Origin of the sequence: Clostridioides sp. GD02377 (assembly GCF_045899875.1) — a bacterium.
GTDB classification, from domain to species: Bacteria; Bacillota; Clostridia; order Peptostreptococcales; family Peptostreptococcaceae; genus Clostridioides; species Clostridioides difficile_A.
The window spans coordinates 115,343-173,013 of the sequence record NZ_JBJODA010000004.1 but is presented as its reverse complement, the minus strand read 5'-3'; the positions used below and the strand labels follow the sequence as shown (position 1 = coordinate 173,013).

The window sequence follows — 57,671 nt, the reverse complement described above, 5'->3', positions numbered from 1 at the left end:
CTATTTTGCAGATATGATTATGAGAGCAAACGTTTTGAAGAGTTAAATGAGGCGCTTTTCCAAAACAGTAGAAAAGCTACAACAATGATGTCATTTTTTAGACCTACAATTACAATAATTATTAATGTTTCCATAATAATAATCTTATTAATTGGAAGATATTTAGTTTATTCAGGGGAAATTAAAATTGGAATTATAGTTGCTTATGTAAATTATATGACTAGGATATTAACATCACTTATAATGATTTCACATGTTTTTAATGTTTTTGTTAGAGCAAAAGCTTCATATGAAAGAGTAAGTGAAGTTTTGCTTGATGAGAATGAAGAAATAATTGAGAAAAATGTAAATTTAGATATTGAAGAAAAGAAATTTAAACTTACAAGTGGTGATATAGTTTTTGAAAATGTGTATTTTTCATATAATAAAAATACGGATGAACAAATATTGAAAAATGTATCTTTTAAAATAGAAGAAGGTCAAAACATTGGTGTAATTGGTCAGACTGGTTCAGGAAAGACTTCTTTAATAAATTTAATTCAAAAATTATATATAGTTGATAAAGGAGATATTAAGATTGGAGGAAATAGTATATACAGTATTTCTGAAGAAAGTTTAAGAGAGGGAATAGGTGTAGTATTTCAAAATAGTAGTGTGTTTGGGAAAAGTATACTAGAAAATATAATTATGGGAAATAAGGATATAAGTAGAGAAGATGTTATAAATTCGTGCGAGATAGCAAATGCAAATCAATTTATAACAAAACTTGAAAATTCTTATGATGAAGTTTTATTTCAAAGGGGTAAAAACCTATCAGGAGGACAAAGACAAAGAATTACGATAGCTAGAGCTATAGCTAAAAAGCCACAAATATTAATCCTTGATGATTGTTTTAGTGCAATGGATATTAATACAGAGACAACTATTAGAAAGAATATAAAAGATTATATAAAAGATTTAAGAGACAAAGAAAATAAGAAATGTACTATAATAACTATTTCACAAAAGATTAGCTCTATAATTGACTGTGATAAAATTTTAGTCTTAGATGAGGGAGAGGTGGTTGGATTTGCTACACATGAAGATTTACTGGTTAGTTCTCCAATTTATAAAAAAATTTTTGAGTTGCAGAACTTAGCAAATGAAGATGTAAATTAAGGAGGAAGTATATTGAATTTAAGTACTGGAAATCAAAAGGTCAGTAGATTAAAGAAAAAAGAGAAGCCCAAAGATTTTAAAAAAACATTTAAAAGAGTTTTTATATACTTTAAAAAAGACAAAAAGATTACTAGATTCATTTTTTTGCTAGTAATAATCGACTCTATTATATCAACTATAATACCATATACTCTTGGAAAAGTAGTTGACATAATAAATATTGATACGTATTCGAAGTCCATTTTCTTAAAAGGCATAATTATATTACTCTCATTTTATATAATTGAATTTTCAGTTAAACTGTCTAAGGGGATATGTACAGCTAGACTATCTCAAAGTATAGTTAAAGAGATGAGAAGTAATTTGTTTTTGAAATTTAAAAATCTACCAATAACCTTCTTTGATAAAAGTTCTACTGGAGATATTATGAGCAGGGTAACAAATGATGTTGATAATATTAGCACAGGAATCTCAAATTCATTAGTACAATTAATTACAGGAATTTTAAATATATTGATGACTTTCATTATGATGTTTATATTAAGTCCAATTTTAACATTTTGTAGTATTATATTAATACCAATAGTAATGTTTCTAAGTAACTTTATAGCAAAGAGGACTAGAGTTCTTTTTAAACAACAACAAGTGGAGTTAGGGAAGTTAAATTCTCATATTGAAGAAATGGTATCTAATATAAATGTAGTAAAATCTTTTAACTATGAAAGAAAATCTATAAATGATTTTAAGGAAGTTAATGATAAGCTACTGAATATTTCACTCAAATCGCAAATCTATACATCTCTTTTAATGCCTATTATGAATGTAATTAGCAATATAGGGTTTGCAACTATATGTATTATAGGTGGAGTCTTGGCGTCTAAAGATATTATAACTATAGGAGTTATAGCCAGTTTTTTAAGCTATGTAAGACAATTTACAAGACCATTGAATGAATTGGCAAATCTATTTAATACATTACTTTCAGCAATAGCAGGATGTGAAAGAGTTTTTGAGATTATAGATGAGAAAGAGGAAAAAGAAGCAAAGGATGTATTTAAAGACAAGTTTAATGATAACAAGAATGATAATCTAAAATCTTCTTTTTCAAATGGAGAGATAGAGCTTAAAGATGTAAGTTTTTCTTATAATTCAAAAAAGAAGATTTTAGATAAAATAAACTTAAGAATAAAGGCAGGCACATCAAATGCCATTATAGGAGAGACTGGTAGTGGGAAAACAACAATTATAAATCTAATTACAAATTTTTATCAAGTAGATAAAGGAAGCATATTTTTAGATGGTGAAGATATATATTCTATTGATAGAAATTATTTAAGAACTTGTTTTGGAGTAGTTCCACAAGAAAGTTATATATTTAATGATACAGTTATGGAAAATATAAGATATGGGAATCTAATGGCTACTGATGAAGATGTTATATATGCTAGTAAAATAGCAAATTCACATAAATTTATAACGAAAATGCATAGAGGATATAATACTGTATTATCAGATAGGGGTGAGGATTTAAGCGAAGGTCAAAAACAGTTAATAAGTATTGCTAGAGCAATATTAAAAAATGCACCTGTACTTATTTTGGATGAAGCTACAAGCAATATAGATATAGCAACAGAGGCCAAGATTCAAGATGCAATAAATAATTTAACTTTTGGAAAGACCAGTATAATCATAGCACATAGATTAAGTACTATATCAAATTGTGACAATATAATAGTTTTAGAAAATGGCAGAATTTTAGAATCTGGAAATCATAAAGAATTAATAAAACTAAAAGGACATTATTATAGAAACATACTGTTAACACAAGGAAAGTAAGTGTTTAGAAAAAACTTTAAAAAAATTGTTTAAAGGTATATGCCTCGGGTATATATAAACTAACTTGATAAATAAAAAATTTAATTTGATATATAAAATTTAGGAGGAAAGTAATTATGAAAAAATTTGTTTGTACAGTATGTGGATATATACATGAAGGGGATGCTGCACCAGCACAATGTCCAGTATGTAAAGTTGGAGCTGATAAATTTGAAGAAATGAAAGGCGAAAAAAATTGGGCTGATGAGCATAGAATAGGTGTAGCTCAAGGTGTAGACGAAGAAATAATCGAAGGATTAAGAGCTAACTTTGTTGGTGAATGTACAGAAGTAGGAATGTATTTAGCAATGAGTAGACAGGCTGATAGAGAAGGTTATCCAGAAGTAGGAGAAGCTTATAAGAGAATAGCTTTTGAAGAAGCTGAGCATGCTGCTAAATTTGCAGAACTTCTTGGAGAAGTTGTAGTTGCAGATACAAAAGAAAACTTAAGAGTTAGAGTTGACGCTGAGTATGGAGCAACTGATGGAAAACTAAAATTAGCTAAAAAAGCTAAAGAATTAGGATTAGATGCTATACATGATACAGTACATGAAATGTGTAAAGATGAAGCTAGACATGGTAAAGCATTCTTAGGATTATTAAATAGATATTTTGGAAAATAAATTTAATATAAGTTAAGTAGATTTTTAGGAGTATATCATTTATGATTTTTAAAATTATAAGGATATACTCCTTTTTAATAGTTGTATTTTATTTTATAGTTATAATCTTGTAAATATTTAAATGAGTATAAATATAGTTTTAATGAAATCAATTTTTTAGTCTTATTATCTCTAATTTATATAACTATGAAATTAATTTGATATAAATATATTCGAAAAAACTAACTGGCTGGGGGGCATGCCTACTGCATATCTTGTGTAATATTGTTACATGAGTGTTGATTTTTACTACTTAGTCACTTTTACTTTGCAGAAAGTTTGTTGTAATAAATGGATTATTTTATAAGTCAGATTTTAGAGATAGTAAATTGACATACTTAAAAGAATACATTAAACTAAATGTAAAAAATATCGACAGGTGGTGGACAATCTGATTAAGTATATACATAAAAGTAATATAGCTATTGTTGTACTACATGAAATTTATGGAGCTAATAATTTTATAAAAGATGTTTGTCAAAAGTATTATAAAGATGGATATGATGTGTTTTGTCCAGAGCTTTTGGGAGATAGGAAAGTTTTTTCTTATTCAGAATCTCAAGAGGCGTATGGTTTTTTTATAGACAATGTTGGATTTGATATTTATAAACAAGTAGAAAAACTTATAAATGACTTAAAATCAGAATACAAATATGTACTTGTTATAGGATATAGTGTTGGTGCGACTATTGCATGGAGATGTAGTGAAGACTCTCTTTGCGATGGTATAGTTTGTTGTTATGGTTCTCGAATTAGAGATTATATGGAGGTAACTCCGAAATGTCCTACCTTGTTAGTGTTTGCAAAACATGATTCATTTGATGTTGATTCTATTTTTTGCCAACTTTCTAGAAAACAAAATGTTCAAATCGAGATTTTAGATGCAAATCATGGTTTTATTGATACATACTCAAAAAATTATTCTGATGTTCAAGCACAAGTGTTTAGTGCTAAAGAAAAAAGTTTCTTAGATAAATATTTAGTATAGCATATTATAAAATATATAAAAGATTTAATTAATCTTAAAAGTTTTATGGCACTATTAATATTTGAAAATATTAGTAGTGCCATTAGATTTTAGTGTTATTATATTTTTGAGATATAGTTAATTGACATTATAGTGTTAATTATGTCTTTATGATTTTTAATGAGTTTATAATACTATTTATTTAAATAAACAATAAGAAAATTCTTTGTACTTGAATAAGAATATTATATGAGAATATTGCAATTTGATATATTTACCATTACAATAAAAGTAGTTACAACTGAAATTCTAAATAAGTTAAAGTAAGTTGGCAAATTGGAGGTTTTTAAATATGAAAGCATTTAAAAAGCACTTCTTAGTACTTTCTTTGATATTTTTGCTTATTGTATCGTGTCTTAATAGTGTTCAATGTTTTGCCGATGAGTCTGAAAATTCAAAAAAAATACGAGTTGGATATTGTGATAACTATGGAATTATATCTTCATCCGAAGAACATTCTTATACAGGATATGGTTATGATTATTTAAAAGAAATTTCAAAGTATACAGGATGGAAATATGAATTTGTAAAAGGGTCTTGGGAAGAATGTTTAGATAGATTAGAAAACGGTGAGATAGATTTACTTGGACCTTTACAGAGTAATGATGAAAGAGGTAAAATATTTAATTTTCCTAAAATAAGTTCAGGATATGAATATAGTGCACTATATACAAATGAAAGTAACTACAATATGTTTTATGAAGATATAAGTTCATTTAACAATATGAGAGTGGCTGTGCTCAAAGGTAATTTTCATAATATTGCATTTGAGAAGTATAGAAAAGAAAATAAATTTTCAGTAAAATATATATATTGTAATTCTATCGATGAGTTAATTGAGTCTGTTAATAAAAATAAAGCAGATGCTTTTGTTTGTGGAAGCATTGTAAATGCAAAAGGAATGAAGATAGTTAGTAAGTTTTCAATGGAACCTTTTTATTTAGCTACTACAAAAGAGAAAACTGATTTAGTAAAAGAATTAGATTATGCTTTAAAAGAATTAAAAATGAATGATATGTACTATGATATGGAATTATATAAAAAATATTTTAAAAGAGATGTTACTAATTCTATAGCATTTACTCGTCAAGAAATTAATTTTATTAAAGCCAATCCAAAGCTTACTATGGTATACGATTCTGAGTGGTCTCCTGTTGAATATTATGATGTAGAAAGTAATTCATTTAAAGGTATAAGTTCTGACTTAATGTCAATTATATCAAAAAAATGTGGAATAGAATTTGACTATATTGAAACAAAAAATTATAATGAGAGTCTTAATTACATAAAAAATGGAAAGGCAGATATGCTTTGTGGCTCAATTAATGAAGATGATAAAGAAAAACGATTTGGTATGAAACTGACAAATCCATACATAAATATACCTATAGTTATGGTTGGAAAACTAGGAACTAATCTCAATAATGATTTAAATATTGCTTTAACAAGTAGTTATAAGTCTATTGATTCTTACATAGAAAAAAGCTTTGAAAATGCCAAAACAACATCTTATAAGTCTATAGAAGATTGTTTAGATGCCATAGATGAAGGAAAAGCAAGCCTAATGGTACTTAGTTCTTATCAGTTTGATGAACTCTTAAAGGAAGGAAAATGTAATAATCTATCGATTATATCTGTTTTAGATACTAATTATGGAATGTGTATAGGAGTATCAAATAAAATTAGCCCAATATTGATATCAATTTTAAATAAATCAATAGGCAAAATTACTGATGAACAGTTAAATGACAGTATATATTCTAACACCATTAATAAGCCTTATAAGGTACCATTTGGTATCATTTTTAAAGAGTATTCAGTACAAATTATTATGTGCATTTGTATTATGTTTTTAATTGCCATCAAATATATAATTTACAATAAGAAAAAGAAAGAGGACTCTCTAAAGAAAATTGCATATACAGATTCATTAACAGGAGCAGCGAGTGTAGAGAAGTTTAAAATAAATGCAGAGAAATTATTTGCTAAAAACAATCCAGAATCATATGTGTTATTTTATATGGATGTTGATAAATTCAAGTACATAAATGATATGTTTGGATATGATGTGGGAAATAATACTTTAATACATATATCAAATACTATTGCAAGTGAATTGCATGAGGATGAAATTTTTGCAAGAGTTTCTGCTGACCATTTTGTTCTTCTTATTAGATATAAGACAGATGAAGATATTAAAGCAAGGCTAAATAGTATTTATAACAAAGTTCAGATATTTAGTAATCATAAGATAAATTACTATAAGTTGATTTTAGATTGTGGTATATACAAAATAAATAAAGATGATAGAGATATAAACACTATTATGGATAGAGCAAATACTGCAAGAAAGACTATAAAAGGTGGTCATAAAAATTCATTTGCTTTTTATAATGATGAAATGCATAAGAAAATACTAAAAGAAAAAGAAATTGAAAATACAATGATAGATGCTCTTAACAACGGAGAATTTATTGTATATTTTCAGCCTAAATATAGTCTTTTAGATTACCAGATTATAGGGGCTGAAGCACTTGTCCGTTGGGATAATCCAAAGAAAGGACTAATCCCACCAATAGAATTTATTCCTGTATTTGAGAGAAATGGCTTTATTGTAAATATTGATTTCTATGTATTTGAGGAAGTATGTAAAAAGATTAGAGAATGGATGGATGAAGGTCAAAAAGTTGTACCTATATCTGTTAACTTGTCTCGAATGCATTTTGTAAATAGTAATTTTGTTGAGAAGTTTAGACTAATTGTAGATAAATACAGAATACCAACAAATTTTATAGAATTAGAGCTAACAGAAACAGCAGTATTAGATAATATAGACGGTTTAATTGACACAATGAATCATCTAAAAGAAAATGGGTTTGTGATTTCTATGGATGATTTTGGAACAGGATATTCTTCGCTTAATCTTCTAAAGGAACTACCTGTTGACATATTAAAATTAGATAGGGCATTTTTTACAGAAAAAGATGAGAGTAACAATGAAAAAATTGTTATATCTAATGTCATTAGAATGGCAAAGGAATTAAAAATGAAGGTAATCTCAGAAGGAGTAGAAACCATTTCACAATTAGATTTTTTAAAGCAAATTGGATGTGATATGGTACAGGGATACTTATTTTCTAAACCAATGCCTGTAAAAGATTTTGAGAAAATAGTTTTTAAAAAAGAAGAAAAAAATGTATAAATAATGTGAAAACATCTACACAATAAAGATGTTTTAAGATAGTTAAACATACTATCTTAAAGCATCTTTATTTTTGTATGAGTTTTTATCAAAATTATTAATAGACTGAATCAAATGAGAAAAAAAATCAAAAGAATACAATAATCACTTGCAAAGTTCATACTATTATGATAGACTTAAATCAAAATTAAGAATTGTAAAAAGAAGGAAAAAAATAGGTGATTATTTTAACTGACTAAAATTTAAGATAAAATATTGTAATTTATATATGAGATAACGATTGCTTATAAATTTAGATTAGTTTAAGAGGAGGAATATTATATGATGCCATTGATACTATCAAATACAGGAGAAGAAGTAGTTATAAAGAAGATTTCAGGAAGTGACAAGACAAGAACTTTTTTAAATAGTATAGGTTTTGTAGTAGGTACAAATGTTAAAATAATTTCTAAGATAGATGGGAATTTAATAATAGATGTAAAAGATACTAGAGTTGCATTAGACAAAAAGATGGCAAGTAGAATAATAATATAGGGAGGTAATGATATGAACAGACTAAAGGATATTAAGTGTGGGGAGACTGTAAAAGTCAAGAAGTTAGAAGGGGAAGGAGCCACACGAAGACGTATAATGGATATGGGAATTACGAGAGGTGTTGATGTATTTGTAAGAAAAGTAGCTCCTCTTGGAGACCCAATTGAAATAACAGTCAGAGATTATGAACTATCAATTCGTAAGTCAGATGCAGAAAAAATTATCGTGGAATAATAAAATTAATTAGAATAGGTTTAGTGCAATTATATAATGAGAATGATTTTCTGTATCATGAATAGTTATGTACTTAAATAATAATGGAGGGAATGGAAATGTCAATAAAAATAGGTCTCATAGGAAATCCTAACTGTGGTAAGACAACAATGTTCAATGGGCTTACAGGTTCATCGCAGTATGTTGGGAACTGGCCAGGAGTAACAGTTGAAAAAAAAGGTGGAAAGTTAAAAGGAAATAAAGATGTGGAGATAGTAGATTTACCAGGTATTTATTCTTTATCACCATATACATTAGAAGAAGTGGTTACACGTAATTTTATGTTAGATGATAAACCAGATGCAGTAATAAATATAGTAGATGCATCAAATATAGAGAGAAATTTATATCTTACAACTCAAGTTTTAGAATTAGGTATACCTACTGTTATAGCTCTTAACATGATGGATATTGTTAATAAGAATGGCGATAAGATAAATATTAAAAAGTTGTCTGAGGTTATAGGTTGCCCAGTTGTAGAAGTGACAGCAGTTAAAGGTCAAGGAATCATGGAAGCTGCTGAAAAGGCAATTGAACTTGCAAGTAACAATAATAAATTAAATTTTAAATTACCTTTTGTTGATGAAAGTAAGGTAGCAATAGAAAAAATTGAAAAGATAATAGAAGAAAAAACTCCATACATAGATATGGAAACACGCTGGTTAGCTATAAAGTTATTTGAAAGAGATGAAAATGTTATACAAAAACTTGATATTTCTAAAACAATATTGAATAACATAGAAGAAATAACTAGAGATTGTGAAAATGAATTGGATGATGATAGTGAAAGTATAGTAACAGCAAATCGTTATGAATTTATTAGTTCAATAATTTCAAGTATAATAAAGAAGAATAGAAAAGGTAAGGAAACTGTATCAGACAAGATAGATAAGATTGTAACAAACCGAATATTAGCATTACCTATTTTTGCACTTATAATGTGGGGAGTTTATTATATAGCAGTAAGTTCATTGGGCGCTATAGCAACTGACTGGACTAATGATGTACTGTTTGGAGAAATTATTCAAGGAAATGTAAGTAATTTTATGGCTTCTTTAAATGTAGCTGATTGGTTACAAGGACTTGTAGTTGATGGTCTAATTGGTGGAGTTGGAGCTGTATTAGGATTTGTCCCACAAATTATGCTTCTATTCTTATTATTATCAATATTAGAAGATTGTGGATATATGTCACGTGTAGCTTTTATAATGGATAGAATTTTCCGTAAGTTTGGTCTTTCAGGAAAATCATTTATACCAATGCTTATAAGTTCAGGTTGTGGAGTTCCAGGAGTTATGTCAACTCGTACTATAGAGAATGATAGAGATAGAAAAATGACTATTATGTTAACTACATTCATTCCATGTGGAGCTAAAATACCAATAATAGCATTATTTGCAGGAGCATTATTTGGAGGTGCTTCATGGGTAGCGCCATCAATGTATTTCTTAGGTATAGTAATGATAATCATTTGTGGAATTATATTAAAGAGAACTAGTTTATTTGCAGGAGAGCCATCTCCATTTGTTATGGAATTACCTCAATATCATGTTCCAAGTGCAAAAGGTGTTTTAATACATATGTGGGATAGAGGAAAAGCCTTCATAATCAAAGCAGGTACGATTATATTTGTAGCTTGTGGAGCAATCTGGTTCTTACAATCATTTAACTGGTCATTACAAATGGTAGATGCTGGAGATAGTATATTAGCTAGTTTAGGAAATATAGTTGCACCAATATTTGCACCTCTTGGATTTGGAAACTGGCAATCATCAGTAGCAACAGTTACAGGTCTAGTAGCCAAGGAAAATGTAGTTGGGACATTTGGAGTTTTATTTGGTATATCAGATGCGACAGAGCAAGACCCAGCACTTCTTGGTTCAGTTGCAAGTATGTTTACAGTAGCTAGTGCATTTGCATTTATGGCATTCAACATGCTTTGTGCACCTTGCTTTGCAGCTATTGGAGCTATAAAAAGAGAAATGGGTTCATGGAAATGGACATGGATTACACTAGGATTCCAAACTTTAACAGCATATATAGTTGCTCTTCTTATCAATCAAGTTGGAAGTTTAGTTTTAGGAACTGGAGGAAGTATTGCTGGGGCAATAATATCTATAGTTATAGCAGTAGCTGTAGTATTGATAGTTTTAACTTATTCAAATAGAAATATGAAAAAAGAAAAAATCGGTAAATTAAGTTATATGAAAAATTAATTCATATAAATAAGGAGTGGTGAATATGGCTACATTTATTATAGCAGCTATTGTAGTAGTATTGATGGCGTTAGCCATAATGCATATGGTTAAAAATTCAAAAAAGAATGGTAGCAGTTGCGGATGTGGTTGTTCTGGTTGCTCAAGTAGTAAGAGCTGTAATACTAATAAGAGATAGATAAAATAAGAATCTGATAAAAAGTTAAATTACTTTATTATCAGATTCTTATTTTTTATACAAATAATAAATTTCATGTTTGAAGTAGGTTAGACTATGTTGTAATTTTAATGTATAATTATAGACAAATATATGATTAGGAGGGATTATTGCTAAATAAAGCAATATAAATGTATATTATGTTTAAATTTGATGTGACAAATGAGCTTATGTGTATAGCAAGGGGAAGTGGCAAATTTTTTGCAAAAAAAGGTGCTATGGTAGCCTTTAAAGGAAATTTTAATTTTGAAAAATTATTACTTGGTCCTAATAATGGTGGTGGTTTAGGAAGAGCACTGTTAGGGCATGTTCAAAGGTCATTAACAGGAGAACAAATGCCAATAATGGTTGTTGAAGGTGAAGGTGAAATTTACCTGGCTCAAAATGCTTATCATGTAGATGTAATATCGATTGACCCAGGTGATTCAATTTATGTTGAGAGCGAAAATTTATTGGCATTTTCTGAACAATTGCATTATAGTGTAAAATTAATTGGTTCAGGGGTACTATCTCAAAAAGGGCTTTTTACTACACATTTAGTAAATAAAACAGGCCAAAATCAAGATGTTGCCATAATAACAGATGGAAATCCTCTAATACTTGAAGGGCCTTGTTGTGTAGACCCAGATGCATTAGTAGCCTGGACTGGAAGGGAACCATATCCAAAAGTAGCAAAATTATCATGGAAGACTTTTATTGGTCAGACTTCTGGGGAATCTTATCATATGGAATTTGTTGAACCTGGACAAATAGTCATCATACAACCATCTGAAAGATTGTCTGGCTTAAAAACAGATTCTACGCCTTCTGATAGAATGAATTCAGGTGGGTTGAGAATTGGTATAGATTAAATTTTATAATGTAGTTTAATCACTCTTTAGGATTTTAAAAAATAAAAAATGTAGCAGGGATAGATATATTAAAAGGAGTCTTATATGATTGAGAAAATTCATAAAAAATTCAAAGGATATTATATTTTTTTAATAATTTTAATTTTATGGAAAATTGTATGTGTTCTGGGAATATGGAGTAGCTATATCTTGCCTCCTCCTGAAAGGGTTCTAGATACTTTCATAAAAATGATATACGATGGTTCTATTTTCTTAAATGCCTATGCTAGTATAAAAAGAATATTGATAGGTTTTTTTATAAGTTCACTGATAGCAATACCACTTGGAGTTATATTTGGAGTAAATAAAAAAATGTATGAATATTTCAAACCACTCTTTGAATTTATGCGAAGTACACCTCCACTAGCTTTAGTTCCAATGCTGATTTTATGGTTTGGGATAGGTGAAGAATCCAAAATTATAATTATCATTTTGGCATCTTTTTTCCCTATATTTTTAAATACATTGAAAGGCATAAAGAATTGCGATAATAAATTAATAGAAGTAGGTAAATCTTTTAACTTATCTAAAAAGAGAATTTTTTATAAAATAATAATTCCTAATTCTATGTTAGATATTGTTGTTGGACTTAGTTTAGGTCTTGGATATAGTTTTAGAGCTATAATTGGAGCAGAACTTATTGCAGCTTCTTCAGGTCTAGGATATTTAATTTCTGATGGAAAAGACATGTCACGAACTGATGTTGTATTGGTAGGAATTTTTGTTATTGGATTTTTAGGTATACTTTCAGATTATCTATTTTCAAAAGCAATAACAAAGTTTAGTAAAGGGAAGCAGGTTGATTTAAATGGTTAGAAATGGATTTTTGTTAGAGAATATACATAAAAAATATTTAGTTGATAATAAGGAACACTTGGTTCTTGATGATGTATCTTTAAATATATCTAGCGAAGAAATCACTGTTATACTAGGGGAGAGTGGATGTGGTAAGACAACATTACTTAGAATTTTAGCAGGTCTTGAAAACGCTACTAGTGGAAATGTATATTTTTACAATAATGATAAACAATGTATTCCAAAAGTAGGTGTAGTATTTCAAGAAAGCAGACTAATGCCATGGTTGAATGTGAGTGAAAATATACTTTTACATACTGAAAAAAAGAATAAAAATAAGGTTGATTTGGATAAGTATTTAAAAATGATGAAACTTGAAAAGTTTAAAAATTCATATCCAAATGAATTATCTGGGGGGATGGCTCACAGAGTAAGTATAGCAAGGGCACTTTCCTTCAATCCAGATATTTTACTGATGGATGAGCCATTTGCGGCACTAGATTACTTTACAAGAAGAAAAATGCAAAAAGAAGTTGTAAATATCCATAAAAATACTAAAAAAGGTGTAGTATTTGTGACTCACAATATAGAAGAAGCTATGGAAATAGCAAAGAAAATAATTGTTTTTAGTAAAAATAAAGGGATTAAACAGTTTAGTGTCGAAGATGAATATAATAGAGATTTAACAAAAAGCTATTATATAAGCTTAAAAAAAGAAATATTAAGGGAATTGGGGGAGTTTTAATTGATTAAGAGAAACAAAAAGATTTTAGCAGTAATGACATCTTTAGTAATGGTGTTGGTTGGTACTGTAGGTTGCTCAACAAAAAATGACGAGAAAGATGCACCTGCAAAAAAAGAGGCTAGTTTACCTAAGGAAATAAATCTGACTTATGTGAAATCACCACTTAATGTTCCTAGTATACTTGAAAAAAAGGATGATTTATTTGGAAAGGAATTTGGAAAAGACAATATAAAAGTTAATTTTCATGAATTGACAACAGGACCAGAGCAAACTCAAGCACTAGCTGCAGGAGAGATAGACTTTTTACATGCATTAGGAGGAACATCTGCAATAATAGCTGCTTCAAATGGTGTTGGTCTTAAAGTTACAAATATTTACAGTAGATCACCAAAAGGATATATGCTTATAACTAATAATGAAAATATTAAATCTATAAAAGATTTAAAAGGCAAAAAGATAGTAGGACCAAAGGGTACTATACTTCATCAATTGTTAATTGCAGCACTTGCTAAGGAAGGTTACACTATAGATGATGTTGAATATGTAAATATGGATATTCCTAGTGCTGCTTCTGCATTAGAAAGCAAAAGTGCTGATGTAGCAATGCTTGCAGGTCCAACAGCATTAAAAACAATAAACTCAGGTGCTAAGATGATTGTAAATGGAGAAGGCTTAGTTAGTGGAATAATAGTTACTGCAGTAAGTGATGATTTTGCTGAAAAATATCCTGAGTTAGTAAAAAGATTTATGAAAGTTCATGAAGAGACTTTAAAATATATGGATGAAAACAAGGATAAAGTAATGGATGTTGTATCTAAAGAAGTGGGGCTATCTTTAGATGAAACTAAAGAAATGTATTCTTGGTATGATTTTAGTTCTAAAATAACAGATAAAGATATAAAAGAGTTAGAAGACACACAAGAATTCTTAATGTCTAATGGAATGCAAGAGAAGAAAATAGATATTAAAGACATGTTGTACAATCAAGACTAGAATGTTAAATTAGAAAATACACCCTTTTTATTATGGAAACAGTATAGTAAAAGGGTGTATTTTTTATTACTATATAAAAATACAACTAAAAGCAACTTACTATTTTATCTACACTTATGTAGTCTAGTAACTTTCTCATTTTTTTACGATGAAGTAAAAACTTAGAATATGTGTCTTCTGATTGTTTTGTATCTCCGTAAACCTTCCAATATTTAATCATAGAAACTTCATAATTACTATATCCCATAAATCCAATCACATCTTTGAGAGGATATCCTAAAAAAATTCCTATTTCATCAGGAAAAGTATCACCCTTAAGCTTATCTACTAAATGTTCTAAATAAGCATTAACATTTGTATTTTGTTTGTATCCCAGAAATTTTAAAAAATTTACTGTTTTTTTACATTTTAGCCTTTCTGATAAAGCTTTTTTGTTTACAAATAAGATTTTTAATCCCTTTTTCTTTTTATCAATAACTATAAAATCTATCTTTTTACATTTATATAGATATTTGTAAATATCACTAATTTTTTCCTCTCTATTTACATCAGTAAATGAGATATTTATTATTTCAGCAGGTTTAGAACCTAAAAAGACAGGACCTAAAACTTCTAAAAGCCATTTTATATAAGATGATTCAATTTTATTTTTACAACAAAATTGTGAATTACAACAAGACATAAAAGATAACCTCCTTCAAATGAAAATTAATATCAATTAATTAGATTATACTATGAATGATAATCAATATCAATAATAAATATATATTTTTTTTTATTTAGTTACTTATTTATTATAATTTCCCAAAAAATAAATTATATCTTGTTTAATTTTAGTAAATAAAAAATAAAAATATAGAAATACTAAGTTAAGAAAGAAATATATTTAAATTTTTTGTAATACAAAACATCTAGGAGGGTAATAAAAATGAAATTAAAAAGAACCTTATTTGTAGGACTAGCGTTAGTATTAGCTATAGGAATGACTGCATGTACTAAAAAAACAGAAGAACCAAGTGAGAATGCAGGGAAAAATCCCAATGAATCAGTAAATAATAATGAAGGTTATATGAATTATTATTCAACAAGCTATAATGATTATATAGCAGGTTTAAATAGATATTCTATTTATGATACTCCAGAGAGTATAAATAATCAGTTTAAGGATAAAGAATATCCAGGAAATGAAAAATATTTAGCTGATGTGAAGGCTGCATATAAAGATAGTAGAGATAAAATACAATCATTTGTAACATCTCTTAAAAAAGATGGTAAAACAGAAGATACAGAATTAAAGAAAATGAATGATGAATTAATAACTGAAGGTGAAAGATTAATAAAAGATATAGATGAGAGAATAAAAAAATTAGATAATGTATCTGATGAAGATATGAAAAAAGGTCAAAATGACTTTATGAAGATAGTTCATGGAACAGAAGATGTTGGAAATGATATAGGTAGTGGTTTTAGAAAAATGATAAAAGATATGAATGATAGACTAGGAATAACAGGAAATAATAAAAAATAATAGAGTAAATATCTAGTTAGAAAATAAAAAAGTTTTACAATATATAGAAGCCCTAAAAGTATTATCTTTTTTGGGCTTCATATTTTTTATATTAATGATAAATTAATAATTGTATAATATCATATAACTATTGAAAATACAAAGATTTAGACACTAGAAAGTCAATAAAAGATATCTATTTATTTTTAACTAAGAAAAACAAAAAATAAAAAATTTAAATAAATTTATTGACAAATATTATTAATGAATATATCATATATAACATAGCAACAAATGATAATCGAATTAAATTTTAAATTAAATAACGTCTTATCAAGAGTGGTGGAGGGACTGGCCCTTTGAAACCCGGCAACCAGTATATTTTATATACATTGGTGCTAAATCCTGCAACTAATATAGTTGATAGATGAGTATAAATAGCTTTCTAAGCCTGAGTTTATACTCAGGCTTTTATTTTGTTATATATAAATTAAAATACATAAGCGAGGATAAACATAAAAACTTAGCATAATAATAGGGAGGAAATTTTATGATTAGCATAAAAAATGTTAATAAGTATTATGGAAAGATTCAAGTACTTAAAGATGTAAGTATTGAAATAGAATCTGGAGAAATTTTTGGAATAATAGGTCATAGTGGAGCAGGAAAATCAACACTACTTAGATGTATAAATGGCTTAGAAGAATATCAAGAAGGTAATGTGCTTGTTTCAGATAAGGAAGTAAAGTCACTGAATGAAAAGCAAATGAGAGATTTAAGAAAAGAACTAGGCATGATTTTCCAACACTTTTCATTACTTGAGAGAAGAACTGTATTTGATAACGTAGCATTACCATTAGAATGTTTTGGATATACAAAATCAGAAATACAGAAAAGAGTTTTAGAGCTATTAGAAGTGGTTGGTATATCTGAAAAGAAAAATGATAAACCTAGGAACTTAAGTGGTGGTCAGAAACAAAGAGTTGCAATTGCCAGAGCTTTAGCACTAAATCCACAAGTACTTCTTTGTGATGAAGCAACTTCAGCATTAGACCCAAATACTACAAAATCAATTCTTTCATTACTTGAAGATATAAATAAAAAATTAGGAATAACAATAATTGTTGTAACTCATCAAATGGAAGTTATAAAACAGATTTGTGGAAGAGTAGCAATAATGGAAAATGGAGAAGTACTAGAGGTAGGAGATACAGAAGAGATTTTCTTAAGAAATACTAAGGGACTTAGAAAATTAATAGGTGAAGAAAGTATAATTTTACCAAAAGGAACAAATATAAAGATACTATTCCCTAAAGATATTTCTAATGACGCTATTATAACGACTATGGCAAGAGAACTAAATATAGATGTATCTATAATATTTGGTAAATTAGAACAATTTAAAGAAGATATTTTAGGTTCACTTATCATAAATGTTTCAGATAAAAGTGGGGAACAAGTAAAACAATATCTAACTAGTAAAGGCATAAGATGGGAGGAAATGATAAATGAATAGTTTAATCGACTTTTTAACAACACTATTTCCAAATGCATTGTTACAAACTTTGTATATGGTTATAGTACCAACTATAGTAGCAACAATATTAGGATTTATACTAGCAATCATATTAGTAGTTACAAAACCAGATGGATTAAAACCAAATAGCACAATAAATAGTGTTTTAGGGTTTATAGTAAATATATTTAGAAGTTTCCCATTTATGATACTTATAGTTGCAATGATTCCAATAACTAGATTAATCGTTGGAACAAGTATAGGGGAAACTGCTGCAATAGTACCAATAACTATTGGTGCAGCACCATTTATCGCTAGAATTATAGAAAGTTCGTTAAATGAAGTTGACAAAGGATTGATAGAAGCTGCAAGATCTTTTGGGGCTACAAAGAGACAAATAGTATTTAAAGTTATGATAAAAGAAGCTATGCCTTCAATAGTATCTGGAATTACATTATCAATAATATCTATACTTGGTTATACAGCTATGGCGGGTGCAGTAGGAGCTGGAGGATTAGGTAATGTAGCACTTATTTATGGATATCAAAGATTCGATACAGCAGTAATGGTGTATACAGTAATAGCACTTGTAATATTAGTTCAGATAATACAAGGTATAGGAAATCTAGCTTACAAGAAACTAAAATAATTTAATCATAAAAACTTTAAAGAGGGGGAGTAAAAAATGAAATTAAAAAAATTATTATCAGTAGCATTGGTGTCAGCAATAGCAATATCAGCAGTTGGTTGTTCAAACAAAGAGGATAAGAAAATACTAGTAGGGGCTTCATCAAATCCACACGCAAAGATACTGGAAGTAGCAAAACCTTTATTAAAAGAAAAAGGGTATGATTTAGAAGTAAAAATATTTGATGACTATGTACTTCCAAACACAGCTTTAGATGAAGGTTCTTTAGATGCAAATTTCTTTCAACATATTCCATTTTTAGAGGAAACAGTTAAGGAGAAAGAATATAAACTTACGTATACAGCTAAAGTTCATATAGAGCCAATGGGCTTCTATTCAGAAAAAGTTAAGTCATTAGATGAAATAAAAGATGGAGCAGTTATAGCTGTACCAAATGATGCAACTAATGGAGCTAGAGCGCTTAAATTATTAGCAAAAAATAAAATAATAGAAGTAAAAGATGGAGAACTTATAACTAAAAAAGATATAACTAAGAATCCTAAAAATATACAAATAAAAGAAATGAATGCAGAGCAATTACCAACAGTATTAAAGGATGTTGATGGAGCAGTTATAAATTCTAATTATGCTTTAACAGCTAACTTAAATCCTACTAAGGATGCTATAGTAATAGAGTCAAGTGATTCTCCATATGTGAATATAATAGCTTGTAGAGAAGATAATAAAGACAGTGATAAGATGAAAGCTTTATCAGAAGCTATGAACAGTAAAGAAGTTAAAAAATTTATACAAGATGAATATAAAGGAAGTATAGTTCCAGCTTTTTAAATTGAATATACAAAATCTATAAAATGAGTAAAATTAAAAATATTTACTCATTTTTTTTTATAACTAGAAAGTGACAAATTTTTTGGAAGAATTGTGGTAACATATTTATAGGTAAAACTATATAAAAATGAAGAAGTGGTGGGGAATATGGAATCTAAGGGAACTTTAAGCAAGAATAAGGTCTATATACTAGCTAATGGGGTATTTTTGATTATTGCACTTTTAAATATAAATTTGTATACAGTTTCTATAAATATGTATAGGATAATTTTACTTTGGATATTTGGATACTCTATAGTTTATATAACTAGTTTTAAAAAAGACGAATTTATAAATATATTAAAGTCAGGGTGTCTCGTATTAGTTTTTGTAAGTATTTTAGGCGTAGCAGATTTAAAACTTCAAACATTCCAAATTGTATTACTAAATTTAAGTATAATTAATATGTCTACTTTTATATATTTAACCATTTCTAAAGTAAAAAATTTGAGAATAAGCCCTGTATTAATCTTTTATAGTGCTTTTGTCATAGTAGACTATTTTATAAGAAATATTTTTAGTGATTTTAACTGGAATATGATTATTATATTAGTTAATATTGTCGTGTCGTTGTTTAATTTGATATATTTATTGAATAAACTTGATAGCACAGTTGAACACTATAAGTTAATAAAAGATTTATCATATTTTGCTTTTTTTACAACTATTATAGGATTTATAGCAATTTATTTTAGTGTAGTAGATACAGAGAGATTAATAGGAGTAGTGTATTTATTATTATGTAACCACACTTATTATGTATATGTATACAGTCTCAATAATAGAATAGTATATCCATATTACGAGCTTGATTATATAAATAAAAAATTAAGTAGAAAGTCAGAGCAATTAAGTAAGATAAATTTAGCTATAGAAAAAGATATGACTATACAAAGAACACTAAAGAATTATATAGACCAAAGGAAAGAGTTATTGAGACAAGCTCTTGATACAATACCAAACGTATGGATAGTAACGGATTATGATTTTAATATAAGTTATACAAATAATAAGTTTAAAGATGAATTTTCAAAAGATATGAGTAATTTTTATAAAATATTAACTTTTGTCAAAGAAGATAAAAATGTAGCTGAAAAATTAAAAAAATTTGACAATGATATAAGTATAATCGACAAGCAGGTAGAATTAAATGATAAAATCTATTTGTTGAGTTTAAGTAATAATAAAGATGAAAGTAATTACTTAATAAGCTTAAATGATATTACAAATGAAATCAAAATGGATGAGGAAATAAGACATATAAATAAAGATTACAAAAACATTATATTAAATATTCCATCCCCTATACTTGTGAGGAGTGCTGAAGGTGGTATAAAGAAGAATAAGATAATTAGTATAAATAAGAAATATGAAAAGAGTTTTAGATGTAATTCCAGTGATTTAGTTGGTATGACATTAGAACAGTATTTTGAAACTTTCAATATAGATTTCTTTGATAATAGAGAATTTAAAAGATTAAATCTTACACAAGAAAAGAAAGCTGAAATAGTAAGTTACAATGATACAGCAAACTGTATAGTTAATTTTGTAATGTCTGATATAGATGGTGAAGACCGTGTTGAAGAAGTTAGAGTTGGAGACTACTGGTCAGATAATAAGCTATTTAAATTGCTTACATTTAGAGATATAACTAAAGAGATAAATATACTTAGAATAGCAAATGAACAAAAGATAATATACGAAAAATTACTTGATGCTATACCAGAGGCTATTTTTCTTGAAGATTTAAGTACATCAAGAGTTCTATATACAAATAGAGCTTTTAGAGAATTATTTGGAATTTCTAGTGATGTATTAGGAGCCACAACGCAAAAATATAGAAATATATTAGTAAAAAAATACATAAATAATTTAAATATAGGAGAGAGAGAAAAGAGCATTCACATAGTAAACGAAAATAATCATATTAGAGAAGTAAAGATGATATCAAGAACATTGTATTTTGGACAAAAGAGAAGTAGAGTTAGAATTATTAAAGATTTGAGTGTACAAAGAGAGTCTGAAAGACTTAAGAAAGCACTAATAAAACAGAGACAATATGACCAAATGAAGATGGAGTTTTATGCTAATATATCTCATGAACTTAAGACTCCTTTAAATAATATATACAGCTCAGTTCAACTTGTCGAAAATCTTTATAAAAAAGGAAAAATAATAGATTTTCAGAATATACTAAAAGAACATATACAAATAACTAAACAAAATATGTTTAGATTATTGAGATTAATAGATAACATAATAAATATTTCTCAAGTTAAGTCAGAGATATATAAGATTAAAGCAGTTAATTTTGATATTATCGATATAACAGAAAGAATAGTTACATCTATTAGCAGTTATGCTAGGTCTAAGGGAATAGATTTGATTTTTGATACAAATGAGGAAACTATGAGGGTAGGGCTTGACCCAGAATCTATAGAAAGGATAATATTGAATATATTATCAAATTCTATAAAGTTTACTTTAGAAGGTGGAGAAATTCTTGTAGGTATCTATAAAAAAGGTGAGACAGTAGAAATACTTATAAAAGATACTGGAATAGGTATAGAAAAAGATAAATTGAGTGACATATTCAATCGATTTAAACAAATTGAAAATAGTGGTATATCAAATGAATTTGGAAGTGGGATAGGATTGTGTCTTACAAAATCATTGATTGAAATTCAAAATGGGGAAATTTACATAGACAGCAAAGTAGGAGAAGGGACTGAAGTGAAGATTATATTCCCAATTAAAGAAGTGGTTGAAGAAGTCTATGATAATTCAAATTATAATGACAATATTGAAAAATTCGAAATAGAATTTTTTGATATATACAAATAATAAATATTGAAATCTATTATTTGTATACAATCATAAAATAAGTTGATTTTATTTATGTTTTTAGCTAGACTTAGTTTATTGCAAATAAATTTTATGAGGTGAAGTTTTGGAAAAGGATTTTTTTAGAAAAAATGGTATTGATTTAGCCAAATCAATATTAGGCAAATATCTTATAAGAAAGTATGAAGATAAAACAATCGTTACTAAAATCATAGAGACAGAAGCCTATATGGGTATAAATGACAAAGGAGCACATGTATATGGTGATAAAAAAACCGACAGAACGAAGCCATTATATTTAGATGGTGGGCATATATATGTTTATTTAATTTATGGGATGTACAACTGTTTAAATTTATCAGCAAATGTAGAAAACACACCAGAGTGTGTATTAATAAGAGGTGTAGAACCTATAACTTCTTTAGATGAGATATCTATAAATAGATACAATAAATCTTATAATAATTTGAGTAAATATCAAATAAAGAATATTACTAATGGGCCAGGAAAGCTTTGTAAGGCTCTAAAAATAGATAGAAGTCTAAACAGCAAGAGTATAATGGGTGAAGAATTATATATAAGTGATTTTTATTATGATGATGAAGGAGTAAAGGTATTTAGTAAGGATGATATAGATATAAAAACTAGTAAGCGTATAAATATAGATTATGCAGAAGAGGCGAAAGATTTTTTATGGCGTTTTTATATAGAATAAGTCTTTATGTAAGTGAGATATATATTTATTAAGTGAGATATATATTTATAGGAAAAATTTTCTATAGATATATATCTCACTTTTTTTACATAATTTTTAATTTAATAAAAATAAATTTATGAATTACAGACATATTTTAATAAATTTATAATTATTTTACTAATATAAATAAAGATATATTTTGGCGAAATTAGCGATTAAAATTAATTTTTTCTCTGTATTTTATCAAAAATGATAAAACTTGTATAGATAATTAACTTATTTTATAAGTAATTAATTAATTATTAAAGAATGAAGAAATTTTGACAAAAAAAGAAATTCTATTTAGAATAGAGATATGTTTAAAAGAATCCTATAAAGATGATGTTATATTTCTTATAGTAAGCAATTCTTATTAAATAAAAAATTAGATAATGTATTTTAAGAGGACATAAAGCACTTCAATAACACTTGACAATCTAAAAATTGACAAGTCTGTATCTAAAAAATATGTATAATATTAAATTGTAAAATAGAAGATGTTGCAGAGTAAAAAAAGACATTGAATAGATGTCATTAAATTGTAAGATTATGTTATAATTATAAAAAAGGATGTAATAATGTGTAGAAATAATAATATAATAATTTGAATTTTTAATAATTAAATTTAAATAAGACATGCAACATATAAAATATAATTTAGATATATTGATTAGATAGGATATATTAATAAGATTAATACATTAGTATGAATTATTTTGATAATATATTGAATCATATTAATAACTTAAGTTTTATTATATAAAAAATAAATACTTATAAAGAATAGATATTTAGTTAGCAAAGTTATATAAAAATATGTGAAAAATAAATCTTAAAAATATAGACAAAACAAAAATAATAAATTATAGTAATACTAATGAAATTTTTAAAGAGTGAAATAAAATAGGTATAATAGCCTATATTTATATTTTTGTATTTATATTATGAAAAAATTAAAATTATTTAGGGGTGATGGTTTTGAATAAGGACATAGGAGCAAAAATAAAACAACTTAGAACTCAAAAACAAATGACACTGAAAGATATGAGTGAAAAAACAAACTTATCAATTGGTTTCTTGTCACAGCTTGAAAGAGGATTGACAAGCGTAGCAACAGATTCCTTAGGAAAAATAGCAAGTGTATTAGATGTAGAATTAACATACTTTTTTATGAAGCCAAAAGAGCATAAAAGAGCTGTATTGAGAAGTTATGAGAAAGAAGTGTTTGATGTAGAAAATTCAACATTTATACATTATCATTTATCATCTAATTTAAAAGAAAAAACAATGTTGCCAAGACTAATTGAAATTCTTCCAAGTAAGAGTAATGAAGATATTTGTTGTTATGTACATAAAGGTGAGGAGTTTGTGTACGTGCTAGAGGGTACTCTTACAGTATTTTTGGGTGATGAGCAAATAGAAATGTATCAAGGAGACACAATACACTATAATAGTGAAAAGAACAATCATAATTGGGTTAATTACACTAATAAATTAGTAAAGATTTTGGTTGTAAGTATCCCAAATCCATTTGAGAAATCTGATACAATTAAAGAAGTTTAAATTTTAACTATTAATATTAGCTAATAAGGAGGTACTATAGTGAAAAAAATTGGATTCATAGGTGCAGGAAATATGGCAAGCGCTATGATAGGAGGGATAGTAAATTCAAAATTAGTTGAACCTGATATGGTTATAGCATCAGCATATAGTCAAGGAACTCTTGATAGAATATATAAAAGTTTTGGAATAAAAACTACAAAAGATTCAAAGGAAGTAACTAGAAATTCTGATATAGTGATTGTAGCTGTTAAACCAGATATATATGATGATATTTTAGAAGAGATAAAAGATTTTATAGATGATAGTAAAATTATAGTTACAATAGCAGCAGGAAAATCTATAGAAGATATAGAGTCAATAATAGGAAATGATAAGAAAATAGTTAGAACAATGCCAAATACTCCAGCTCTTGTAAATGAAGCTATGTCTTCTCTTTCTATAAATAGAAATATAAACAATGAAGACCTAGAAGCAGTTACAGAAGTATTTAATTCTTTTGGAAATACTGAAGTAGTGCCAGAATATCTTATAGAAGCAGTAATTGGAGCGAGTGGTTCAGCACCAGCATATGTATTTTTATTTATAGAAGCTATGGCAGATGCGGCAGTAATTGCAGGTATGCCAAGACAACAAGCATATAAATTTGCATCACAAGCAGTTATGGGTTCTGCGAAAATGGTACTTGAAACAGGAAAACATCCTGGTGAGTTAAAAGATATGGTATGTTCACCTGGAGGAACTACTATAGAGGCAGTTAAGGTACTTGAAGAAGAAGGTTTTAGAGCCTCTGTTATAAAAGCTATATGTGCATGCATAGATAAATCTAAAAAGATTAGTGAATAATAAAAATTTATTGCAAAGAAAAAGAATTGCCTTTCATAGAAAATTTCTATTTTAGGCAATTCTTTTTCTTTATTTATTTAATTTTTAAAATAAGCCTGAAAGCCAATTTTTTATTTTTTCAAAAAAACCAACTGAATCATCGTTATTTGATTGATTTTCTGAATTATTTGTGTCCTCGTTATTTGATTGAGAGTTATCTTTATTTTCATTGTTAGTTGTATTATCATTTTCTGAGTTATTTGAATTACTATCATTATTTGAATTAGTATTATCTTGTGGATTTATTTGAACACCTTCTGTAGAGTTTATTACAGCATTAGAGCCAAGAGACTCATCATTAGTGTTATTTAAGATTCCTAAATCTTTTTTATCTCCACCTGAGAATAAACCAGAGAACCAGTCTCCTATTCCACTAAACCATCCACCAATAGTGTCTAATATACCAGAGCCTTTAACACTTTCACCTAATTTCTTTAATTGCTCATTTACATTATCTGATACATTGTCCAATGTATTTTTCATGTTATTGTAATCATAATCTTGGTCAGCTATTTTTTTCATTACACCTTTAATTTGTTCTTTTTGCTCTGGTGTAATAGTAATATTGTAATTATTTACAACATTGTTTATTGTATTTGCTATTTGATTAGTATCTTTTGTTCCATTTTTTACAATTTCTGTTTTTATATCATTCATTACAGCAGTTGCTTTTTCCTGGCCTATATCATCTCCTAAATCACCTGTAACTACCAATTCTTCAGAAGCAATCTCTTTCTTTGTCTCATCAAGTTTCTTTCCTGAAGCATCTTCAAATGCCTTCATAATTCCTGTTAATGCACCAGTACCACTTACAGGATATGGAGCAGCAGCGATAACATTTGCATCTTCAAGTCCAGCTGTTGTAAGTGTTGAAGCAATCATTGAGCTAGTTACCCAAGTTAAATTTGCTGTTTTAACATTAATTCCATTTCCTTTTTTAGTAGGTTCAACATATGAACAAGATATAGTAACTTTTCCAAGCTGACCTTCTGTTGCAACACCTTGTAAATATTGTCTTTCTTCTGCATTTGTTACATCTAAAACTAAGACTTGGTCTTTTTTTACTCCAAAGTAATTAAGCATTTGTTGCTTTTGAGATTCTGATAAGTTAGCTCCAAGTGTAACTACATTTGTGCCATCTGCATAAGAAAGGTTCATACTTCCAAGTACAAGCATCGTAGATACGATAATAGAGCTAATTTGTTTTTTAAACTTCATAATATTCCTCCTAGATTTAACATACATTACATTTTCAAATATACTTTTTATTAATATATTGAATAAAAATATGTGCTACATTTCTATTATACTAAATATAAACTATTTTTTAAATCAATGCGATTACAAGATTGTAATAAAAAAGGGAATATAAGGAAGATAATAAAAAAATAATTTTTGTAAGAGATTGAAAAAACAATTAATGTAGTATACTATAATATAGAAATGATTATGATAATGTTATAGAATCGGAAGGAGAAAAATAAATGTCAAAAGAATTAGTAAAAGACAGAGTAATAAAATATTTAATAGAAGACTTATTAGTACCTCAGGATATGATTGATACAAATGTTGAATTAGCGGAATTTGAAGAAGGCGCAGAAGGAGTTTTAGATATTATTGTAAATGTTAAAGATGAGGAAGACTATTATGCACCTGTAATGATAGTACAATGTTTGGATGAAGATGTAGAGCTAGAAGGCGAAGTTTTACAAAAACAAATAGAATTTTTAGAAGAAGTGGATAATATAACTATGTCAGGTAGATTAGTTTTAACTAATGGGGATGCTATGATGTATGCTGATTGGAGAGGCGAAGAATACGATACTGAGGCAGCTCTTCCAACTTATGATATAATGGTAAAAGAGTTTAATGAAATGGAACAACAGGTCAAAGAATTAGAAGAACATCACCATCACGATGAAAATTGTGGATGCGGATGCAATCATCATGAAAATTAAACATTAAGCATATATATTAAAAGGGGCTGTCGCATGAGCAAATTAAATTTGTTCTGTGATAGCTCTTTTACCTATCTTAATAAGTACATTTTTAATTATTTTATATAAAAATAATACATTCTGATAGAATATTTTCTTTACCTCTGCTTAAAAATCTTCTGAAATTCATATTTTGTTTTACTTGAGTGAAAGCTATACTTCTATTCATCCTAAATTTATACCCCTGCGGGCTTATAATTCTTTTTAAGTTTTCTTTTCTCATGGAATAACTTAGATACTTGTAAGTTTTTAGTTCTATTCTCAAGAGAAATCTTACTATTACTGCCATTTATACTGGCAATTACTACACTCTTCACAAGTGTAGCAAGTTATTTTACTTTTATAGCCTGTTTTTGATTTCCTTTAGTAAATTCTAAATCATCTATGTTTTTGTCTTCTAAAATTTCTTGTATTTTATATAAAATCATAGCATTATTCCATGCATATTTACTAGAAGTATCTTTATTGTTAAATTCATCATTCATTTTACAAATCTCCTAAGTTTAATTATATTATATCAAAAAGACAGCATTTTATTATTATAAGTAATATATAATAAAGTTGTTATGGCTGAGATTATATGTTAATATTAGAAATAATTATATAAAAAATAATTATTATCAAGTGTATATACTTATAAGTATATGAACTTTTAAATTACGGAGGAAGAATGAATAATACGCAAAAGATAGAGACAGGATTAAAATACAATAAAGCAAAAAAAATGGACAAAAACTTTATGTATCAAGACTTAAAAAGAAGTAACTGTTATAACACTGATTTTTCAAATTCAAACTTTAATTTTACAAGTTTAAGAGGAGCTCACTTTAAGTCTTGTAACTTTTATGGGTGTACGTTCAAATCAGCAGAAATAATAGGAGCAAACCTAAAAAGAAGTAAATTTAAAAATGCGAAATTTGAAAATACTATATTTGAAGGAGTTAATTTAGAAGAAGTAGATTTTTCTGGTACTAAATTTAAAAACGTAATATTTTTAAATACAGATATAACTAAAGCTAAAAACTTTGATATAAATTCACCTCAAATAAAAGTATTTAAAGCAATGCCTATTATAGAGATGAGTGAAAGATTAGAAAATGCAATAAAATTTGCAATGGAAAATAAGTATGTTAAAAAATCAAGAACTTTAGATACTAAAGATGGTGGCATTAATTATATAAGTATAATGGTACTTTTAGAAAACTTTAAAGAAAAACAATTAATAGATGGATTGACATTAATTGGAGAAAGAATAGATAAGGAATTTTGTACACTAAGTTATATAATGAAAAATTTAGAAGTTTATAAATCTGAAGGTATATTATAATTTATGTCAAAATATACTGTAAAATGTTATCCCCTACAAAGAAGGTAGCATTTTTTTATACAAGGGTCTATCCAAAAAAGATAGACTCTTTTTTGTTAGATAAATAAAAAAATACCACATGAAATAATTATTATATAATACCCAACATTTAGTATATATACTAAAGTAATAACTTGAAAAAATATTAAGCAAGGGAGTTAATGTGAAAAATATATAGATGATACAAGACTTTTTGGTTATTTAGTATTAATAGTTTTAATATTATATAATATATTAATAGGTAGAGAATACCACATTATAAATTTTTCATTGTATTGAAGAATACACTAAAAGGGAGAAAAAAGAATATGGATTATAGTATAGGTGAAATGACATACAATATATCTTGCTTTGGAGAATTACATCCACTAAAATATTTTAAACAATTTACTACATATCAAAATATACAATTATCTAATAAAAAGTCTAAAGATTATAGAATAGAATATACAACTCCATCTATAGAAATATACTCATTAAAATTATGTGATACAAAAATAGTGGATACAATAAAAGGAACTTCATTAGAAGGGCAACATTTAAGTGGGAAAAATCTTATTATATTGGGTAATATTAATATGAGTTTAATATTAAAATATGAAAATACCAACAAAAAATGTAAGCGTAATAAACATAAAAAAAATAAAGTATTAAATATTATGTTGCCATTTAGTACTTTCATAGTTATCCCAAATTATGATAGTAATGAGGAAAGAATTAATCTTAGATACTTTGTAGAAGACGTAAGTGTAAAGCTCAATCAGAGTAAAATATTTGTAAGTGTAACTATGTTAATGCAATATTTAGAGTAATAATAATCTAATATCTAACAGACATAAATAGAAAAGAGTGATGTAATGAAGGTAATAAATGAATGTAGGATAGACTTTCAATATAGATTATCACCTAAAAGTCCTGTAATAGTAAAGACTATCTGTAGTAATGTAGTTTCTACTGATATAGTAAAGGATATATTAAAGATAGAAAAATATGTAGATAAGAAACATTCCTATTCTTTTGATATAGTAACATATACAGTTTGCATTTCAAATGTTAGTAAGTATATTGTAACTAATGCATTTTTTCAAGATAAAATTCCAACAGGGACAAAATTTATAAATAACTCAGTAACTATAAATAGTATAAAGAAATATTTCATAAATCCAGAAAAAGGGTTTAGTTTGCATGATATTAATTCAGGAAAATGCATAATAATAACATTTAAAGTTATAGTATTACCTCATTATCTCTGTAATACAATAAAAAATTGCTCCACTATAGAACATGACTATATTTACAATATTGAGATGTCTCCCACTAGAGTAGTAATGAAAAGTAATAAAGTGAACACACATGTTGAAAATAAAGTATTTAAATCATTACAAGTGGATAACAATATAAAAATATCTCAAAGAATAGATAAAATAATCGATATAAAAGTAAAAGTAAATATACTAGAAACAAAGGTTGTTAATACTCCTGCTAATGATGTATATAGAAAACAAAATTCTGATGTATGCACCTTTATTATTTTAGGTAACATAGAATACGAAATAAATTATAAACTAAAATGTAAAAAAACTAATAGAAAAAACAAAAACCAAAAAATGAAAACTAAAATAAGTGTTTTTGGATTTTCTTGTAACATGCTTGTACCTATTGGTATTACCTATTTAAATAAAGATAATATAAAAATAAATATTGAAAATACATCAACAAGCCAAATTTATAAAGGTAAATTGTTTGTTAGCTCAAATATATTACTATATTATTAAAACCATCGAATATTATCAAGTATAATCGATGGTTTTTTATAATAAAGAAATAAACTGTATAGTATTTATAAATACTCATGATAGAAGATATTTTTAACTAGGATCTATATTTAAAACTGTCTTACTTGGATATGGATTAGTTTGTGATGTAACAGTAATAAAAAAATCATACCTAACACCTAATGGTTGATTAGAAGGAATGACCGCATCTAGTTCTATTAATTTGCTGCTATTAGGAGGTAAATTTGTTAATTGAGGTAAAGTTGCTTGATAAAGTGTATTAGTAGGTACATCAGTTATTTTTGTACCATTAATGTACAGTGTATAAGAAATAGCTACTTTTTGTATAGTTATTGAATAACTGTCATAGCCTCCACCAGTGTTTTTAAAATAATTTAATATAACTGCAGTATTGCCTGCAGGTGTAACAATATATGATGTTGAATCATCTATTTTATTAGCTGGATTTGGCAATAATGAAACTCCAGGGACTAAAGAGCAAGTTATAGTGTTACTTTGTTCACCACCATATATTTTAGTAGGCGATATATCATTATAGTAAGAAACAGCAGTTGCCTGAGTAGTCATTGAAGAACCAGAGACCAACATTAATTGAGGTATTACTGTAAAAGTTACATATCCAGACATAGATGGACCTAACTGTGGTATTGAAATAACAACATTTTTTGTAGAACTATTATAGGTTGCATTACAGAATGAAGTTGTGTTTATAGAAGTAAATAAGAAATTATTATTTATAGGAATTTGTATAGTACCATTTACTAAATTTACTAAACTATTATTTTGGAATATAAGTAAAAATTGCATAACAGAATTAGTACTTATACTAGCAGTTTGGTTATATATAGTAGAAGTGGTTTTATCTGTTGCACTTAATGTCATTACTAAGTTTGGATGATTCACTGTTATAGCTAATGTATTAGAAACTGTGGTATAACTACCACCTTGAATTTGTTGATATAGGCATTGTGCAATATTATTTTGTGTAGAAGTTAATGCACCAATACTCTTAGTTGCACTAATTATTCTACAGGTCATGTTGTAAGCTATTGTTTGTGATGATACTCTGGCATCTATTGTTCCTTCAGTAGGTAATGTAACTGTATAAGATGATACTGTTGGTATTATAGATACACCGTTTTTAAATGCAGAACCTACATAAGATTGACCTCCATTTGGAAGAACATCCTTTACATATAGTCCATATGCAATGGTACCTTGAGGAATAGTCACTGTAATTGTGTAGGTTATTAAAGAGCCAACCTTAAATGTAGATGCGATATTACTTTTTGATACTATTATGTTAGCTGAAGAGATTTTAACTGATGCACTTTTATTAAGATTAGAATATTGGTAGTTATCTGAATAATCATCATATTCTTGAGAATATGGATTAGTATTAGTTGCTGTAGTGGTAATACTTACTCCTGGAGCCATGACTGAGCTTATAGTTACACTGTATGTTAAAGTGATAGATTGACCTGGAGCAAGTTTATCAATACTAACAATAATACTATTATCTTCAATTTTAATTTCATCATAACTACCTGTTCCATTAACTATTAAGCTATTTTTCTTAAGAGTAAACCAGTTAGATAAAGTATCATTAAGAGTAAAATTAAATGCATCTGTTTCTGTTCCTAGTGTATTAGTATTTTTTATAGTAACTGTATATGTGTAGATTTCATTAGATTTTATAACTGTTGTGTTAGGACCATTAACAGTCTTAGTTAATTGAATATTAGGGGTGCCTAGATTAAAGTTTACTTGTGCACGATTGCTATAGGCATATCCATAGGTATTTATTCCTTTTAGTTTCATTAGATTAGCATTTTGGCCAGAAGAACCAAGTTGTTCTATTTGTACTTTAAAACTAATAGTAGCAGTAGTTAAGCCAGGTATATTTCCATAGAAGAAATCCACTCCATGGGGACTTATTAGTTTAGGTTGAGATACAGGATTATAACCAGTGTAGTTGTAAGTTAAGTTGGTTATAGGATTAGATGATAATGGGAAAAAGTCATCTATATAAACTTGTTTTTGAGTAGCTTGTAATGTAGATGCATTGTAAGTTAATAAATACTCAGCAAAATCTCCAGGAGCTAAAGAATTTATTGTTTTAGAGGTTCCATTTTTATAGTATCCTTTAACAAACTGTTTGGTAATTGTTCCTACACTTATACTTGAAGATACACTAGAATTATCAGTGACTTGAGTTAATGAACCTACAAGAGTACCTGTAATATCAGTAGTTGAAGTAAAAGGATCAGAAGCTACGACAGCTAGATTTATGTTATTTGTATCAAATTTATAAATATAAAAACTATTAATTTTTGCACTTATTGTTACAATCTGTGTAGAGTTTTGTGGCATAAAAGCAAAGTTGTAAGTTAGATAATATCCTTTCATTGTAGAACTATTTGCCACTGATGTTGGATTAATAGAGCTAGATAGATAAAGGATTCCATCAGGTAACAAATAATGAACTAATACATTTTGTATATTGTAATATTGCCCAACCTTATATACATAGGTGTAAGTTACTGTATTTTGTATATCAACTATAGATTTACTTGTAGAAGTAGCTATTATCAAATCCATTGCTGAAAAACTAGTAGTACTGCTAGAACTGGCTGTTACTTGAGGGTTTGCTGATATCATACTAATGTACATATTCAATGTAGTACCATGAACAATATAATTTCCTTGATTACTGTTATATTGATTCCATATTGCAAAATTAAAATTTAAAGTAGTATTGCTACTTACTGAAAGATTTACATTACTATAATAAAGTTGAGTATACATTTTATTATTAATACTAACCAAGTTAATAGTAGGAGTTGTAAATTGTGATGCATCAGTACCTAAAGTAGTAACATTTCCTATATATCTAATTCCATCATCTAATAGTATTGTTATATTAACTAAGGATGAAGAATTTGAATTATTATAAAACTTGCAAGTAGCAGTGCTAACTTGAGTATAATCATTTAAAGTGAGTAGACTACCTGCACCTTTTAATACTTTTCCAGGTGTAGTAATAGTACTATTAAACATTATTGTTTGAAAAGACATAGCTATACTATTAGTAATTACTACATTACCTATATCATAGCTTCCTCTAGGCATAGTATCTGCTTGACAAGATACACTTATTCCAGAAAATATATATCCAAATGGTATTACAGTTCCATTTTTAAATTTAGTATTACACTTAACAGTGATACTAAAAGTGAAATTTACCTCCATAGGTGCAAGGTCTTTCATATTAATCCAAGAGTATGTGATGCTATTATCCGCATTTGTTATACTAGATGTTTGTGAAAAAGTAGATGTCGAAAGGACCAGACCATCAGGTATTGTAATAGTAAGACCTAGATTATAAAATCTTTGCACAGTGCTGAGATTTTGTATAGTAATACTAAAAGTAGAAGTATTTCCTATTATTATAGGAATCTTTTGAGTATTACTTACAATAATATTTAACATGTTTGAGTCCATTAAATCACTCCTTTAAGTTTATTAATAAATTATATTCAAGATAAATATACATATTTCGATAAAAAAATATTTGTTTTAATTAAAAATTTAATTTTTAGGAACTAAAAAATTACTACTTTAATATAATATACAGTAATTATTAAAAATGATAATGTAAAATTAAAAATATTCTTTGCAAGGAGGTAAACATGTCACTAACACCACGTTTTAAGGCAATAGATAAAGCTATTTTAGTGGGTACAGGAAACAGTTTAGTTGTATGTGGTAGTAGTACAGCTTTAACAGTAAATACATCTGATTTAATTATGCCTAATGGAACAACAACAAGAGATTGGACTAAAGCAGGAAGTTCTGCAAATTTAAATATATTATCAAACAGTAAAGTATTATATGCAGAGCTTGTTTGGTATTCTACAGTGACTAGTAGTGTATCAGGGGCGCAAAGTGTTAGCAGTATTCAAGATAGCGCAATAACTTTTACAACTCCACAAGGAATATATTCCATAATACCTAAGTATATGGATACTTATAATGGGCCAACAGGAAATGTTGATAGATACAGAGCTGCAGATGTAACAACATATGTTCAGGCAGCACTATCAGGAAGTTATACAGTATCAAATGTACCAATAAGTGTACCCTCTACAGGTCTAAGTAATACAAGAGCAGGATGGACATTAACAGTAATATATAGAAATGATTTATTTAAACCTCAAATGATTCTTTATAACTCTGGTATATCAGTAGCAACTACTAATACACCATTACAAATGACGATGTCTGGATATACAACTAGTACAGATCCATCAATGTTAAAAGGCAATATGTTTATTGCTTGTGCAAATGGTTCTCCACTTGATGGAAATGAATATGTAGAAGTGGGACCATCTTTTGCTCAATTAAGTAATGTTGGTAACTCAGTTTTTTCACCAAATACTAATCCTGGGACATCACCAAACAATCCAGAAAATAATTTCTTTAGTGGAGTAATAAATGTAGCAGACCCTACAAGCTCTAGTAATGGTTTACTAAATATTTCAGGAACTAATGCAACTAATAACAATGATGGGTTTGTACCTACACAACTTGTAGGAGCAAGAAATAAATGGGATATTGTAGATGTAGATATTTCAAATACATTAATTACAAATCAATCATTATTAGCTACTCAAATAACTGAAAGTGTATCTGGAGATGGAGTACAAATAGTAGCTTTTGGTACTCAAGTATTTGCTCAAGCACCTGATATTACAGCCTATTTGGAGCTATATGATATAGATGGTGATGGAGAATATAACACTGAGGTTGGAGAACAATTAGTATTTTCAGTTCAAATAAAAAATAATGGAAGTATTATTGCTAACAATGTTATATTATCTACAACTTTAGACCCATCAGTTAGCTTTGTTCAAAACTCAGTTATAGTAAACAATCAAACTATTCAAGGTGGAGATATTACAAAGGGTGTAAATATAGGAAGTATTCCAGCTTATGGGACTGCTAATGTTAATTTTACAGTTAAATCAAATTCATTGCCTACAACACCAGGCAATTTGATATATGATACTGTAAATTATAGTTACCAATTTACATCAGGTCAAAATACTATTACAAACAATGCAAATACAAATACTGTTCAAATAATGGTTCAAGAAGCTCTTTTAAATATATCAAAATCAGCTTCAGCAAGTACTGCAAATATTGGAGATACTGTAACATATACAATAAATATAACTAATACAGGTAACATAGTTGCAACAAATATATTATTCCAAGATAAAATTAATCGATATTCTTCCTTTGTTACTGGAAGTGTAACAATAGATGGTACAACAGATATAACAGATGACCCAACAGTAGGTATATCTTTACAAGATTTAGCGCCAGGAAGTAGCACACAAATATTATTTCAATCAAAAATAAATTCATTACCACCATCAACAAATATAGATAATTTTTCATGTGTAAGTTTTGGGTATAGGTATAATCAATATGGTTATATAAGAGAAAAGACTATATTTAGTAATCATACTAGTATACAAGTGGGATATGTAAATGTAATAGGCGAAAGGTGTAATAATAATAATTATCCTAATATTGGCGATACAGTAACTTATACTTTAAGCTTAAGTAATGTAGGAAATCAACCAGCTTCTAAATTTCAAATATCTGAGCCAACAATACCTGGAACTACATTTGTAAGTGACAGCGTTCAAATAAATGGAGTAACTCAATCAGGGTTAAATCCTTTTACTGGATTTGTATTACCAAATCCTATAAATTCTCAAGCAACTACAAATATTAGCTATCAAGTTAAAGTAACACAACTTAATCCAGCAAATACAATACAAAATATAGCTCAAGTTCCATTTAAGTATCAAATAACACCTACATCTAGTGTGGTAACTACAGAGCAAGATTCTAATATAGTTGATACTATAGCTAATTATGTATGTATGAATATTGTTGAAAGTGTGGATAAAGATTATGCAATAATAGGTGATACATTATATTACACTGTAAATATTACTAATAATGGTAATATTAATGCAACTAATACTATGTTTTTATCAAATATTCAATCAGGCACAACTCTTATACCTGGAACGGTTACAATTAATGGTGTGTCATATTCATCATATAATCCAAATCAAGGATTTCTTCTTGGAACAATATGTGCAAGTGATACTATAGAAGTAACATACCAAGTTAAGGTTAATTCAGTTCCTACTCCAAACATTGTATATAATCAAAGTGATTTAGTATATAGCTATCAACCAGACCCTAACAATAGTGAACTAAAGGGATCTATATATAGTAATACTGTACAAACAACAGTAAATCAAGTGGCTTATACAATTACAAAAACTGTAAATAAACACTACGCTCAACTAGGGGATTCATTGGTTTATACAACGACTATTCAAAATACAGGAACAGTACCTTTAACAAATGTTGTATTCGCAGACTATATAGGTGTTTACATGAACTTATATCCAGAGACTGTATATATTAATGGAGTAAATTATCCAACATATAATCCTACTCAATCATTCCCTGTAGGAGATATTCATCCTGGTGATACTGTAATAGTTGTATTTGCGACTACAATAGTTGTAAATCCACCTGTGGGATATATACCAAACTATTCAGAAGCAATAATAAACTATCAGGTAAATCCAACTTCGCCAGAAGTTACTAAGACTATATACTCTAATACAGTTGTAACCTATGATCCTGTAGGCTCACTAAGCTTAACAAAGAGTGTAGATAAAGCATATGCAACGGTAGGAGATACCTTAACTTACTCATTTACAGCTACAAATAATGGTACTGCTATTATATCTAATGCAACCTTTACAGATACTCTTCAACAAGAAGCAACTTTAGTAGCAGGTAGTGTAGTAGTGAATGGAGTATCAAAATCAAATTATGATCCAACACAAGGTTTCTCATTAGGGGTTATGAATGTTGGGCAAACAATAACTATTAGTTTCAAAGTGACTGTAAATAATACACCTTCACCAAATGTTATAAAAAACAGTGCAACAGCATCTTATAGTTATTATATAGATCCATCACAACAACCAGTAACTAACAATATAACAAGTAATACTGTTACTACAACAATCAATTCTTATTCAGCAACAATAACAAAAATAGTAGATAAATCTTATGCAATGCTAGGAAATACATTAACTTATACTGTTACAGCAAATAATACAGGAACAGTACCTTTAACAAATGTTAATTTGGTAGATATTATTGAAAATGGAGCTACATTTGTACCTGGTTCAGTTGCAGTAAATGGTGTAAGTACAGGATATTCAAATGCTAATCCTAACAATGGATTTACTATACCTAATATAAGCCCAGGTGGTAGAACTATTGTAACTTTCCAAGTTACAATAACTAGTATTCCAACACCACCACAAATAAACAATACTGCTAGTATGAACTTCCAATACCAATTAAGTCCTACAGGTCAATATATTAGTGGAAGTTTAACAAGTAATACAGTTACTACAAATATTGTAACTATGTCTGTTACTAATACAAAGACTGCAGATAAAAGTTATGCAACCTTAAATGATACAATAACTTATACTTCAGTAATAACTAATAATGGCAATGAAAGTATTGTAAATACAACGTTCTTAGATATAATACCAAGTAATACAACTTTTGTAATAGGCTCAGTTATGATAGGCTCAACAGCACAATCATCTTATGACCCAAGTAAAGGTTTTTCATTAGGAACTATTGCAGCTGGAGCATCTGTAACTATAAGTTTCCAAGTAAAAGTAGCTAGTGTACCAAGTAGTGGATACATTACCAATACTTCAAATCTAAGCTATCAATACACTGTTGGAACAGAGAGTATATCTTCTAATACGACAAGTAATGCTACTATAACTTATATTAACTATGGAAATATAGCTGTTACTAAATCAGCAGATAGAACTATTATAAAATTAAATAACATAATAACTTATACTGTAGTAATAGCTAATGTTGGAAACACAGTATTAAAGAATATTAACTTTACAGATATCATTCAGGTGGAATCATCTTTTGTTTCAGGCTCTGTATATATAAATGGAACTAACATGTCAAGCTATAATCCAAATATAGGATTTAGCTTAAATGATATACAGGTAGGACAACAAACTACAGTAAGGTTTGAGGTAACTGCCAATTCAATACCAACAAATAATGAATTGTTAAATACAGCTACAATAGATTATTCTTACTATGTTAATCCTACTGGTAGTGCAATAAATACAAGTGCAAGTTCTAATACGACTACTATTTATGTTTATGATACTATAATATCAGCAGATAAATCTGTAGATAAATCAATAGCTAAAATAGGAGACACTTTAAACTTTAGTATAACTATTACTAATGATGGTAATGTTAATGCAACAAATGTACAGTTCTTGGATATCTTGGACTCTAATATTAAGTTAGTAGCAAACTCAGTTTATATAGGTACTACTCAACAAACTGGCGCTGACCCAAGTCAAGGGTTCTCTCTACCAAACATTGTTCCAGGAACACCTGTAACAGTTAGTTTCCAAGCAACTGTACAGACTAGACCAACAGGCAATATTATCTACAACCATGCTACAATAACTTACGATTACACAAGTGGAGAAACTTATACTGGTATTCAAATTAAAACTAATACTACACAAACTTATGTTGCAGTAGGTGAATTAACTCTTACAAAATCAGTTAATAAAACTTATGCTACTGAACCAGATAGCTTAACTTATACAGTAATAGTTAAAAATACAGGCTCTGTAAACGCTACAAGTTTAAACTTTAAGGACTTAGCACCAGCATCAACAGTATTTAATATAAATTCTGTGGTAGTAGATGGGACACCACAATTAAGCTATGACCCTACAGTAGGATTTAGCTTAACTGATTTAGCGCCTAATCAATATCATACAGTAACATTTAGTGTTAATATAACTTCTATACCTACAAGTGGAGAAGTAGATAATACAGCTTCTACAACTTTTAATTATCAGTTAACACCATCAGATAATCAACAAACAATGACTGCTACTTCTAATATGGTTAAAACATATATACAATTAGGAGTATTAACACTTACTAAATCAGTAGATAAGACATATGCAACTATAGGAGATACATTAAACTATTCAATAACAATCAATAACACAGGTAATGCAAACTGTACTAATATACTATTTAAAGATATTATACAATCAAATGCTCAGCTTATAAGTGGTTCAGTAGTAGTAAATGGAATCTCTCAACCTAATGCTGATACAAATGCAGGATTTAATATACCAGATATTGCTGGATACTCAAGTGCAACAGTAACTTTTTCAGTAAAAGTTAGTACAATGCCATCTACTGATAATATCTACAACACAGCTACAGCAAATTATGGATACTATATAAATCCATCTAATCCACTAGTTACAGTTCAAAGTACAAGTAATACTGTGTCTACAGCAATAAATGTAGGTTCATTATCAGTTACTAAGAATGTAAATAAAGCATATGCTACTATAGGAGATACAGTGGCTTATACAGTTACTATTGTAAATACAGGTAATGTAGTAGCTAACAATGTTAACTTTAGAGATGTGATACCAAGTGGATTAACTTTTATTACTAACTCAGTAAGTATAAATGGAATATCATACTCTGGTTATGACCCATATGCTAGTTTTACATTAGGAAATATTGCTCCTGGTGCTACAGTGGTAGTAAGCTTTAATACTACAGTGACATTATTACCAAATCCATCATTGATTAGCAATATAGCAAATGTTACTTTTTCATATTTAATAAATCCATCAGAATCATATATATACTCTCAAGTTAGCTCTAATACTGCACCCACTCAAATAAATGTAGGATTAATAACTCTAACAAAGAGCGTAGATAAGTCATATGCAACTATGGGTAATGTCTTAACATATACAGTAGTTGTAGCTAATACTGGAAATGTTGATGCTAAAAATGTAAATTTTCTTGATAACTTACAATCAGATGTAACTTTTAATAGTGGAACAGTAACTATAGGAGGAGCACCTTATACAAACTATGACCCAACTCAAGGGTTTACTTTGGGTACGATACCAACACTACAATCAGTTACAGTACAATTTACAGTAACTGTAATAAATAATCCGACTCACGATTCTGTAATAAACTATGCTATAGGAACATTTAACTATTATGTAAATCCAAATGGATCTCTTTATAGTAGTTCTTATCAGTCTAATACTACAAGTACAATAATAGTTCAGCCTAGTTTAACTTTAACTAAGAGTGTAGATAAGTTATATGTAACTTTAAACAATACATTAAATTATAGTGTATTAGTTAAAAATACAGGAAATACACCTATATCTAATATATTATTTACAGATTTCTTATCAAATGGAGTAACATTTGCAAATGGAACTGTAATAATAGATGGTATAAGTTATGCAAACTATAATCCAATAGGAGGATTTACTTTACCAAATAATTTAGTAGCTGGGAATACCTCTTTGGTTCAATTCCAAGTTACAGTAAATAGCACATTACCAACACCACCAATAGTTACCAACTACGCAACATCAAGTGGAAGTTATAATATAGGCTCAACTCCATATCAAATATCAGCAACATCAAATACTGTAACTACTAATATTAACTTGGGGCAATTAACAAATACTAAGACAGTTGATAAGATGTATGCTAAGGTGGGAGATACAATAACGTATACCTCAACTATAGTAAATAGTGGTAATGTTATTTCAAATAATCTACAATTCTTAGATATATTACAATCATCATTAACTTTTGTTACACAAACTGTAACAATAAATGGAGTAACTTATCCATCACTAGACCCAACCGTTGGATTTACTTTACCAAATCTGGCTCCAGGTCAAACCGTAATTGTAGGATTTAGTGCTAAGATAAACACTTTACCAACACCATCATATATAACTAACACTTCACAAGTTCAATTTAGTTACTATATATATCCTAATGGGACACCATTGACTTACACTCAACATAGTAATACAGTAACAACCAATGTAGTATTAGGTAAGATAAATGCAGTGAAAATGGTAGATAAATCAATTGCAACAATTGGAGATATACTAACTTATACAGTAACTTTGACAAATGTAGGTAATGTTATAGATAGTAATGTAATGTTCCAAGATACTCCTTCAACTGGTGTAACATTTAATGAAGGAAGTGTAGTTATAAATGGAGTAACAAATTCATCAGCAGACCCAACAAAAGGATTTAGCCTTGGAAGTATTGGAATAGGTAATGTTGTTACAGTGGTATTTACAGTAATAGTAACTTCAGTTCCTTCTACTAACCAAGTAATAAATCAAGCTGTAATACCATTCCAGTATGTTGTTGATCCAAAACAATCATCATACAGTGATACAGCTTATTCTAATGTTGTAGCTACTAATATTGCATATGGCAGTTTAAGTGTAAATAAGTCAGTAGATAAGAAATATGCAACAATAGGAGATATAATAACTTATACTGTTAAAATAGTTAATAATGGTAATGTTAATGCTACTAATGTAGTATTTCTAGATCCAACGCCAGCTAACTCAGTATTTGTTTTAGGATCAGTAACTATAAATGGAGTAGGAGATAAAACTCTTAACCCATCAGCTGGATTTAACTTAAATATTATGGTTCCTGGCCAAATAATAACGGTTATTTACCAAGTTCAAGTTGTAAATTTATGTTAGTGAAATAAAATAGATTATTTTAGCCCCTTAAAGATAAATCTTTGAGGGGCTATTGAGTATATTAGATGGTTATGAGGTAGCACCCTTTTCTAGTGCGATAGCCCCTTTTTTAGACATATATCATTCTAAAAACTAAGGATATAGCAAGATATAATAAAATAAATTATATATATGGGGAGGATATTGGTGTTAAAAATAGAATAGTATTATAGGTATAGTTTTTATAACTTTGTATACATAATATACAAAACAACTTGTTTGAGGAAGGGGATATTATGTAATTGTAGATTATGTAGATTTAAATTATTTATTTTTGTTTTAGCAAATTCTATGAATAGAAGGGGTTTGATTATGGATACTAAAAAAGAAAATAATTATGAAAATTATATTTGTGTGGGTTCATCAAATGTATCAAATGCGATGAAAATGTATTTAAAGGAAATTGAGGAATACAAAATGTTGTCAGCAGGAGAAGAGGTAGAGCTGGCTAAGGAAATAATCAACTCATCTTCAGTAGCAAAGGAAAAGTTTATAAATTCAAATTATAGGTTGGTAGTGAGTATAGCAAAAAGATATAAAAGAGACAGTATTGATATGTTAGACTTAATTCAAGCAGGAAATATAGGACTTATAAAAGCAGTAGAGAAGTACGATTATAAAAAGGGATACAAATTTAGCACTTATGCAACTTGGTGGATAAAACAAAGCATAACAAGATATATTGACGATTGCGAAAATACTATTAGAATACCTATACATCTTCATCAAAGAATAAATTTTGTAAAGAAAAAGAAACAAGAACTTTTAAATGTATTATTAAGAGAACCAACTGTAGAGGAGATTGCAGATGCATGTGGTCTTGAAGTTGATAAAGTATTGGAATTATTAAGAAGAGATAAAAATGTTGTATCTTTGGATACTCCATTAAAAGAGGATGAAGATAGTAGTTTAGTTGAATTTATACCATCAGATGCTGATTTTAAGGATGTTGTGATACGAGAAGTTGAACAACATAATTTAAAAGAAAAAATAGAAGAATTGCTTACAGGTCTTGGAGAACAAGAACAACAAGTTTTAAGAATGAGGTTTGGGATTGATGATGATGACCCTAAGACATTAGAACAGATTGGTAAGGTATTTGGAGTTACTAGAGAGCGAATAAGACAAATAGAAGCTAAAGCAATAAGAAAGTTAAGACATCCAAGTAAGTTAAAACAATTAAAGCATTTTTATTAATATTTTTAAAGAGAATATAAAAAAGTAGGAGAAAGACTCTCCTGCTTTTATTTTTTTATAGAAGATAGTAGTTATAAATAGTAACTATTTTCATTTTTTATTTTTGTAAATGAATAGTTATTTAGTAAAAGTGATTAAAATTTTTCAAAATAGATAAAATATGTTAAAATATAACTTAAAAAAGATGATAAAAATGATTATATCTTTTACTTATGTGGAGATTATTAAGTTATAAGAAATTAATAAGATGAAATTTAGAGATATAACCAATATAAGTGTTTTTGTTTTACCAGGATTAGAAAATGATAACTCCATTTCTGTGGATTCAATTAAATTTATACTATTAGACTTAAATTACAAATGTAGAAAATGTTGTAGAAATAAAAACATAAAGACAGTGTTATTTACGATATATTAAAAAATAAACACTGTTATTATCTTTGTAAAATGTGGGAATAATAGATTAAATTGTATGTAATAGGCTATCTTTACTGAATTAAAAGAAGTGGGTTAGAAGTGGAGTGATAAAATGAGCAAGGTGGCGAAAGCGACTTTTTATTTGATGATAGTTACTGTAATCTCTAAGATTCTTGGAATGGGTAGAGAATTAGTGCTATCATCAATTTATGGTACAGGCTTATATACAGAAAGTTATTTAACAGCTATGAATATACCAAATATTATATTTGCAGCAATTGGCACTGCTATAGTTACTACTTTTATTCCTATGTATCAAGAAATAAGTAGTAAACAAGGTGAAAAGCAAGCACTAAAGTTTTTAAATAATGTTTTAAATATAATAGTTGGTATATGCATAATTGTTGCTATATTAGGTATTATTTTCTCAAAGCAACTTGTAAGCATATTTGCTATAGGATTTGAAGGAGAGAGATTTTTACTTACTGTAAAGTTTACTAAAATATTGATAACAGGAATAATATTTATAGGTATTACTAGTGTTATGTCAGCATTTTTACAAATTAAAGAAAACTTTATCGTAGTTGGATTTGGGAGTATACCTTATAATATAGTAATAATTATTTCAATAATGTTAAGTACAGTATTGGGACCATACATACTTCCAATTGGTGCTGTGATTGCTATGGTAGTTCAGCTACTTTTTTACATGTTTTTTGTTAAAAAAACAAACTACAAATATTTATACTATCTAAATTTTAAAGATGATAGCCTTATTAAATTATTGTCATTACTTTCACCAGTATTTATAGGTGTTGCTGTTAATCAAGTGAATTCATTGGTGGATACAACGTTAGCCTCTACACTAGTTAAAGGTAGTATTCCTGCACTTACTTATGCAGATAGATTAAATGGTTTTGTTACAGGGACATTTACAGCTTCAATAGTATCTGTTATGTATCCGATGTTATCAAAGTTAAGTGCAGAAAATAATCAAAAGAAATTTACAAGCTCGGTTAAATCTAGTATAAATATGATAATAATCTCTATGATTCCCATTTCAGTTGCATCCATTTTCTTTGCAACTCCTGTTGTTAGAATCATTTTTGAGAGAGGGGCTTTTGATGCTAGAGCAACTCAAATGACAGCTACTGCTCTAACCTTTTATGCAGTTGGTATGACTGCATTTGGTTTAAGAGATATTTTAGGGAAGGTATTTTATTCATTACAGGACACAAAAACACCTATGGTAAATGGGATTATATCTGTATGTGTAAATATAGTGCTAGATTTGATTTTAATAAGACCAATGGCTCATGGTGGTCTTGCACTTGCAACTAGTTCATCATCAATCGCATGTATATTATTACTTTTCTGGAATTTAAAAAGAAAGGTTGGGTATTTTGGTCAAGATAAAATAATAAAAGCAACTTTGAAATCTTTAGTTGCATCTTTTATTATGGCTATTTTATCATACTTTACTTATAAATTTGTATTTGGGATTTTGGGATTAGGTACATTTAATGAATTTATATCATTAACTATTTCAGTTTTAGTTGGAGGAGGAGTTTATACATTATTAATGACTATTTTTAAAGTTGAAGAAGTCGACATGATACTAAATATCGCAAAAAGAAAACTGCATTTAAAAAGGTAGTTTAATTATATTAATCACACATTTAGGAGGATTTTATGAAACATATACTAAAAACGGTAGACCATACCATTTTAAAAGCGACCACTACATGGGAAGATATTAAAATTTTATGTGATGAAGCTGTAAATATGAATGTAGCATCAGTTTGTATACCACCTTCATATGTAAAAAGAGCTACAGAATATCTAAATGGGAAAATGAAAGTATGTACAGTAATAGGATTTCCTCTGGGATATCAAACTACTGCTACAAAAGTATTTGAAGCAAAAGATGCTATTGAAAATGGAGCAGATGAAGTTGACATGGTTGTAAACATTTCAGATATAAAAAATAAAGATTATAATAATATAGAAAATGAGATAAAAGAAATAAAAAAAGTTATTGGAGAGAACATCTTAAAAGTTATTATAGAGACATGTTATTTAGATAAAAATGAAAAAATAAAGATGTGTGAGATAGTGACAATATCAGGTGCAGATTTCATAAAAACATCTACTGGAATGGGAACAGATGGAGCTACCTTAGAGGATATAAAACTTATGAAAGAACATGTTGGAAAAAATGTAAAGATAAAAGCTGCTGGAGGAGTTAAATCAATTTCTGATGCAGAAAAATTTATAGAAGCAGGAGCTGAAAGGTTAGGAACTAGCTCGATATGTAAGATATTAAAGCATGAGAATATAACAGAGTATTAAAGCTTTGAATTTATTGATAACTAGTAATGATTAAAATTTAATTATGAATATACTAAATAAAAAACAGAGGAAATTTTTCCTCTGTTTTTTATTTAGTATTGACAGATAATCTTTTTCAAGATAATATAAGTTATATAGTTAGTTACTTGAGTAATTAACTAATAAAGAAAGGAGGAACCTATGAAATTAGTATTAAACAATGAAGAACCTATATTTATTCAGATAGCACAAGCAATTGAAGATGAGATATTATCAAATGGGATAAAAGAAGAAGAACAGGTTCCATCAACAACAGAGCTTTCAAAGCTTTATAAAATTAATCCAGCTACAGTGTTAAAGGGAATAAATATACTGGTTGACAAGAATATTCTATATAAAAAGAGAGGTATAGGGATGTTTGTATCAGAGGGTGCAAAAACTATTATAAAAGAAGCTAGAAAGGAAAATTTTAAACATAACTTCATAAAAAATCTACTTCAAGAAGCTGACAAATTAGAAATAAATAGAGAAGAATTGGTTGATATTATAATCAATTTCAAGGAGGATATAAGATATGAATAGTTCTATTAAAATAAAAAATTTATCTCATAGTTTTAAAAAACAAAAAGTTTTTAGTAATATGTCTATAAATTTTGAAACAAATAAGATATATGGTTTATTAGGTAAAAATGGAGCTGGAAAAACAACACTGTTAAACATAATAGTAAATCAGTTAGTTCAAAATGAAGGTGAGATAGAAATATTAGGAAAGAACTTAAAAGAAGATATAGAAGTATTGGAAGAAGTTTGTATTGTGAGAGAAAAAGAATTTTATAGTCCAGATTTTAAAGTAAGTCAGATATTTGAGTATTCTTCTAATTTTTATAAAAATTATGATAAAGGATTAGAAGAAGAATTATGTAAGTATTTTGATTTAAATACTAAAAAAAAGTATAAACAATTGTCACGAGGAATGAAAACTATACTTTCAAATATAATAGGGGTTTGCTCTAATTCACCTATAACTATATTTGACGAGCCAACAATAGGTCTAGATGCAGTAAACAGACAGGAATTTTATAACATAATTTTAGATAATTATATAAAAAATCCAAGAACGATAATAATATCAACTCATTTGATTGATGAAATAGATGACTTATTGGAACATGTAATAATATTAAATGAGGGTAAAATTATTATAGATGAAGAAATTGATGTTATAAAACAAAAAGCTCATTATATTACTGGAAACAAAGAGGAATTAGAAAAATTAGAAGCTATAAGAAATATAAAACCTAAAAAGACATTTGGGAATACAGTTGCTTATTTTTACTATGGCGATTTCAATGAAAATGATGAAAAGGCGATTAGAAATTCAAATATCGATGTAGGATACATAGGATTACAAGACATGTTTGTTAACATGACTAAAAAGGAGGGCTTATAAGTGAATGAATTAAAACCATATATAAAATTTTTTAATAAAAATACTAAGCTATATATAATTACATTTGTAATTATGGGAATTGTTATGAGTATTTTGCCAGTAGTTACTCTTAAGGTTTTTGGTGAGGTATCTAAAGATAATCTATATACAGCTGTGAATCCTATTTCAACATATCTGACTATACTGATATTTGTGTATAGTATAAATATGGTAAATAGAGATTTTTCAGGCGCTTTAAGTATAAGAGCAAATAGAAAAAGTTGTATAAAAGCTATTGTGCTGAATTTAATTATTTTAAGCTTTATAATTTCTATTGTAGGTATGGTTTTGATTTTTTTATCAAAGTTATTTATAGAGATTATAACAGGTTATAGTGTAGACCTGTCAGTTATACTAAGAAAAGATATGATTTGGACATCTATATCTGCACTAATAGAGCCAACAACATCAAGTGTGCCACTAACTTATTTAAACTATTTTGTACAAATATGTATAAATGAAATATGTATAGGTTTTATAGGAGCATTATTAGGTGCTTTTACGTATAGAGTTAGAAAAGCTAGCAGTGTTGCTATATTGATAGGATTACCTGTACTAATCATAATTTATATAGTTAATTTTGCAACTAAAAATATTAACAAGATACTTATGTATTTAGAAAAGATTATTTATTCATTTCAGAATCCTTTTATTTTATTAGGAACAAAAGTAGGAATTATAGTTATTTGTATAATATTTATAATTTTATTGCTTAGAAAGGCGCCAATTAAAGATTATGCAAATGACTTATTATAAATAAATTAAAACCTGCCCTAAAATCAAATTTATAAATTTGTATTTTAAGGTAGGTTCATTTATTTTAATAAGTATATATTATTAATAGTTATATCTACTTTTATATTTTTTTATAAGTGGAATAGATATAAATATGGTTAGAATTTCAGCAAATGGGACAGTAAGCCATAATCCAGTTAAGTTCAACATAGGAGGAAGAATTACGATTCCTATGATTATAAAAACAAAGGCACGACTAAAAGATATAATAGCTGAAATTTTTCCATTGTGAAATGCTGTAAAAAAACCTGACGCAAATATATTTATACCAACAAATAAAAAAGCAAAGGCAAATATTTTTAATCCGTGTAAAGCTAAGTCAAATACTTCGTTACTTGGACTTACAAAAACTTTAACAATAAGTGGTGCGAAAACTAAAGCAACAATAAACACTAAAATAGATGAAATAAATATGAATTTTAAAGAATGTTTAAATGTTTCTTTTAATTTATCACTATTTTCAGCACCAAAATTATAACTTATCAATGGAGATACTCCAGCAGCAAATCCTAGATAAACTGATGTCATTAAAAAATGAGCATACAAGACTATAGTAAGAGCTGCAAGTCCATTTTCTCCTGCTATTCTTAAGGCAACTATGTTAAATAAGAAGGTTGTAATTCCTGTAGATAACTCTGTAACCATTTCAGAAGAACCATTTATCATAGTATCTCTTATAAGTCTAAAATGAGTTTTTGGCTTTCTCAGTTTTAGTGTAGACTTACTTGATAAGAAGTAAATAATACCTAAAATGCAAGTAAAAATAATACCTATAGCAGTTGCAACTGCAGCGCCTAAAAGGCCCATTCCAAAACATTTGATAAATACATAGTCTAATATTATATTTGTTACACCACCAATGACTGATAGAAATAAACTAAATTTGGAGTTTCCATCAGTTCTTATAAAGTATTCAAATATAAACTTTAAAATATAAAATGGTGTACATAAAATCATAACTTTACCATAAGTTATGCAATAGGGTAGTAATTTATCTGTTGCTCCAAGCAAAATAGATATTTCTTTTACAAAAAAATAAGAGATTACTGTGAATAAAACCCCAACAATCAATGAAAACAAAACTATAAAAGAAAATGTAGAGTTGGCCTCATCTTGTCTATTTTCGCCCATACGTATAGAAACTATAGCTCCTCCTCCAGTTGCCATCATTATTCCAAACCCACAAACAAGGTTGATTATAGGTAGTACAATATTTATACTAGCAAGAGCATCTGAACCAACTAATGTTGATACGAAGATACCATCTATTATTGTGTATAAAGATATAAATATCATGGATATAATTGCAGGAGAAACAAATTTTAGAAATTCAAAAGTAGTGAATTTTCTTGTAAATAAATTTTCCATAAATTTTACCTCCTTTTATTACTCTCTATATATAATAAGCTATATAGTAACTATATAGTCAAGAAAAACTTTGTTTATACGATAAGTGGCTTTAAATCAACGAAGAGCTATATAGAAATGAATTTGTATTTGACAATTGATGAACTTGTATTAATAAGAATAACTATACTATATTAATAAAACTCAATTATGAAAGATATTGATTTTGCAAATAAAAAAGAACTTAATATTATATTAGAGATTGTAAAATTTAGAGATAATTATAAAAACCAAATTCTTTGCTAGCTTCTTGTGGTAGAATGAAAGTTTTATGAAAGAATTTTATTCTACCACTTATATGAGTAAGTTATTTAATTTAGTTCTTTATAGAGTTGATTAAATATATGTATATTTTATAGACCTAGATTTTCTCCTACCAATATTACCTTTATTTTGTTTGCTGGACGACTTATTCTTGTAGTTACCATATATGCACAACAACTTTCAGGGCTTGTACAATCCATACAACTTCCATTGATATAACAAGGAGTGTTTACATCTTGAAAACGTTGTACAACTGCTGGAGCAGCAATTGTTCTAGCTCTTTGAACTGCATCATCAATATTTTTAACAACTTTATTCATACCAGCTACAACTATAACACTTTTTGGACCATATATCATTGCGGCTACACGATTTCCGTTTCCATCAATATTGAAGAGTTGTCCATCTTCACTAATTGCATTACTACTCATCAAAAAAGTATCACATAGAAGTGCTTGACGCATAATTTCTATTCTTTCTTCTGGAGTCTTTGCTAAATCTCTATCGATGACTTTGAATCCTTTGTCTCTAATAGCAGTTTGTACTCCCATTTCTTTAAGCGTTTCAGAGCCTCCCCATGATACTACATGATTTTGAGGAATCAAATCTAAAATTTGTTGTAAAGCATCATTCTTAGTTTTACAGTAATAAGCATCAAAATAACGTTTTTTAAGAGATTTAATGATATTTGGTCCTAACTTATCATATCGTTTTTCCAATGGTGTTTGTCTTATCATACTAAAATCACTCCCATATTTAAATTTTAAGATTATAACCACAAATTATTAATGTAGTTATAATATAGTTATAACATAAATATTTATTTAGGATAATATTTACTATCAAAATTTTAATAAATCATTACATATATATACTTATAAAAATATATTTATGGATATTTTCGGGTTTATATTTATCAAAAATGGAGTTATTAATTATAGATGGTTAGTTTTTCATAAATAAATGATTTGAATTATATAGAATATAAAAAAATAAAGGTACGATTTATGTGTACCTTTATTTTGATTAAATAGATAGAGATTATAATTACATATTTTTATAACTTTCCAATATTCTAATATAGTGGTTTGCTTCTCTTAATACATGGTCTGCTAAAAGTGGTAATATTATAGACCTTATCTTACATTCTTCTATTCCTGATGTACCAGCTTCTTTAAAATCCTTAAATTCAACAGTTTCATTTAATGTTTCATCTGTAATACTTGCTACATCAGTATCAGTCATTTCATTTGTTTTTTCAATTAATTCATTAAATTTTATAGCAAATTCATTTGCAGTATTTATTAGTTCGCTTTCAGATGGGTCGAGTAATCCTCTCATAAATAGTGCGTGTTCCATCATAATATGGTCCCAGAATAATTCTATTTCTTTGAAATTTTTTAAATCAATATCTACTTTATTTTCAAGGTCAATTACATAGGAACGATACAAGTTTGCTTCATGTATTATATGTTCAATAAGTAATGGATAGTTTGAAGTGAACAAGGTGCACGATAGTACTCCATCTAAAACCCTTTCTTTTAAATTAATAAGTCCATCAAGTAATCTTATTGCATCAGAGTTAAGCTGAGCTACATAGTCTACTAAGTCTTGACCAACCTGTGGGTTTACACCACTTTGTAGGTTTAATTCTCTTGTAGTTAAGTTTTGATTTATTTCTATTCCTGTAAGTTCTTCAGTTTTTTGTTCTGCATTCAATGTAAGAGTAGTTACAATCTCTTCTGAATATAATATATCAGGTCTAATTATACCATTACTAGCACTAACAGTATATGATAATAAATCTTCAAATTGTTTTTTATAGTGGTCAGCTTCCATAGCAAGATTATAATCTTTATGTGTAAATCCTGCCTCTAGAAAAAGAGAATGTTCTTTCATAATTCTTGCAAAAAATAAATGTAATTCTAGTGATAAAATAGCATACTTTTGATTATCTATCATAGTTTCCTCCCTTTAGAAAGTATCTTATTTATAATACTTTATTCCTAATATTTAAATTTATGTATATTAGGGATAAATTAACTAAATTTTAGAATTGCTTTTTACTAAGCTATAGCATTTAAAGGACTGTTATTTAGGCAAAAATAATCAAAAGAAGTATTTTATAAATAAACATAAAGACAACTATATAATAATTTTTGTTATCTGTTTTTTTAAAAAAAGATTTAAAGATTTATTGGGCATACAATTTAGTTGTTTAGTAAGTGTCAGTATATTACTTATAATAATGAGGCAAGTAAATATTAAAGTATACCAATGATTCAATTTTAAGTTGTAAAAAAAGAGGATTTAGGTTACTTGTTTTTCTTTTTAATAAATTTATACTTAGATTTTAAGTGAATTATATATTTTTTGTTTAAAACTCTCATTAATTAAGGCATGAGAAATTATTATTATTTAAAAAATATTTTATACTAATTACACTATAAAAAACAATAAAAGCGTGAGTTTACTAAATTATGGGTAAAACTTCAAAAAGAATAATATATTAGATATAATTATATTACTATGTTATAAAAAAATTATTGGATTAATTAATTTATGACATTTTACATATAATTTGCTATAATATATTTAACTTTGAAACAACAATAAATTCATTGTATAAATTACTAAAAACAAGTTGAGATAAAATTTGAAAAATAAAATAGATTTTAAGATATAAAAAATATTTTTATTATATAATATGGTTTTAGGTTGAGTGTAATTTGGGTTTATAAGCTATTTTATTGTTAGTAGTATGTAAATTATTAAAAATAAATACAATAGTATTTTAACATGAGTTAATCTAAATAATAATGAATAAGTTAACAAAATTATTGAAAACTTTTTGGAGGAAAACAGGAATACTGGAATTGGTAGCTGAAAAAGATTTTTGGATATATTCAGAAATTTCAGTATAATTAGTGATGATGACAGTTGCAACTGTAAAATTTTAGTATACATCAAGGCCACAATAGAGGGGATAAGTAAGTTTTATAATAGGTATCACTACCCTAAAATAAATAGGAATAGAAACAATAACTATCATCCTTTAGCTAAATAAACATGGCTTAGTACAAAATAATAAAGAACCCAAGTTTAATGCCCCTCTTTTTTATACTTGAAAAGTTGAGGGTATATCTATTTGGGTGTGAAAATAATTCCTGTAATTTATAGAATAGTAATATTCCATACAAGGATTATAAAATAAAGATTAGAGAAGAACAACATTTTCATACATGTTTGTGCTTGACCAAAGTGAAAGGAATGATAAAATATATGAAACTAAAAAATGCACTCAGATTAGCTTTTATTGTATTAACATTAATACCTATTATGATTGTTTCAGTTTTATTATATAAAAGTGGTTTTGAACTATCAAAAAAAACTTATGCAAATAATTTAAATGAAAGTATAAATGTACAAGGAGATTATATATCTCAAACAATTGAGTCAGATATAATTTATAATAGTAGTTTTGCTAAAAAAACGTTGAATAAATATAATGAAAATAAAAACAAAGAGTATTTAATAGAAGCTTTTACCTCCTATCTAGATATTACTGAAGATAAAATTATGGCTAGTATCATGATAGATAAGGATAATAAATTGATTTACAGTACAGGTGAAAAAATAATAGTTGATAAGATTTATAATCAGGTACCAAATAAAATAGAAGATGAAAAACAAAAAGTATTAGAATTTAATCTATCACAAAATTCATATAGTTTGGGAATTTTGACTCCAGTCTGGATTAATGGTGAATATATAGGAAGCATGATTTCAGTTTACAATGAATCTTTTATATTTAAGATTATTAGCAGTTATTACGATATAAGTGATACCGCAACTTATATTTGTAGAAAGAATGGTGAAACTATTAATTATAAAGGTTATTATCATAGTGAAGATAATCAAATCATTAAGATTGAAGATGACTTTTCGAAGAATTCTTTTGGACAAATTGAATCAAAAATAGGAGAAGAAAATACCTTCGGATATTATAAATCAATTCATAATACTCCTTGGTATTTAGTAATTCTAGTGGAGGATAGTTTAATTTATAATTTTACAAATCAATTTATTTATATTTATATTATAATCATTACATTTATATTTATTGCAGATATTTTGTTGGCATTTTATTTTACAAATAGAGTAGTTAAACCAATAATAAGTTTAATCAAAGTTATGGATGAATATCAGAATAATTTAGATAGAGAGATTTTGGATAATGAAAAGAATGCAGGATATTACGAAACAAAGTATCTAAGAAAGAAATTTTTTGAGTTGATGAATACGGTATCATTAGCTCAGCACAACTTTAAGGGGATTTATCAGTTATATCAATCAAATGATATGAGAGATATTAATATTGATATCGATGTAAAGGAACAAAAGATTTATAGTAATAAAGAAAATTTTACTGAATTGTTGAATAGAATTGAATTAGATGAAAATGATTGTGTTATAGAAAATTTTGTAAAATGCTTTTGTAAAGAAGATGAAAACAAATTACGTAGCATTTTTGAAAATATGAGGGATAAACACCTTGCAACATCAGTTGAGGTAGAAGTCTATACTTCACATTTGAATCAAAGATGGTTTCATGTAGTTATTGTACCTTTATATGAGGATAGTAGACTTTCTCGTTTATTTATACAGTTACGTGATATTAGTGGATTTAAAAAGCAAGAAATTGAATCTAATAAACAAGCTAGGAGAGATTCTTTAACAGGGTTATATAATAGACTTGGACTTATGGATTATGTTCATGATGGTTTAGAAAATAACAGAAGTAAAATGTATGGAATTTTATTTGCAGATATGAATTATTTCAAGTTGGTAAATGATCGCTTTGGACATAGTGAAGGAGACAGGCTTCTTATTCAGATAGGAAATGATTTATTATCAATTGTTAAGGATTACGGAATTGTTTCAAGATTAGGTGGGGATGAGTTTATAGTTTTGCTTCCTATTACTTCAGAAAATGATTTAACTGACATAAAGTCAAAGATTGAAGAAAAACTAATTTATAAATATGAATATGAAGAAGAACAATTTATTATTTCTGCTAGTGTAGGAAAAGCAACATGGGATAGTGATTCAACATCAACATTTGAAGAATTATTAAAACAGGCAGATGAATCTATGTATCGAGTAAAGCGACAATTAAAGGGAAGCATCAAATAAATTATATTTAGAAAAATCAAAAATTAAAATGTATGCTATATATACTGCCCAGACTAGATTAAATCAGTCTGGGCTAAAGTTCCAATCGATACATAATGAACTATGTGTTGAAGAATGGTATGAGAAATTTGATACTATAGAAACATATCCTATAATTACTTTGACTCACGATAAATTGAATTGTATTGAATTAATCCTTGAGGATTTATATGGATTCCTTTTATATCATTTAGGGCAGCACTTAATACCATTGGATTTTGTAATATGATAATAGGGGAATCTTGAGTGACTATAGAGTTTACTTTTTCATATATATCTTGTTTCTTTTTTTTATCATCTTCTTTTCGAGCATCTGCTAGCAATTTATCTACTACAGGATTACTGTAATTACTTGAATTTTGAGTCTTACCACTATTAGTTCCCAATAAAACTGGAAGCACACCATTTGGATCATTATTAAATGCCCAACCAACTAGAATAGATTCATGTTTACCCTCATTCATCATATTTGCAGCTTCCTGCATAGTAACTAAATTATAATTTAATTTGATACCTACTTTAGCTAAATCTAATTTAATAAGTTCTAATGTATTTTTTCTGATTGTATTTATGGTTATTACATTTAATTCTAACGTATTTTCATAGCCAGATTCTTTTAATAATCGTTTTGCTTCTTCTGGATTATATGTAATTTCAGGTTCTTTATATCCCATAATACCTTTAGGTATTAAACTTACAGAAGGTATACTGTAGCCATGATATATACTATCAGTAATTTTTTGTCTATCGATTGCATAACTCATAGCTAAACGTATTTTTTGATTATCAAAAGGTGGAAACTTTGTGTTAAGTGATAAATACTCAATTTTGGATGAAGGAGATTGTAATAATGTAACATTGTCAGATAATTTCAATTTGTCACAATCATATGCAGAAACACTAAATAATATATCAACATCTCCATCTAACAGAGCTGTAGTTCTATCTTGCTCTGTAACAATAACTAAAAAATTGAGATATTTAGATTTTGCCTTTTCCAAATAATAATCATCAAATCGCTCTAATGAGATTTTTTTATTTTCTATTCTTTCAATAAGTTTAAATGGGCCACAACCAATTGGTTTGGAAAAATCATATCCTTTAGATTCAACTACATTTTTTGAAACTATAGAGGTTTCTGCTTTGGCAAATAATGAAGGTAATTCAGAGTAAGGTTCATTTGTAACAATTTCAAATGTAGTATCATTTATCTTTTTTACACTTTCTAAAATTTCAAGAGCCTTTTGTGTTCTTCCTCCAAGCATAGCACGTTGAATACTAAATACAACATCTTCTGATGTCAAAGAAGAACCATCATGAAATTTAACATTATCTTGAATTTCAAATTTCCAAGTATAATCATCTATCCTTTTTTCACTTTTAACAAGTAATTTTCTTAATTGTAGATTATCATCAAAATCGTATAATGTTGTGTATATATTTCTGAGAATAGCTTCTGAGAAAATGTCAGAAGTCATCATTGGATCAAATGATAACATATCTTGTGTTAAAGCAATTTGAATTGGTTTTTCTTCTGATGTTTCATTTTTACCAGAGCTACAACCAGTAAATAATGCCAATGTAAGTAAAGCAATAATTAATAATTTCAAATTTTTGTACATATTTTTATCTCCCTCGTCTTAGTTATAACTACTTAATCTTAAAACTCATTATATCAAAATTTATTAGAAAATCATACAATACAAATTAGTATTAATAAGAAAGTTTATGGTAGAGTTTTCTTTATACAAAGTTACTTTTAGTTGTTAAGAATTTTAACTATTTTGTGTTAGACAAAACTATATTTATAATTGTCTTTTTATAACTATATTTTTTCTTTGAAAATAATAAATTACTGGTCTGTCAAACTTATTTTTTTAATTAATAGAACTAACAATAAGTAAGCTTAAAGAAGAATTAGTAATTTAAGAAGATTTTAATCTAATGAATTATAAAGTTAAAAAGGTTGGATCAAAATGGAGATAGGCCTATTTTTATTCCTGAAATGATGAAAATATATTTGCTTTCATATAAAAAAGAGTGCCTCATGGACTAAAAAGTTTATTTTGAGACACCTTATTTCACACTTAATAATGGATAATTATTATTTATGTAAAATACTAGTAATTTTGTTTATTTATATTATTAAATCCTCAAGAGAATGTATTTTATTTTTGAAACAATGTCACAATTCAGATGATACTCTTATTGAAAATCCTAATAGTCAAAAGCATTCTTACATATTATATGTTGAATTTAAGAAAATAAGTTATTTAAGTTTATAATTTAGCTCTCTAGAAATTATTCTTGCTGTTTCCTCAGCAACTTGACCTGTAAATAATATACATTGGTCCATATGTTCCTTTGTTCCAAGCGTCATTCCTTTTGTAAGAATTCTACAACATAAAGAATT

At 27.5% G+C, this 57,671-nt stretch carries 44 protein-coding genes and 1 riboswitch (2 of these 45 running past the window's edge); of the genes, 34 read left to right on the top strand and 10 right to left on the bottom strand.

The window, feature by feature from the left end; all coding sequences use genetic code 11:
- The 13 genes from Q3304_RS04885 to Q3304_RS04825 form a co-directional block, all read left to right on the top strand.
- Positions 1 to 1,158: the 3' portion of an ABC transporter ATP-binding protein gene (locus Q3304_RS04885; protein WP_407814111.1), read on the top strand. The gene continues 618 nt to the left of window position 1, outside the view; the window shows 1,158 of its 1,776 coding nt (coding positions 619–1,776); its start codon lies beyond the left edge, outside the window; the stop codon is at positions 1,156 to 1,158.
- 12 nt (positions 1,159 to 1,170) lie between these two features.
- On the top strand, positions 1,171 to 2,994 hold the full coding sequence (locus Q3304_RS04880; protein WP_407814112.1) for an ABC transporter ATP-binding protein: 1,824 nt from the start codon (positions 1,171 to 1,173) through the stop codon (positions 2,992 to 2,994).
- A 116-nt stretch (positions 2,995 to 3,110) separates the two neighbouring features.
- On the top strand, positions 3,111 to 3,656 hold the full coding sequence (locus Q3304_RS04875; RefSeq protein ID WP_074178981.1) for an NADH peroxidase: 546 nt from the start codon (positions 3,111 to 3,113) through the stop codon (positions 3,654 to 3,656).
- 418 nt (positions 3,657 to 4,074) lie between these two features.
- Positions 4,075 to 4,683 (top strand): dienelactone hydrolase family protein, encoded by a 609-nt coding sequence (locus tag Q3304_RS04870; RefSeq protein ID WP_407814113.1) that lies wholly within the window; start codon positions 4,075 to 4,077, stop codon positions 4,681 to 4,683.
- A gap of 331 nt (positions 4,684 to 5,014) precedes the next feature.
- Positions 5,015 to 7,924, top strand: coding sequence for an EAL domain-containing protein (locus Q3304_RS04865; RefSeq protein ID WP_407814114.1), 2,910 nt, complete (start codon positions 5,015 to 5,017; stop codon positions 7,922 to 7,924).
- A gap of 321 nt (positions 7,925 to 8,245) precedes the next feature.
- Positions 8,246 to 8,458 carry a FeoA family protein gene (locus Q3304_RS04860; RefSeq protein WP_021384253.1) on the top strand — a complete coding sequence of 71 codons (213 nt, stop codon included), beginning with the start codon at positions 8,246 to 8,248 and terminating at the stop codon, positions 8,456 to 8,458.
- A gap of 12 nt (positions 8,459 to 8,470) precedes the next feature.
- Positions 8,471 to 8,692, top strand: a complete 222-nt coding sequence (locus tag Q3304_RS04855) for a ferrous iron transport protein A (RefSeq protein ID WP_021384243.1) — start codon at positions 8,471 to 8,473, stop codon at positions 8,690 to 8,692.
- Between the two features lie 98 nt (positions 8,693 to 8,790).
- Positions 8,791 to 10,947: a ferrous iron transport protein B gene (feoB, locus tag Q3304_RS04850; RefSeq protein ID WP_407814115.1), complete on the top strand. Its 2,157-nt coding sequence runs from the start codon at positions 8,791 to 8,793 to the stop codon at positions 10,945 to 10,947.
- A 25-nt stretch (positions 10,948 to 10,972) separates the two neighbouring features.
- A complete protein-coding gene (locus tag Q3304_RS04845) occupies positions 10,973 to 11,125 on the top strand; it encodes a FeoB-associated Cys-rich membrane protein (RefSeq protein WP_054269974.1) in 153 nt (50 codons plus the stop codon).
- A gap of 179 nt (positions 11,126 to 11,304) precedes the next feature.
- The gene (locus Q3304_RS04840) at positions 11,305 to 12,015 is read left to right on the top strand and encodes an AIM24 family protein (RefSeq protein WP_054276440.1); all 711 of its coding nucleotides are present in this window, start codon (positions 11,305 to 11,307) and stop codon (positions 12,013 to 12,015) included.
- A gap of 84 nt (positions 12,016 to 12,099) precedes the next feature.
- Complete coding sequence (locus tag Q3304_RS04835; RefSeq protein WP_054269975.1) at positions 12,100 to 12,870, top strand: ABC transporter permease; 771 nt, start codon at positions 12,100 to 12,102, stop codon at positions 12,868 to 12,870.
- On the top strand, positions 12,863 to 13,594 hold the full coding sequence (locus tag Q3304_RS04830; protein ID WP_054269976.1) for an ABC transporter ATP-binding protein: 732 nt from the start codon (positions 12,863 to 12,865) through the stop codon (positions 13,592 to 13,594). Before Q3304_RS04835 ends, Q3304_RS04830 begins: the two co-directional genes overlap by 8 nt.
- Complete coding sequence (locus tag Q3304_RS04825; RefSeq protein ID WP_407814116.1) at positions 13,595 to 14,587, top strand: NrtA/SsuA/CpmA family ABC transporter substrate-binding protein; 993 nt, start codon at positions 13,595 to 13,597, stop codon at positions 14,585 to 14,587.
- Positions 14,588 to 14,672: 85 nt separating this feature from the next.
- On the opposite strand, the gene Q3304_RS04820 is transcribed toward Q3304_RS04825, so the two are convergent.
- Positions 14,673 to 15,269 carry a DUF3793 family protein gene (locus Q3304_RS04820; RefSeq protein WP_054269977.1) on the bottom strand — a complete coding sequence of 199 codons (597 nt, stop codon included), beginning with the start codon at positions 15,267 to 15,269 and terminating at the stop codon, positions 14,673 to 14,675.
- Positions 15,270 to 15,515: 246 nt separating this feature from the next.
- Here Q3304_RS04820 and Q3304_RS04815 point away from each other — a divergent pair, with 246 nt between their 5' ends.
- The 8 genes from Q3304_RS04815 to proC all read left to right on the top strand — a co-directional run bounded on the left by Q3304_RS04815 (position 15,516) and on the right by proC (position 25,112).
- A complete protein-coding gene (locus Q3304_RS04815) occupies positions 15,516 to 16,115 on the top strand; it encodes a hypothetical protein (RefSeq protein WP_054269978.1) in 600 nt (199 codons plus the stop codon).
- A 306-nt stretch (positions 16,116 to 16,421) separates the two neighbouring features.
- A riboswitch (SAM riboswitch) is annotated at positions 16,422 to 16,528 on the top strand.
- Between the two features lie 116 nt (positions 16,529 to 16,644).
- On the top strand, positions 16,645 to 17,610 hold the full coding sequence (locus Q3304_RS04810) for a methionine ABC transporter ATP-binding protein (protein WP_054269979.1): 966 nt from the start codon (positions 16,645 to 16,647) through the stop codon (positions 17,608 to 17,610).
- Positions 17,603 to 18,259 (top strand): methionine ABC transporter permease, encoded by a 657-nt coding sequence (locus Q3304_RS04805; RefSeq protein WP_054269980.1) that lies wholly within the window; start codon positions 17,603 to 17,605, stop codon positions 18,257 to 18,259. The genes Q3304_RS04810 and Q3304_RS04805 overlap by 8 nt, the downstream gene beginning before the upstream one ends.
- Before the next feature lie 36 nt (positions 18,260 to 18,295).
- Positions 18,296 to 19,087 (top strand): MetQ/NlpA family ABC transporter substrate-binding protein, encoded by a 792-nt coding sequence (locus Q3304_RS04800; protein ID WP_054269981.1) that lies wholly within the window; start codon positions 18,296 to 18,298, stop codon positions 19,085 to 19,087.
- 147 nt (positions 19,088 to 19,234) lie between these two features.
- Positions 19,235 to 21,970 carry a PAS domain-containing sensor histidine kinase gene (locus Q3304_RS04795; RefSeq protein ID WP_054269982.1) on the top strand — a complete coding sequence of 912 codons (2,736 nt, stop codon included), beginning with the start codon at positions 19,235 to 19,237 and terminating at the stop codon, positions 21,968 to 21,970.
- A 106-nt stretch (positions 21,971 to 22,076) separates the two neighbouring features.
- Positions 22,077 to 22,685 (top strand): DNA-3-methyladenine glycosylase, encoded by a 609-nt coding sequence (locus Q3304_RS04790; protein ID WP_054269983.1) that lies wholly within the window; start codon positions 22,077 to 22,079, stop codon positions 22,683 to 22,685.
- 993 nt (positions 22,686 to 23,678) lie between these two features.
- Positions 23,679 to 24,269 carry a helix-turn-helix domain-containing protein gene (locus tag Q3304_RS04785; RefSeq protein ID WP_407815283.1) on the top strand — a complete coding sequence of 197 codons (591 nt, stop codon included), beginning with the start codon at positions 23,679 to 23,681 and terminating at the stop codon, positions 24,267 to 24,269.
- Positions 24,270 to 24,308: 39 nt separating this feature from the next.
- Positions 24,309 to 25,112: a pyrroline-5-carboxylate reductase gene (gene proC / locus Q3304_RS04780; RefSeq protein WP_407815282.1), complete on the top strand. Its 804-nt coding sequence runs from the start codon at positions 24,309 to 24,311 to the stop codon at positions 25,110 to 25,112.
- 84 nt (positions 25,113 to 25,196) lie between these two features.
- On the opposite strand, the gene Q3304_RS04775 is transcribed toward proC, so the two are convergent.
- Positions 25,197 to 26,369 (bottom strand): DUF1002 domain-containing protein, encoded by a 1,173-nt coding sequence (locus Q3304_RS04775; RefSeq protein ID WP_407815280.1) that lies wholly within the window; start codon positions 26,367 to 26,369, stop codon positions 25,197 to 25,199.
- A gap of 266 nt (positions 26,370 to 26,635) precedes the next feature.
- Between Q3304_RS04775 and Q3304_RS04770 the strand changes: the two genes are divergently transcribed.
- Positions 26,636 to 27,109, top strand: a complete 474-nt coding sequence (locus tag Q3304_RS04770) for a type I restriction enzyme HsdR N-terminal domain-containing protein (protein ID WP_021384283.1) — start codon at positions 26,636 to 26,638, stop codon at positions 27,107 to 27,109.
- A gap of 215 nt (positions 27,110 to 27,324) precedes the next feature.
- Here Q3304_RS04770 and Q3304_RS04765 read toward each other — a convergent pair whose 3' ends face one another.
- Positions 27,325 to 27,465 (bottom strand): hypothetical protein, encoded by a 141-nt coding sequence (locus tag Q3304_RS04765; protein WP_407815278.1) that lies wholly within the window; start codon positions 27,463 to 27,465, stop codon positions 27,325 to 27,327.
- 12 nt (positions 27,466 to 27,477) lie between these two features.
- Positions 27,478 to 27,633 carry a hypothetical protein gene (locus tag Q3304_RS04760; protein WP_176702483.1) on the bottom strand — a complete coding sequence of 52 codons (156 nt, stop codon included), beginning with the start codon at positions 27,631 to 27,633 and terminating at the stop codon, positions 27,478 to 27,480.
- A gap of 185 nt (positions 27,634 to 27,818) precedes the next feature.
- On the opposite strand from Q3304_RS04760, the gene Q3304_RS04755 reads away from it, so the two are divergent.
- The 3 genes from Q3304_RS04755 (at position 27,819) to Q3304_RS04745 (ending at position 30,289) form a co-directional block, all read left to right on the top strand.
- Positions 27,819 to 28,475 carry a pentapeptide repeat-containing protein gene (locus tag Q3304_RS04755; RefSeq protein ID WP_054269987.1) on the top strand — a complete coding sequence of 219 codons (657 nt, stop codon included), beginning with the start codon at positions 27,819 to 27,821 and terminating at the stop codon, positions 28,473 to 28,475.
- A 347-nt stretch (positions 28,476 to 28,822) separates the two neighbouring features.
- Entirely contained in the window at positions 28,823 to 29,326 is a 504-nt protein-coding gene (locus Q3304_RS04750) for a hypothetical protein (RefSeq protein ID WP_054269988.1), read from the top strand.
- 45 nt (positions 29,327 to 29,371) lie between these two features.
- Complete coding sequence (locus tag Q3304_RS04745; protein ID WP_054269989.1) at positions 29,372 to 30,289, top strand: DUF11 domain-containing protein; 918 nt, start codon at positions 29,372 to 29,374, stop codon at positions 30,287 to 30,289.
- 93 nt (positions 30,290 to 30,382) lie between these two features.
- Here the strand turns inward: Q3304_RS04745 and Q3304_RS04740 are convergent, their stop codons facing one another.
- Entirely contained in the window at positions 30,383 to 33,814 is a 3,432-nt protein-coding gene (locus tag Q3304_RS04740) for an isopeptide-forming domain-containing fimbrial protein (protein ID WP_407814401.1), read from the bottom strand.
- Positions 33,815 to 34,002: 188 nt separating this feature from the next.
- Here Q3304_RS04740 and Q3304_RS04735 point away from each other — a divergent pair, with 188 nt between their 5' ends.
- The 8 genes from Q3304_RS04735 to Q3304_RS04700 all read left to right on the top strand — a co-directional run bounded on the left by Q3304_RS04735 (position 34,003) and on the right by Q3304_RS04700 (position 48,313).
- Entirely contained in the window at positions 34,003 to 42,084 is an 8,082-nt protein-coding gene (locus tag Q3304_RS04735; protein ID WP_407814402.1) for a hypothetical protein, read from the top strand.
- Between the two features lie 351 nt (positions 42,085 to 42,435).
- Positions 42,436 to 43,320, top strand: a complete 885-nt coding sequence (locus tag Q3304_RS04730; protein ID WP_021384276.1) for an RNA polymerase sigma factor RpoD/SigA — start codon at positions 42,436 to 42,438, stop codon at positions 43,318 to 43,320.
- Between the two features lie 247 nt (positions 43,321 to 43,567).
- Positions 43,568 to 43,738, top strand: coding sequence for a hypothetical protein (locus tag Q3304_RS04725; RefSeq protein ID WP_219673514.1), 171 nt, complete (start codon positions 43,568 to 43,570; stop codon positions 43,736 to 43,738).
- A gap of 111 nt (positions 43,739 to 43,849) precedes the next feature.
- Positions 43,850 to 45,394 carry a murein biosynthesis integral membrane protein MurJ gene (murJ, locus tag Q3304_RS04720; RefSeq protein WP_054269992.1) on the top strand — a complete coding sequence of 515 codons (1,545 nt, stop codon included), beginning with the start codon at positions 43,850 to 43,852 and terminating at the stop codon, positions 45,392 to 45,394.
- A 35-nt stretch (positions 45,395 to 45,429) separates the two neighbouring features.
- Positions 45,430 to 46,089, top strand: a complete 660-nt coding sequence (deoC, locus tag Q3304_RS04715) for a deoxyribose-phosphate aldolase (RefSeq protein WP_407814403.1) — start codon at positions 45,430 to 45,432, stop codon at positions 46,087 to 46,089.
- Between the two features lie 180 nt (positions 46,090 to 46,269).
- Complete coding sequence (locus Q3304_RS04710; RefSeq protein ID WP_054269994.1) at positions 46,270 to 46,650, top strand: GntR family transcriptional regulator; 381 nt, start codon at positions 46,270 to 46,272, stop codon at positions 46,648 to 46,650.
- Positions 46,643 to 47,518: an ATP-binding cassette domain-containing protein gene (locus tag Q3304_RS04705; RefSeq protein ID WP_407814404.1), complete on the top strand. Its 876-nt coding sequence runs from the start codon at positions 46,643 to 46,645 to the stop codon at positions 47,516 to 47,518. The genes Q3304_RS04710 and Q3304_RS04705 overlap by 8 nt, the downstream gene beginning before the upstream one ends.
- Entirely contained in the window at positions 47,519 to 48,313 is a 795-nt protein-coding gene (locus tag Q3304_RS04700; RefSeq protein ID WP_074178992.1) for an ABC transporter permease, read from the top strand.
- A gap of 81 nt (positions 48,314 to 48,394) precedes the next feature.
- Here Q3304_RS04700 and Q3304_RS04695 read toward each other — a convergent pair whose 3' ends face one another.
- The 3 genes from Q3304_RS04695 to Q3304_RS04685 form a co-directional block, all read right to left on the bottom strand.
- Positions 48,395 to 49,720, bottom strand: a complete 1,326-nt coding sequence (locus Q3304_RS04695) for an MATE family efflux transporter (RefSeq protein ID WP_407814405.1) — start codon at positions 49,718 to 49,720, stop codon at positions 48,395 to 48,397.
- A gap of 392 nt (positions 49,721 to 50,112) precedes the next feature.
- The gene (locus Q3304_RS04690) at positions 50,113 to 50,760 is read right to left on the bottom strand and encodes a lactate utilization protein (RefSeq protein ID WP_407814406.1); all 648 of its coding nucleotides are present in this window, start codon (positions 50,758 to 50,760) and stop codon (positions 50,113 to 50,115) included.
- Between the two features lie 310 nt (positions 50,761 to 51,070).
- On the bottom strand, positions 51,071 to 51,985 hold the full coding sequence (locus tag Q3304_RS04685) for a DUF2935 domain-containing protein (RefSeq protein WP_054269999.1): 915 nt from the start codon (positions 51,983 to 51,985) through the stop codon (positions 51,071 to 51,073).
- Between the two features lie 1,320 nt (positions 51,986 to 53,305).
- On the opposite strand from Q3304_RS04685, the gene Q3304_RS04680 reads away from it, so the two are divergent.
- Positions 53,306 to 55,219 carry a diguanylate cyclase domain-containing protein gene (locus Q3304_RS04680; protein WP_407814407.1) on the top strand — a complete coding sequence of 638 codons (1,914 nt, stop codon included), beginning with the start codon at positions 53,306 to 53,308 and terminating at the stop codon, positions 55,217 to 55,219.
- Positions 55,220 to 55,374: 155 nt separating this feature from the next.
- On the opposite strand, the gene Q3304_RS04675 is transcribed toward Q3304_RS04680, so the two are convergent.
- Both Q3304_RS04675 and Q3304_RS04670 read right to left on the bottom strand, forming a co-directional pair.
- The gene (locus tag Q3304_RS04675) at positions 55,375 to 56,880 is read right to left on the bottom strand and encodes an ABC transporter substrate-binding protein (RefSeq protein WP_407814408.1); all 1,506 of its coding nucleotides are present in this window, start codon (positions 56,878 to 56,880) and stop codon (positions 55,375 to 55,377) included.
- A gap of 647 nt (positions 56,881 to 57,527) precedes the next feature.
- Positions 57,528 to 57,671: the 3' end of a C-GCAxxG-C-C family protein gene (locus tag Q3304_RS04670; protein ID WP_407814409.1), read on the bottom strand. It continues 336 nt past the right edge of the window; only the last 144 of its 480 coding nucleotides appear in the window; its start codon lies off the right edge, out of view; it ends in the stop codon at positions 57,528 to 57,530.

Excerpts from the sequence above, each read along its gene's own strand:
- murJ (WP_054269992.1), top strand. The coding sequence starts at position 43,850 with ATGAGCAAGGTGGCGAAAGCGACTTTTTATTTGATGATAGTTACTGTA.
- feoB (WP_407814115.1), top strand. The coding sequence starts at position 8,791 with ATGTCAATAAAAATAGGTCTCATAGGAAATCCTAACTGTGGTAAGACA.
- Q3304_RS04855 (WP_021384243.1), top strand. The coding sequence starts at position 8,471 with ATGAACAGACTAAAGGATATTAAGTGTGGGGAGACTGTAAAAGTCAAG.
- Q3304_RS04860 (WP_021384253.1), top strand. The coding sequence starts at position 8,246 with ATGATGCCATTGATACTATCAAATACAGGAGAAGAAGTAGTTATAAAG.
- Q3304_RS04865 (WP_407814114.1), top strand. The coding sequence starts at position 5,015 with ATGAAAGCATTTAAAAAGCACTTCTTAGTACTTTCTTTGATATTTTTG.
- Q3304_RS04725 (WP_219673514.1), top strand. The coding sequence starts at position 43,568 with ATGAAATTTAGAGATATAACCAATATAAGTGTTTTTGTTTTACCAGGA.
- Q3304_RS04800 (WP_054269981.1), top strand. The coding sequence starts at position 18,296 with ATGAAATTAAAAAAATTATTATCAGTAGCATTGGTGTCAGCAATAGCA.
- Q3304_RS04810 (WP_054269979.1), top strand. The coding sequence starts at position 16,645 with ATGATTAGCATAAAAAATGTTAATAAGTATTATGGAAAGATTCAAGTA.
- Q3304_RS04830 (WP_054269976.1), top strand. The coding sequence starts at position 12,863 with ATGGTTAGAAATGGATTTTTGTTAGAGAATATACATAAAAAATATTTA.
- Q3304_RS04755 (WP_054269987.1), top strand. The coding sequence starts at position 27,819 with ATGAATAATACGCAAAAGATAGAGACAGGATTAAAATACAATAAAGCA.
- Q3304_RS04740 (WP_407814401.1), bottom strand. The coding sequence starts at position 33,814 with ATGGACTCAAACATGTTAAATATTATTGTAAGTAATACTCAAAAGATT.
- deoC (WP_407814403.1), top strand. The coding sequence starts at position 45,430 with ATGAAACATATACTAAAAACGGTAGACCATACCATTTTAAAAGCGACC.
- Q3304_RS04795 (WP_054269982.1), top strand. The coding sequence starts at position 19,235 with ATGGAATCTAAGGGAACTTTAAGCAAGAATAAGGTCTATATACTAGCT.
- Q3304_RS04675 (WP_407814408.1), bottom strand. The coding sequence starts at position 56,880 with ATGTACAAAAATTTGAAATTATTAATTATTGCTTTACTTACATTGGCA.
- Q3304_RS04840 (WP_054276440.1), top strand. The coding sequence starts at position 11,305 with ATGTTTAAATTTGATGTGACAAATGAGCTTATGTGTATAGCAAGGGGA.
- Q3304_RS04835 (WP_054269975.1), top strand. The coding sequence starts at position 12,100 with ATGATTGAGAAAATTCATAAAAAATTCAAAGGATATTATATTTTTTTA.
- Q3304_RS04690 (WP_407814406.1), bottom strand. The coding sequence starts at position 50,760 with ATGATAAGACAAACACCATTGGAAAAACGATATGATAAGTTAGGACCA.
- Q3304_RS04710 (WP_054269994.1), top strand. The coding sequence starts at position 46,270 with ATGAAATTAGTATTAAACAATGAAGAACCTATATTTATTCAGATAGCA.
- Q3304_RS04815 (WP_054269978.1), top strand. The coding sequence starts at position 15,516 with ATGAAATTAAAAAGAACCTTATTTGTAGGACTAGCGTTAGTATTAGCT.
- Q3304_RS04745 (WP_054269989.1), top strand. The coding sequence starts at position 29,372 with ATGAAGGTAATAAATGAATGTAGGATAGACTTTCAATATAGATTATCA.
- Q3304_RS04845 (WP_054269974.1), top strand. The coding sequence starts at position 10,973 with ATGGCTACATTTATTATAGCAGCTATTGTAGTAGTATTGATGGCGTTA.
- Q3304_RS04820 (WP_054269977.1), bottom strand. The coding sequence starts at position 15,269 with ATGTCTTGTTGTAATTCACAATTTTGTTGTAAAAATAAAATTGAATCA.
- Q3304_RS04705 (WP_407814404.1), top strand. The coding sequence starts at position 46,643 with ATGAATAGTTCTATTAAAATAAAAAATTTATCTCATAGTTTTAAAAAA.
- Q3304_RS04785 (WP_407815283.1), top strand. The coding sequence starts at position 23,679 with ATGGTTTTGAATAAGGACATAGGAGCAAAAATAAAACAACTTAGAACT.
- Q3304_RS04760 (WP_176702483.1), bottom strand. The coding sequence starts at position 27,633 with ATGAATGATGAATTTAACAATAAAGATACTTCTAGTAAATATGCATGG.
- Q3304_RS04730 (WP_021384276.1), top strand. The coding sequence starts at position 42,436 with ATGGATACTAAAAAAGAAAATAATTATGAAAATTATATTTGTGTGGGT.
- Q3304_RS04805 (WP_054269980.1), top strand. The coding sequence starts at position 17,603 with ATGAATAGTTTAATCGACTTTTTAACAACACTATTTCCAAATGCATTG.
- Q3304_RS04750 (WP_054269988.1), top strand. The coding sequence starts at position 28,823 with ATGGATTATAGTATAGGTGAAATGACATACAATATATCTTGCTTTGGA.
- Q3304_RS04735 (WP_407814402.1), top strand. The coding sequence starts at position 34,003 with ATGTCACTAACACCACGTTTTAAGGCAATAGATAAAGCTATTTTAGTG.
- Q3304_RS04775 (WP_407815280.1), bottom strand. The coding sequence starts at position 26,369 with ATGAAGTTTAAAAAACAAATTAGCTCTATTATCGTATCTACGATGCTT.
- Q3304_RS04680 (WP_407814407.1), top strand. The coding sequence starts at position 53,306 with ATGAAACTAAAAAATGCACTCAGATTAGCTTTTATTGTATTAACATTA.
- Q3304_RS04685 (WP_054269999.1), bottom strand. The coding sequence starts at position 51,985 with ATGATAGATAATCAAAAGTATGCTATTTTATCACTAGAATTACATTTA.
- Q3304_RS04875 (WP_074178981.1), top strand. The coding sequence starts at position 3,111 with ATGAAAAAATTTGTTTGTACAGTATGTGGATATATACATGAAGGGGAT.
- Q3304_RS04770 (WP_021384283.1), top strand. The coding sequence starts at position 26,636 with ATGTCAAAAGAATTAGTAAAAGACAGAGTAATAAAATATTTAATAGAA.
- Q3304_RS04695 (WP_407814405.1), bottom strand. The coding sequence starts at position 49,720 with ATGGAAAATTTATTTACAAGAAAATTCACTACTTTTGAATTTCTAAAA.